Origin of the sequence: Gordonia insulae (assembly GCF_003855095.1) — a bacterium.
Classification (GTDB): domain Bacteria; phylum Actinomycetota; class Actinomycetes; order Mycobacteriales; family Mycobacteriaceae; genus Gordonia; species Gordonia insulae.
Map to the genome: position 1 here is coordinate 112473 of NZ_CP033972.1, position 57671 is coordinate 170143.

Annotated in this window: 56 protein-coding genes, 3 tRNA genes, 1 other RNA gene and 1 pseudogene (2 of these 61 cut by a window edge); 33 read left to right on the plus strand and 28 right to left on the minus strand. The window is 67.8% G+C overall.

Features of this window, described 5'->3' with window-relative positions; all coding sequences use genetic code 11:
• Nucleotides 1–475, plus strand: the final stretch of a protein-coding gene (locus tag D7316_RS00610) for a deoxyguanosinetriphosphate triphosphohydrolase (RefSeq protein ID WP_124706584.1). 827 nt of this gene lie to the left of the window's left edge; only the last 475 of its 1302 coding nucleotides appear in the window; the start codon falls outside the window, past its left edge; its stop codon occupies nt 473–475.
• 26 nt (nt 476–501) lie between these two features.
• A complete protein-coding gene (gene dnaG / locus D7316_RS00615; protein ID WP_124706585.1) occupies nt 502–2436 on the plus strand; it encodes a DNA primase in 1935 nt (644 codons plus the stop codon).
• A gap of 42 nt (nt 2437–2478) precedes the next feature.
• Here the strand turns inward: dnaG and D7316_RS27040 are convergent, their stop codons facing one another.
• The 3 genes from D7316_RS27040 to D7316_RS00625 form a co-directional block, all read right to left on the minus strand.
• Entirely contained in the window at nt 2479–2646 is a 168-nt protein-coding gene (locus D7316_RS27040) for a hypothetical protein (protein WP_164473704.1), read from the minus strand.
• 155 nt (nt 2647–2801) lie between these two features.
• Nucleotides 2802–4193 (minus strand): cutinase family protein, encoded by a 1392-nt coding sequence (locus D7316_RS00620; protein ID WP_232016705.1) that lies wholly within the window; start codon nt 4191–4193, stop codon nt 2802–2804.
• A gap of 495 nt (nt 4194–4688) precedes the next feature.
• Nucleotides 4689–4765: transfer RNA gene (locus D7316_RS00625), tRNA-Ile, on the minus strand.
• Nucleotides 4766–4939: 174 nt separating this feature from the next.
• On the opposite strand from D7316_RS00625, the gene D7316_RS00630 reads away from it, so the two are divergent.
• The 5 genes from D7316_RS00630 to D7316_RS00650 all read left to right on the plus strand — a co-directional run bounded on the left by D7316_RS00630 (nt 4940) and on the right by D7316_RS00650 (nt 9653).
• Entirely contained in the window at nt 4940–5644 is a 705-nt protein-coding gene (locus tag D7316_RS00630) for a GntR family transcriptional regulator (RefSeq protein WP_124706587.1), read from the plus strand.
• Between the two features lie 56 nt (nt 5645–5700).
• Complete coding sequence (locus D7316_RS00635) at nt 5701–7137, plus strand: allophanate hydrolase (RefSeq protein ID WP_124706588.1); 1437 nt, start codon at nt 5701–5703, stop codon at nt 7135–7137.
• Entirely contained in the window at nt 7122–7829 is a 708-nt protein-coding gene (locus tag D7316_RS00640) for a cysteine hydrolase family protein (protein WP_124706589.1), read from the plus strand. The genes D7316_RS00635 and D7316_RS00640 overlap by 16 nt, the downstream gene beginning before the upstream one ends.
• 37 nt (nt 7830–7866) lie before the next feature.
• The gene (locus D7316_RS00645) at nt 7867–9465 is read left to right on the plus strand and encodes a SulP family inorganic anion transporter (RefSeq protein ID WP_124706590.1); all 1599 of its coding nucleotides are present in this window, start codon (nt 7867–7869) and stop codon (nt 9463–9465) included.
• Nucleotides 9466–9577: 112 nt separating this feature from the next.
• Nucleotides 9578–9653, plus strand: a tRNA-Asn gene (locus D7316_RS00650).
• Nucleotides 9654–9724: 71 nt separating this feature from the next.
• On the opposite strand, the gene D7316_RS00655 is transcribed toward D7316_RS00650, so the two are convergent.
• A complete protein-coding gene (locus D7316_RS00655) occupies nt 9725–10246 on the minus strand; it encodes an OsmC family protein (protein ID WP_124706591.1) in 522 nt (173 codons plus the stop codon).
• A gap of 174 nt (nt 10247–10420) precedes the next feature.
• Between D7316_RS00655 and D7316_RS00660 the strand changes: the two genes are divergently transcribed.
• Nucleotides 10421–10846 carry a pyridoxamine 5'-phosphate oxidase family protein gene (locus D7316_RS00660; protein WP_124706592.1) on the plus strand — a complete coding sequence of 142 codons (426 nt, stop codon included), beginning with the start codon at nt 10421–10423 and terminating at the stop codon, nt 10844–10846.
• A gap of 173 nt (nt 10847–11019) precedes the next feature.
• Here D7316_RS00660 and D7316_RS00665 read toward each other — a convergent pair whose 3' ends face one another.
• Nucleotides 11020–11757: a GntR family transcriptional regulator gene (locus D7316_RS00665; RefSeq protein ID WP_124706593.1), complete on the minus strand. Its 738-nt coding sequence runs from the start codon at nt 11755–11757 to the stop codon at nt 11020–11022.
• Entirely contained in the window at nt 11714–12853 is a 1140-nt protein-coding gene (locus D7316_RS00670; protein ID WP_124706594.1) for an acyl-CoA dehydrogenase family protein, read from the minus strand. The genes D7316_RS00665 and D7316_RS00670 overlap by 44 nt, the downstream gene beginning before the upstream one ends.
• A gap of 125 nt (nt 12854–12978) precedes the next feature.
• Between D7316_RS00670 and D7316_RS00675 the strand changes: the two genes are divergently transcribed.
• Complete coding sequence (locus D7316_RS00675; RefSeq protein ID WP_124706595.1) at nt 12979–13701, plus strand: hypothetical protein; 723 nt, start codon at nt 12979–12981, stop codon at nt 13699–13701.
• Here D7316_RS00675 and D7316_RS00680 read toward each other — a convergent pair.
• A complete protein-coding gene (locus D7316_RS00680; RefSeq protein WP_124706596.1) occupies nt 13675–14910 on the minus strand; it encodes a TetR/AcrR family transcriptional regulator in 1236 nt (411 codons plus the stop codon). The genes D7316_RS00675 and D7316_RS00680 overlap by 27 nt on opposite strands.
• Before the next feature lie 194 nt (nt 14911–15104).
• Between D7316_RS00680 and D7316_RS00685 the strand changes: the two genes are divergently transcribed.
• The 5 genes from D7316_RS00685 (at nt 15105) to D7316_RS00705 (ending at nt 20481) form a co-directional block, all read left to right on the plus strand.
• Nucleotides 15105–15914: an enoyl-CoA hydratase-related protein gene (locus tag D7316_RS00685; RefSeq protein WP_232016706.1), complete on the plus strand. Its 810-nt coding sequence runs from the start codon at nt 15105–15107 to the stop codon at nt 15912–15914.
• Between the two features lie 102 nt (nt 15915–16016).
• Nucleotides 16017–17621 carry a fatty-acid--CoA ligase FadD5 gene (gene fadD5, locus D7316_RS00690; protein WP_124706597.1) on the plus strand — a complete coding sequence of 535 codons (1605 nt, stop codon included), beginning with the start codon at nt 16017–16019 and terminating at the stop codon, nt 17619–17621.
• 236 nt (nt 17622–17857) lie between these two features.
• Nucleotides 17858–18988, plus strand: coding sequence for an NDMA-dependent alcohol dehydrogenase (locus D7316_RS00695; protein ID WP_124706598.1), 1131 nt, complete (start codon nt 17858–17860; stop codon nt 18986–18988).
• A gap of 25 nt (nt 18989–19013) precedes the next feature.
• Nucleotides 19014–19838: a serine hydrolase domain-containing protein gene (locus tag D7316_RS00700; protein WP_124706599.1), complete on the plus strand. Its 825-nt coding sequence runs from the start codon at nt 19014–19016 to the stop codon at nt 19836–19838.
• 124 nt (nt 19839–19962) lie between these two features.
• The gene (locus tag D7316_RS00705; protein WP_124706600.1) at nt 19963–20481 is read left to right on the plus strand and encodes a DUF3145 domain-containing protein; all 519 of its coding nucleotides are present in this window, start codon (nt 19963–19965) and stop codon (nt 20479–20481) included.
• 98 nt (nt 20482–20579) lie between these two features.
• On the opposite strand, the gene D7316_RS00710 is transcribed toward D7316_RS00705, so the two are convergent.
• The 6 genes and pseudogenes from D7316_RS00710 to aceE all read right to left on the minus strand — a co-directional run bounded on the left by D7316_RS00710 (nt 20580) and on the right by aceE (nt 29020).
• Entirely contained in the window at nt 20580–22031 is a 1452-nt protein-coding gene (locus D7316_RS00710; protein ID WP_124706601.1) for an acyl-CoA carboxylase subunit beta, read from the minus strand.
• Nucleotides 22032–22058: 27 nt separating this feature from the next.
• The gene (locus D7316_RS00715) at nt 22059–23330 is read right to left on the minus strand and encodes a KasA/KasB family beta-ketoacyl-ACP synthase (RefSeq protein ID WP_124706602.1); all 1272 of its coding nucleotides are present in this window, start codon (nt 23328–23330) and stop codon (nt 22059–22061) included.
• Nucleotides 23327–23632 carry a meromycolate extension acyl carrier protein AcpM gene (gene acpM / locus D7316_RS00720; RefSeq protein WP_124706603.1) on the minus strand — a complete coding sequence of 102 codons (306 nt, stop codon included), beginning with the start codon at nt 23630–23632 and terminating at the stop codon, nt 23327–23329. Before acpM ends, D7316_RS00715 begins: the two co-directional genes overlap by 4 nt.
• Before the next feature lie 124 nt (nt 23633–23756).
• Nucleotides 23757–24665, minus strand: coding sequence for an ACP S-malonyltransferase (locus D7316_RS00725; RefSeq protein ID WP_124706604.1), 909 nt, complete (start codon nt 24663–24665; stop codon nt 23757–23759).
• A 204-nt stretch (nt 24666–24869) separates the two neighbouring features.
• Nucleotides 24870–26131, minus strand: a pseudogene (locus tag D7316_RS00730) (PucR family transcriptional regulator).
• Between the two features lie 69 nt (nt 26132–26200).
• A complete protein-coding gene (gene aceE, locus D7316_RS00735) occupies nt 26201–29020 on the minus strand; it encodes a pyruvate dehydrogenase (acetyl-transferring), homodimeric type (protein ID WP_232016707.1) in 2820 nt (939 codons plus the stop codon).
• A gap of 232 nt (nt 29021–29252) precedes the next feature.
• Between aceE and D7316_RS00740 the strand changes: the two genes are divergently transcribed.
• The 4 genes from D7316_RS00740 to D7316_RS00755 all read left to right on the plus strand — a co-directional run bounded on the left by D7316_RS00740 (nt 29253) and on the right by D7316_RS00755 (nt 31069).
• Nucleotides 29253–29870, plus strand: a complete 618-nt coding sequence (locus D7316_RS00740; RefSeq protein WP_232016708.1) for a hypothetical protein — start codon at nt 29253–29255, stop codon at nt 29868–29870.
• Nucleotides 29871–29981: 111 nt separating this feature from the next.
• On the plus strand, nt 29982–30413 hold the full coding sequence (locus D7316_RS00745) for a DUF3052 domain-containing protein (protein WP_124706606.1): 432 nt from the start codon (nt 29982–29984) through the stop codon (nt 30411–30413).
• Nucleotides 30410–30901: a peroxiredoxin gene (locus D7316_RS00750; protein WP_124706607.1), complete on the plus strand. Its 492-nt coding sequence runs from the start codon at nt 30410–30412 to the stop codon at nt 30899–30901. Before D7316_RS00745 ends, D7316_RS00750 begins: the two co-directional genes overlap by 4 nt.
• Before the next feature lie 96 nt (nt 30902–30997).
• Nucleotides 30998–31069 (plus strand) — tRNA-Val (locus tag D7316_RS00755).
• A 108-nt stretch (nt 31070–31177) separates the two neighbouring features.
• Here the strand turns inward: D7316_RS00755 and D7316_RS00760 are convergent.
• The 4 genes from D7316_RS00760 to D7316_RS00775 all read right to left on the minus strand — a co-directional run bounded on the left by D7316_RS00760 (nt 31178) and on the right by D7316_RS00775 (nt 34039).
• Entirely contained in the window at nt 31178–31651 is a 474-nt protein-coding gene (locus D7316_RS00760) for a hypothetical protein (RefSeq protein ID WP_124706608.1), read from the minus strand.
• Entirely contained in the window at nt 31648–32049 is a 402-nt protein-coding gene (locus tag D7316_RS00765) for a helix-turn-helix transcriptional regulator (RefSeq protein ID WP_124706609.1), read from the minus strand. Before D7316_RS00765 ends, D7316_RS00760 begins: the two co-directional genes overlap by 4 nt.
• A gap of 45 nt (nt 32050–32094) precedes the next feature.
• A complete protein-coding gene (locus D7316_RS00770; RefSeq protein ID WP_124706610.1) occupies nt 32095–32619 on the minus strand; it encodes a hypothetical protein in 525 nt (174 codons plus the stop codon).
• A gap of 73 nt (nt 32620–32692) precedes the next feature.
• A complete protein-coding gene (locus D7316_RS00775; protein ID WP_124706611.1) occupies nt 32693–34039 on the minus strand; it encodes a site-specific integrase in 1347 nt (448 codons plus the stop codon).
• Between the two features lie 160 nt (nt 34040–34199).
• Between D7316_RS00775 and D7316_RS00780 the strand changes: the two genes are divergently transcribed.
• The 5 genes from D7316_RS00780 (at nt 34200) to D7316_RS00800 (ending at nt 37960) form a co-directional block, all read left to right on the plus strand.
• Nucleotides 34200–34532, plus strand: coding sequence for an excisionase family DNA-binding protein (locus tag D7316_RS00780; protein ID WP_124706612.1), 333 nt, complete (start codon nt 34200–34202; stop codon nt 34530–34532).
• 4 nt (nt 34533–34536) lie between these two features.
• Entirely contained in the window at nt 34537–35130 is a 594-nt protein-coding gene (locus D7316_RS27695; protein ID WP_164473705.1) for an NUMOD4 domain-containing protein, read from the plus strand.
• On the plus strand, nt 35127–36413 hold the full coding sequence (locus tag D7316_RS00790) for an AAA family ATPase (RefSeq protein WP_164473706.1): 1287 nt from the start codon (nt 35127–35129) through the stop codon (nt 36411–36413). Before D7316_RS27695 ends, D7316_RS00790 begins: the two co-directional genes overlap by 4 nt.
• A gap of 514 nt (nt 36414–36927) precedes the next feature.
• Nucleotides 36928–37338, plus strand: a complete 411-nt coding sequence (locus tag D7316_RS00795; RefSeq protein ID WP_124706615.1) for a hypothetical protein — start codon at nt 36928–36930, stop codon at nt 37336–37338.
• 139 nt (nt 37339–37477) lie between these two features.
• Nucleotides 37478–37960 (plus strand): hypothetical protein, encoded by a 483-nt coding sequence (locus tag D7316_RS00800; protein ID WP_124706616.1) that lies wholly within the window; start codon nt 37478–37480, stop codon nt 37958–37960.
• 64 nt (nt 37961–38024) lie between these two features.
• Here the strand turns inward: D7316_RS00800 and D7316_RS27755 are convergent, their stop codons facing one another.
• From D7316_RS27755 to D7316_RS00825, 6 genes are all read right to left on the minus strand, one after another.
• Nucleotides 38025–38288 carry a ribosome modulation factor gene (locus tag D7316_RS27755; RefSeq protein ID WP_456298022.1) on the minus strand — a complete coding sequence of 88 codons (264 nt, stop codon included), beginning with the start codon at nt 38286–38288 and terminating at the stop codon, nt 38025–38027.
• Nucleotides 38266–38823 (minus strand): hypothetical protein, encoded by a 558-nt coding sequence (locus D7316_RS00805; protein WP_124706617.1) that lies wholly within the window; start codon nt 38821–38823, stop codon nt 38266–38268. The genes D7316_RS27755 and D7316_RS00805 overlap by 23 nt, the downstream gene beginning before the upstream one ends.
• A gap of 238 nt (nt 38824–39061) precedes the next feature.
• Nucleotides 39062–39850: a putative protein N(5)-glutamine methyltransferase gene (locus tag D7316_RS00810; protein ID WP_124706618.1), complete on the minus strand. Its 789-nt coding sequence runs from the start codon at nt 39848–39850 to the stop codon at nt 39062–39064.
• 10 nt (nt 39851–39860) lie between these two features.
• A complete protein-coding gene (locus D7316_RS00815) occupies nt 39861–40847 on the minus strand; it encodes a helix-turn-helix transcriptional regulator (RefSeq protein WP_124711014.1) in 987 nt (328 codons plus the stop codon).
• Nucleotides 40848–40914: 67 nt separating this feature from the next.
• On the minus strand, nt 40915–41793 hold the full coding sequence (locus tag D7316_RS00820; RefSeq protein WP_124706619.1) for an aldo/keto reductase: 879 nt from the start codon (nt 41791–41793) through the stop codon (nt 40915–40917).
• Nucleotides 41794–41840: 47 nt separating this feature from the next.
• Nucleotides 41841–42854, minus strand: coding sequence for an alpha/beta hydrolase family esterase (locus D7316_RS00825; protein WP_232016709.1), 1014 nt, complete (start codon nt 42852–42854; stop codon nt 41841–41843).
• 175 nt (nt 42855–43029) lie between these two features.
• On the opposite strand from D7316_RS00825, the gene D7316_RS00830 reads away from it, so the two are divergent.
• Complete coding sequence (locus D7316_RS00830; RefSeq protein WP_124711016.1) at nt 43030–44292, plus strand: family 1 glycosylhydrolase; 1263 nt, start codon at nt 43030–43032, stop codon at nt 44290–44292.
• A 67-nt stretch (nt 44293–44359) separates the two neighbouring features.
• Nucleotides 44360–45184 (plus strand): maleylpyruvate isomerase family mycothiol-dependent enzyme, encoded by an 825-nt coding sequence (locus tag D7316_RS00835; protein ID WP_124706620.1) that lies wholly within the window; start codon nt 44360–44362, stop codon nt 45182–45184.
• A 27-nt stretch (nt 45185–45211) separates the two neighbouring features.
• Here the strand turns inward: D7316_RS00835 and D7316_RS00840 are convergent, their stop codons facing one another.
• Nucleotides 45212–47086: a protein kinase domain-containing protein gene (locus D7316_RS00840; protein ID WP_124706621.1), complete on the minus strand. Its 1875-nt coding sequence runs from the start codon at nt 47084–47086 to the stop codon at nt 45212–45214.
• Nucleotides 47087–47348: 262 nt separating this feature from the next.
• Nucleotides 47349–48161 carry a spermidine synthase gene (locus D7316_RS00845; RefSeq protein WP_124706622.1) on the minus strand — a complete coding sequence of 271 codons (813 nt, stop codon included), beginning with the start codon at nt 48159–48161 and terminating at the stop codon, nt 47349–47351.
• A 73-nt stretch (nt 48162–48234) separates the two neighbouring features.
• Between D7316_RS00845 and D7316_RS00850 the strand changes: the two genes are divergently transcribed.
• Nucleotides 48235–49212: a cobalamin biosynthesis protein gene (locus tag D7316_RS00850; protein ID WP_408609955.1), complete on the plus strand. Its 978-nt coding sequence runs from the start codon at nt 48235–48237 to the stop codon at nt 49210–49212.
• Here D7316_RS00850 and D7316_RS00855 read toward each other — a convergent pair.
• Nucleotides 49190–50146: an SURF1 family cytochrome oxidase biogenesis protein gene (locus D7316_RS00855; RefSeq protein WP_124706623.1), complete on the minus strand. Its 957-nt coding sequence runs from the start codon at nt 50144–50146 to the stop codon at nt 49190–49192. The two genes, D7316_RS00850 and D7316_RS00855, sit on opposite strands and share 23 nt — an antisense overlap.
• Before the next feature lie 80 nt (nt 50147–50226).
• Between D7316_RS00855 and D7316_RS00860 the strand changes: the two genes are divergently transcribed.
• Nucleotides 50227–51228, plus strand: coding sequence for a zinc-binding metallopeptidase family protein (locus D7316_RS00860; RefSeq protein ID WP_124706624.1), 1002 nt, complete (start codon nt 50227–50229; stop codon nt 51226–51228).
• A gap of 12 nt (nt 51229–51240) precedes the next feature.
• Here the strand turns inward: D7316_RS00860 and D7316_RS00865 are convergent, their stop codons facing one another.
• Nucleotides 51241–51720 (minus strand): low molecular weight protein-tyrosine-phosphatase, encoded by a 480-nt coding sequence (locus D7316_RS00865; RefSeq protein WP_124706625.1) that lies wholly within the window; start codon nt 51718–51720, stop codon nt 51241–51243.
• Nucleotides 51713–52420: an HAD hydrolase-like protein gene (locus tag D7316_RS00870; RefSeq protein WP_124706626.1), complete on the minus strand. Its 708-nt coding sequence runs from the start codon at nt 52418–52420 to the stop codon at nt 51713–51715. The genes D7316_RS00865 and D7316_RS00870 overlap by 8 nt, the downstream gene beginning before the upstream one ends.
• A 39-nt stretch (nt 52421–52459) precedes the next feature.
• On the opposite strand from D7316_RS00870, the gene cobC reads away from it, so the two are divergent.
• From cobC to D7316_RS00900, 6 genes are all read left to right on the plus strand, one after another.
• The gene (gene cobC / locus D7316_RS00875) at nt 52460–53515 is read left to right on the plus strand and encodes an Rv2231c family pyridoxal phosphate-dependent protein CobC (protein ID WP_124706627.1); all 1056 of its coding nucleotides are present in this window, start codon (nt 52460–52462) and stop codon (nt 53513–53515) included.
• On the plus strand, nt 53512–54675 hold the full coding sequence (locus D7316_RS00880; RefSeq protein ID WP_124706628.1) for a Nif3-like dinuclear metal center hexameric protein: 1164 nt from the start codon (nt 53512–53514) through the stop codon (nt 54673–54675). The genes cobC and D7316_RS00880 overlap by 4 nt, the downstream gene beginning before the upstream one ends.
• Before the next feature lie 167 nt (nt 54676–54842).
• Complete coding sequence (locus D7316_RS00885; RefSeq protein WP_124706629.1) at nt 54843–55580, plus strand: zinc ribbon domain-containing protein; 738 nt, start codon at nt 54843–54845, stop codon at nt 55578–55580.
• Complete coding sequence (locus D7316_RS00890) at nt 55580–56248, plus strand: bifunctional RNase H/acid phosphatase (RefSeq protein WP_124706630.1); 669 nt, start codon at nt 55580–55582, stop codon at nt 56246–56248. Before D7316_RS00885 ends, D7316_RS00890 begins: the two co-directional genes overlap by 1 nt.
• 52 nt (nt 56249–56300) lie before the next feature.
• Nucleotides 56301–56749: RNase P RNA component class A (gene rnpB / locus D7316_RS00895), an RNA gene on the plus strand.
• A 16-nt stretch (nt 56750–56765) separates the two neighbouring features.
• A protein-coding gene (locus D7316_RS00900; RefSeq protein WP_124706631.1) for an RNB domain-containing ribonuclease crosses the window boundary here: on the plus strand, nt 56766–57671 show its 5' portion. 600 nt of this gene lie beyond the right edge of the window; the window shows 906 of its 1506 coding nt (coding positions 1–906); the start codon lies at nt 56766–56768; its stop codon lies off the right edge, out of view.

Sequence of the window (57671 nt, forward strand, 5' to 3'; positions counted from 1 at the left end):
GCGGATGGAGATCGTCGTGGCGGCAGGTGGGTTCGACGGCAGCCTCGACAGCTCGGTCACCCTCAAACGGCTGACCAGTGAGCTCATCGGCCGATTCGCCTCGGCCGCGATCACCGGCACGCGCGCCGTCGTGGGCAACCGGTCGGTTGCCCGGTACGACGCGGATCTCACGGTGTCACCGCTGGTCGCCGCCGAGGTCGCCATCCTCAAGACCTTGGCGTTGCGGTTCATCTTCTCCAATGAACGGCACAAGGCCACCCAACAGCGTCAACGCGAACGCATCCACCGCGTCGCGGACTGGCTGACCGCGGCCGCGCCCGGCGGTCTGGACCCCATCTTTGTGCCGTTCTGGCAGGAAGCCGCCGATGACGACGCGCGACTGCGGGTCATCGTCGACCAGATCGCATCGATGACCGAGGGTCGTCTGGAGCGCAGCGATCGACAGAACTCCGGCGCGCAGGCGCATCTGGGATAGCCGGCTGCTGGCACTACACTGGTCGCGTGCCAGGCCGAATCCCCGATCGTGACATCACGGCGATCCGTGAGCAGACGCAGATCGAGGACATCGTCGGCGACTACGTGGCGCTGCGGCGCGCGGGTGCGGACAGCCTCAAGGGTCTGTGCCCGTTCCACGACGAGAAGTCGCCGTCGTTCCATGTGCGGCCCAATCACGGACACTTCCACTGCTTCGGCTGCGGCGAGGGCGGCGACGTCTACAGCTTCCTGCAGAAGCAGGAACACATCAGTTTCGTCGAGGCCGTACAGCAACTCGCCGACCGCATCGGCTATCAGATCCACTACGAGGGTGGCGGCACCACCATCGTCCGCGACCGGGGCACCCGGGCGCGCCTGGTCGCGGCCAACGCCGCGGCACAGAAGTACTACGCCGAGCAGCTGCAGTCGCCGGAGGCACAGAAGGCTCGTGACTACCTGACCGAACGGGACTTCGACGCGTCCACAGCCCAGACCTTCGGCTGCGGCTACGCCCCGGCCGGGTGGGACACGATGACGAAAGTTCTTCTGTCGCAAGGTTTCGAGTTCAGCGAGCTCGAGGCGGCGGGCCTGTCGAAGCAGGGCCGCAAGGGTCCGATCGACAGGTTCCACCGACGGCTGCTCTGGCCGATCCGGAACCTCGGCGGCGACATCATCGGTTTCGGGGCCCGCAAACTGTTCGACGACGACAATCTCGGCAAGTACATGAACACGCCGGAGACCATGCTGTACAAGAAGTCCCAGGTGCTGTTCGGCCTCGACCACGCGAAGAAGAACATCGCCAAGGGGCATCAGGTGGTCGTGGTCGAGGGCTACACCGACGTGATGGCCATGCACCAGGCGGGCGTCACCACGGCCGTCGCGTCCTGCGGCACGGCATTCGGCGAGGACCACCTCGCCCTGCTGCGCCGGCTGATGATGGACGACTCCTATTTCCGCGGCGAGGTCATCTACACCTTCGACGGCGACGAGGCGGGGAAGGCCGCGGCCCTCAAGGCTTTCGAGGGGGAGCAGAGCATCGCGGGCCAGACATTTGTGGCGGTGGCGCCCGACGGGATGGATCCGTGTGAGCTCCGGCAGCGCAGCGGCGACCCGGCGGTGCGCGACCTGATCGCGCGGCGGGTGCCGATGTTCGAGTTCGCGATCAAGGCGCTGCTGGCCGAACACGACCTGGACACCGCCGAGGGGCGGGTGCACGCGCTGCGCGACACCGTGCCCGTGGTCGCGCGCATCAAGGACATCGCACTGCGGGACGAGTACGCGCGGCAGCTGGCCGGCTGGGTCGGCTGGGAAGAGGTCGCTCAGGTGTTGTCCCGGGTGCGCGAGGAGGGTGCGCGTTTCGCGCGGGCCACCGGGACCGCGGCCCCCGCGCGTGGCGGGCGCAACGACCGGGTGAGTTCCATGCGTCGGCAACGGCCCGAGGCGACATCGACCCCGCCCACCGCTCGCCCGTTGCCGACAGATCCGCGTTTGTGGCCGCAGCGTGAGGCGTTGAAGGCCGCGCTGCAGTATCCGGCCATCGCCGGCACCGTGTTCGATTCCCTCCCGGTCGAGTGTTTCACCGAGCCCGCGTACGCGACGATCCGTACGGCGATGACCGCCCTCGGTGGGACGTCGAGCGGGATGGGCGGCGCCGAGTGGGTCGACGCCGTGCACAACACCGTCGACGATCCGGTGATCGGACCGCTGGTCACCGAGCTGGCGGTCGAGTCGATGCCGGTGGGCGAGAACAACATCCCGCGCTACATCGCCAGCGTGCTCGCCCGGCTCCAGGAAGTGTGGGTGGGTGCCCAGATCGCCGACATCAAGTCCCGGTTGCGGCGGATGTCCCCGGGCGAGGATCCCGACGGCTACAACGCGGTGTTCGGCGATCTCGTCGCGTTGGAGGCGTATCGGCGCAGCCTGCTCGAGCAGGCCGTGGACCCTGACCTCGACGTCGGCTGACCACGACATCGGCTGACCACGACATCGGCTGACCGCGAGGTATCAGGCGGCTGTGGTGAAGCGGCGCCCCGGACGCAGTTCCTCGGGGAACAGTGGACGATGCGGATCGTCGGCGTTGTAGACGCAGCCGCCCGCGTACGTGTGCTCCCCTCGGCACCGGTCCGGAACCGGTCGTGGTCGTCCCCAGATGTGCTGCCCCGTGCCGCTCATGTCGCCCTCCCTCGATGTTCGGCGATGTAGAGCAGTATGCGACGACCTGTCCGATCGGGCAGGTCGGCGGAGCGATGTCACCGGGTTCCGGGCATGTGAGGTCACCCACAGGAGGACACGCGGACGCTCGACGGACGCGTCCGTCGATGGTGGGCTCAGCCGGCCCGGGAGATGGCCGCGGAGAGCCAGTCACCCAGCCAGTCGATCGCGTCCCGTCCCTGGCCGTCGACGATCAACGACCCGTATCCGACGTGGCTGTCGGACGAGTAGAACCTGCCCGCGCTGACGGCGTCGGTGACGAGGGCGGCGGGGTCGGTGATGGCGTACTTCGTGACGATGGTGGTCACCGAGGTCGCGAGAGTGCGCAGATCCGGCGATATCACCTCGAGCTCACCGCCGGTCCGCGCCGACGCGGTGATGACACCGCGGGAGACCGAGGCGAGCTCTGATGCGACGCTTCTGAGCTCGGCGGGTGTGGCGTTTGCGGAGGGCAGCGTGGTGGCGCCGACCTGTCGTCCGACCGCGCCGGCGGCTGTCCAGGTGAGCTCCTGGATCTTGCCGACCAGCAGCGCTGCCCGTTCGATGTCGACGTGGGCGAGCGCCCCGGCGAGCACCGACACGGCCTTGGTGAATCCGGTCTTGTCCGGGATGAGCGCGAGCGTGGTGGACACCTCGGTGAAGTCCACCGTCGCGGCGAGTTCCACCAGCGGCGTGAGGTCGGCGTTCAGGGTGCGGGAGAGGGCGTGCGCGGCCTTGAGATCGCCTGTGGCGACCTTCGTCGGCAGTGCGCTCAGGCCATCGATGATGCGTGGGAAGGGCAGTGCCGCGAGGATCGTCGCCGCACTGGCCGCGCGTTTCACGGCACCGGCTGCCTCCTCCGGCGTCTTGCTCAGCACCGACCCCAGCTTGCCGAGGAACGGATTCTGCCTCTTGTCGATCGAGCAGTAGAGGTCGCTGGGGGCGCAGATGGACGAGACCTTGCCCAGCAGGCTGCCCATGCCCTGCGGCCGCGGATCGGCGATGCCGGTGCCGTCGGCCTTCGGTCCGACCACGGTCTCGCCCGAGGTGCCCGCCCGCGGATCGGCCAGCAGCGCGACTCCGAGCACCTTGTCCGCGGCGATCGGTCCGAGGTGATTACCGATCGCCGCAGCCAGATCTCCTGCGGCGTCGGCGCCCTGGCTGTAGCCGGAGATCGTGTACCTCGCGCCGGGGTGATCGGCGGCGAAATCACGGAGGACGCGTGTCGCGTTGTCGAGGGCCGTGGCCTTGCTGACGCCGTAACTCTCGCCATTGTCGAACGCTCGCGCGACGTAGGGCAGGAAATAGATCGTCGCAGCATCGCCGTGGTCGCGCCGAATGCGATCGGCGATGGGTTTCAGCGCGCCGGTGGCCCGCGCGGGATTCGCCGACTCGCTCGTCTCCCAGGTGCCGGGAATGAAGAGATTGAATGTCGTGGCCGCCTCGTCTCCGTCCCTGACGGGATCGGCGCCGGCCGACGGCGCGACGGCCGCGGCCGCCACCGCGCCCAGAACGATCGCGCACGCCATGCACTGCCTCATGGTCGAGATGGGGGACTGCCTGGCGGAGAGATGTTTTCGGGACGGGACAAGGGATCGTGTCATCGGCGGATCTCCACGAACAGAGGGACGGGAGGTGGAGCGGACGGTTGCGCGGGTGCTGATCAAGACGATTATCGCGGACAGTACTCCCGCCGAGTGGCCGGACACGGGAAATTCATCTCTTTGTTCGTATGCTCGTCCGCCGGGAGGTGGATGCAATTGCGTTGCAATGCTATTCGCTGTGGCTCGAGATGGCAGGTGGGGCTGATGGTGCTCGTGGGACGTCATTCTGCTACCCCGGTGCAACGTTTAGCCGTGCGAACCATGTTGTCCCGCCGCCGGATTCGGCGCCGCATCTCCGCCGGAGATGGTTAGCGGAGCGAACTGTGTTGGGGTGCAGCCGGTTTGGCAATCCGGCTCGCGGGGTCACCGAGTGATCGTACGGTCGGCTCATGCGATCGGGGAGTCCCGCGCGCCTTCGCGTGGTGGGGCGGGTGGGGCTCGAACCCACGACCAGCGGATTATGAGTCCGCGGCTCTAACCGACTGAGCTACCGCCCCGAGGGGCACCGTGTGCCCGCCGGTGCACATTATTGCAAGTCGGGTCGGGCCGGTTCCGGCGAGGCCCGGCCGCCGGGCCGTCGGGAGCCGTGGCGGCGGTGACGCCGCCTGCGCCACTACACTGCAGGGACATCAGACCGCGGATGATCAGCATCCCCGACGGACGAGGAGCGCATGACCGGGGCCGACGCGGCGAATGTGGACAGCGGACTCCCCGAGAGTCTCGTGGACGTCGCCGGTCGCCGTATCCGCGACGCGATCCTGTCCGGCGGATTGAAGCCGGGGGAGAAGATCGTCGAGGAGACGCTGTGCGCCGACCTCGGCATCAGCCGGGCGCCGGTGCGTGAGGCGCTGCGGCTGCTCGCTCAACAGGGACTCGTCGAACATCAGCGTCGCCGGGGGACCAGGGTGGCCGAGTGGTCCCCGCAGGATATCGTGCAGCTGTTCGGTCTCCGCCAGGTCCTCGAACGGTATGCCGTGGAATCGGCCCTGCCGCTCACCGAACCGGAAGCGCAGTTGGCCCCGGTGCGGGCGGCGGTCGCGGAGATGCGCCGCGCAACCGACGATCTCGCCAAGGATGACGCACACCGCCGGTTCCACGCCGCGGTGGTGGGGTTGGCCGGCAACCGGCAGCTCGACATCGCGCTCGAGCCGATCCTGTTGAAACTCCAGCTGCCGATGGCGGTGAACTTACGGTCGGAGACCGCCGATCATCACGGGCCCGACGACGGGTTCAAGCGGCATCTCGCCATTCTCGAGGCGTTGGAGACGAATGATCCAGGCGCGGCGGTGGCCGCGCTGCACGACCACGGTCACCTGCAGTATCTCGATTTGTCGGCCTCACCCGACGGTCCGGCGGCCCACGGCGGCACGCGCTAACACAACCGACACACAGTCGATCCGCAGATGCCACAATTCTGTCGACAATCGACGGTATGGAAAAACCAGCCCGTCACGAGTCGGGGCCCAGGATCGGTCCGTCGGTCGCCGAGATCCTCGAGAGTCATGTCAGCGGGAGCGGTTCGCCGTCGCGAACCGCGCGAGGCGTCGCCGACGCGATCGAAGCGCGCGGCGATGACGGGACGTGGCTGTCCACCGTGCCGCGCGAGCAGCTGCTGACCGCTGCGGCGGAGCTCGAGAATCGTCCGGGGGCGCGTGCGTTGCCGCTCTACGGGGTGCCGTTCGGCGTGAAGGACAGCATCGACGTGGCGGGCGTGCCGACCACGTTGTCCTGCCCCGACTACGCCTATGTCGCCGAGGAGACGGCACCTTCCGTCCAGCGCCTGCTGGACGCGGGCGCGCTCTACGTCGGGAAGACCAATCTCGACCAGTTCGCCACCGGTCTGAACGGCACCCGGACCCCGTACACGATTCCGCGCAGCGTCTACGGCGGTGAGATGATCAGTGGCGGTTCGAGTTCGGGCTCGGCGTTGGCCGTCGCCCTCGGACAGGTGCCGTTCGCGGTCGCGACCGACACCGCGGGTTCGGGTCGCGTGCCCGCCGCGCTCAACGGAATCGTCGGCTACAAACCCTCGCGCGGACTGATCAGCACGGTCGGTCTGGTGCCGGCGTGCAAATCGCTCGACTGCATCACGATGATGGCCGGCTGCATCGACGACGTCGACCGCGTGATGCAGGTGATGCAGGGACGCGACGACGCGGACCCATGGTCGCGCGCGCCGGGGCCGACGTCTGGTGGTGGGCCAATCCGCGTTGCCCTGCCCCCACCGGACGAGCTCGAGTTCTTCGGCGACGACGCCATGCGTGCCGCACACCTCGGGTTCCGGAACAAGATCGCCCATCTCGGCCTCCCGGTCGAGATCGTCGAGACGTCGTTGGCGCCGTTCCTCGCCGCCGGCGAGCTGCTCTACGCAGGTCCCTGGGTGGCCGAACGGCTAGTCGTGTTCGGTGACTTCCTCGCCGAGCATCCAGACTCCATCCACCCGGTGGTGCGCGACATCCTGCGCAGCGGCGAACGCTACTCCGCGGTCGACGCGTTCACCGCGATGCAGGCCTTGCAGGAGTTGCGGGCCGAGGTCGGCCGGTTGTGGCAGACGATGGACGTCCTCGTCGTGCCGACGATCGGTCGCACGTTCACCGTCGACGAGGTGCTCGATCAGCCCATCAAGGCGAACACGATGCTCGGGCATTACACCCACTTCGGGAACCTGCTCGACCTCCTCGGCGTCGCGGTCCCGCAGGGACACACCGCCGACGGCCGGCCGCACAGCGCGATGTTGCTGGGCGACGCCCGCTCCGACGACACCGTGCTGCGGCTGGCGGCGGCACTCCTCGACGAGCCGCGCACCGGTGCGGCCGGCCCCATCCCCGATCACGACACAGAAAGGCTGACGACGTGGCCGACACCGTGACCATCTCCGCACAACCAGACGACCTCGCCCTCGATCTCACCACGACGGCACTGGTCATCATCGACATGCAGCGGGACTTCCTGCTGCCCGGCGGATTCGGGGAGACCCTCGGCAACGACGTGACACAGCTGCAACGTGTGGTCGGTCCGCTGGTCGAGCTCCTCGCCGCCGCGCGAAGGGCGGGCATGCTGGTGATCCACACCCGGGAGGGGCATCTGCCCGACCTGTCGGACTGCCCGCCCGCGAAGCTGAATCGAGGTGCGCCGTCCAAGCGCATCGGAGACCCGGGGGCATTCGGCCGCATCCTGATCAGGGGTGAGTACGGCCACGACATCATCGACGAGCTCACGCCGTCCGACGGCGAGGTGGTGATCGACAAACCGGGCAAGGGCGCGTTCTATGCGACCGACCTCGGTGCGATCCTCGCCGAACACGGCATCACCCAGCTGCTGGTCACCGGCGTCACCACCGAGGTCTGCGTCCACACCACCACCCGCGAGGCGAACGACCGCGGCTACGAGTGCGTGGTCGTCTCCGACTGTGTCGGTTCGTATTTCCCGGAGTTCCAAAGAGTCGGCCTGGAGATGATCGCCGCCCAGGGCGGGATCTTCGGCTGGACCGCGCCCAGCGGCGAGCTCATCGCCGCACTCACCGAACATGCGGCAGCGTCGCCGTCCTCGGCAGTCTCCTGACTGCACATCACCTGTCGCCGAGAGGAACCCGCATCCCATGAGCACCACCACCGATCCCGCGCCACCCGCCGATCCATCGTCCGCACCGACGTCGAAATCCCTGCCGTGGTGGACGCGGGGTGACACCAATGCCTTCTTCGGCCTGGGCTTCAACATCCTGGTCAACGTCCTCACCCTGACCGGCCTGATGATCGCCGTCGTCAATGTGTCGGCCGGTGACGTCCTGGGCACAGTTCTCCCGGCCCTCGGTGTCGCGCTCATCCTGGGCAACCTCTACTACACGTTCCTCGCCCGCCGACTGGCCAAACGGGAGGGTCGCGACGATGTGACCGCACTGCCGTACGGCCCCAGCGTGCCGCACATGTTCATCGTCGTGTTCGTGGTGATGCTGCCGGTCTATCTCGCGACGAATGACGCCATGCAGGCGTGGCAGGCGGGTCTTGCGTGGGCGTTCATGATCGGGGTGATCGTGATGATCGGCGCGTTCGTGGGCCCCTACGTCCGCAAGATCACCCCCCGCGCGGCCATGCTCGGCACCCTCGCGGGCATCTCGATCACCTTCATCTCCATGCGTCCCGCCGCCCAGATGTGGGAGGTCGCCTGGATCGGTCTGCCGGTGCTGGCGATCATCCTCATCGGCTTCTTCACCGACGTCCGCCTGCCCGGCAACATCCCGGTGGGCCTCGCGGCGCTGCTGGTCGGCACCGCCATCGGTTGGATCGGCGGCTACATGTCGGTACCCGATCTGACGCAGGCCGTGTCCGACATCGCGATCGGGGTGCCGGACCAACGCTTCGACATGCTGTTCTCCGGTCTGGGCGATCTCGCGCCGTTGCTCGGCACCGCGATCCCGCTCGGCGTCTACAACTTCACCGAGGCGATGAGCAACGTGGAGAGTGCCGCGGCCGCCGGCGACAACTACAACCTGCGCAGCGTGCTCCTCGCCGACGGTGCCGGCGCGTGCATCGGCGCCGCCTTCGGCTCGCCGTTCCCACCTGCCGTGTACATCGGGCACCCGGGTTGGAAGGACGCGGGCGGGCGGTCGACCTACTCGCTGGCGAGCGGCGTAGCCATCGGCGTCCTGTGCTTCGTCGGCCTGTTCGGTGTCCTCGAGGCGTTGTTGCCCGTGCCGGCCATCGTGCCGATCCTGCTCTACATCGGTCTGCTGATCGGCGCGCAGGCGTTCCAGGCGGTGCCGCGACTGCATGCCATCGCGGTCGTCGCGGCGATCTTGCCGAACCTCGCGCAATGGGGGTCGGGGATGATCGACAACGCGCTCAGTGCGGCCGGTACGACTGCGGGTGAGGTCGGCGACGAGGCGCTCAACAACGCGGGCGTCGTCTACGAGGGTCTGCAGACGCTGGGGGAGGGCGCGGTCCTCGTCGGCCTCGTGCTCGGGGCGATAGTGACCTTCATCCTGGACAAGAAATTCCATTACGCGGCGATCGCCTGCGCGGTGGGAGCGGTGCTGTCGTTCATCGGGCTGATCCACGCGCCGGAGGTGGCCTGGGCGGCTAATCCGGAGGTCGCTCTCGGCTATCTGTTCTTCGGCATCGTGTGCGTCGCGTACTGGTTCCTACCCGGCGCGCGGACGCCAGTGACCGTCGACGAGGCGGACGTCGTCGCCGGCCACTGACGAGCACCGACTCCCGTCGCGCGGCCGCACGGACGCGCCGGAGGACAGACGTACAGGCGTTTTGTTCTCCGGCGCGTCCATGCGCTAAAGTCAGCACTCGGTTCGAGCGCATTCCCCCATAGCTCAATTGGCAGAGCATTCGACTGTTAATCGAACGGTTACTGGTTCGAGTCCAGTTGGGGGAGCCACCGCAAACGCCCGCCACCAGCACAGATGGTGGCGGGCGTTCGTGTTGTCCTGGGGTTTGCAGACCTTCGATTCAGCGCAGGGTGATCTCCACCGGGACCCTGTTACCGATCGTGTGACCCACCGGGGAGCTCGCGAGCACCTTCGCGTGGAGCTCCTCGAGGCGGTCGCGTGTTGCGGTGGAGTCGATCGCCACGGTCGCGGTGACCGACTCGAAACCGGCATGCCCCTGCTCGAGTCCGAGGAAGACCCGGAGGTCGAGGTCCCCCTTCAGATCGATGCGCAGGTCATCGAGCGGAATGCCGAGAACGGACGCGTTGGCGGCGTACCCGACCGCCAGGCAATTGCCGAGCGCCCCGAGCAACTGCTCCACCGGGTTGGGAGCGCTGTCGGCGCCGCCGAGCGCGGCGGGCTCATCGGAGTCGACCGGTTCGAACCCGCGAATCCGTGCGGCCGAGGCGAATCCGCCTTTCCACGCCACGTGCGCGGCCCACGTGGTCGTGGCCTTCGCGGGATCGTCACGGATGGCCTGGACAAGCCCTCCGACGGCATCGAGATCGACGTCATTCAGGCGGCTGGTGCTGGTCTGCGTCATCATGTCTCCTTGAGATGTGCTCGGGCATAAGCTGTTCCGCACCGTAGTGCGGCTCCACCTGGCCCGCGCCGGTTAGAATCGCCGATCCGGAAAGCCGACTGTTCACGGTCCCGTTGGGATAGGTGCGGGTGGAGTCCGGGAAATTTGTCCGATCCCGGGCCTACCGTGGGGACCATGGCACTCAGCACATCCGAACGAGAAGCATTCCTCGCCCAACCCCACATCGCCGCACTCTCGGTGGAGGCGGCCCCTGATCGGGCTCCCCTGGTGGTGCCGATCTGGTATCAGTACGCGGCCGGCGGACGACCGTGGCTGCTCACCGGCACGTCCTCGCGCAAGCTGGAGCTGATCCGGGCGGCGGGCAGATTCACGCTGATGGTCCAGACCGTGGAACCGAGCATCCGGTACGTCGCGGTGTCCGGGACCGTCGAGGGCTACGAGGACGGGACTCGCGAGCAGCTCACCGAGATGGCGGCGCGCTATCTCCCGGCCGACAAGGTCGCCGGGTATGTCGATTTCGCGTGGGACGACCACGGGCCGCAGACCAAGGTGGTCATGCAACCGGGGCAGTGGGTGTCGTCGGATCTCGGCAGTGTCTGACCAGCGGGCCTGATCACTGCGCCTCGCCCCGACACATGACGGCGCCGCCCAGGGCGGGACTGGTCGTCGGGGGTGACCAGCCCCGCCCTGGGCGGCGCATCAACGAGCCTACCCGACCCGGAACGCGCCTGCGCGACGGCCTCTGTCGAGCGTCACGCGGCACTGTGTGCGGGTCAGTTCTCCGGGTCCCAGATCCCGGTCGTCTCGAGGTGACGGGTGAGGCGTGTCGCGCCATCGGTGAACTGGCGGCGTGTCTGTTCGACGACCTGGTCGCGGTCTCCGGTGCGATACGCCTGGATCAGCTTGGCGTGTGAGTCGACGGCCACCTCGCCCCATTCCGGATCGGTGGCATAGAGCTGGGAAGGTGTGTAGCGCGTGGCGCTCAACAGAAACCAGGCGAGTTTGCCGCCCGAGGCGATGAGGTTGTGCACCCGGTGGAACTCGAACTCCGCATCCGCCACCTGTTCGCCGTCGCCGGATTTCAGCGCGCTCAGGAGTTGCTGATTGTGCCACTCGAGTTCGGCGACCTGCTCGGGGGTGATCGCATCCGCGGTGCGCAGCGCCAGTTTGACCGCTATCTCCCCCTGCAACCAGAACAGATCCTGCACGTCGGTCCGGCTCAGTTCGGCAACTATGTACCCGCGATGGGGTGCCAGATTGACCATGCCCTCGCCGCGCAGGGTCAACAAGGCCTCGCGGACCGGTGTCACGCTCACGCCGAGGCGCTCGGCGGTCTCGTCCATCCGGACGTAATCGCCGGGACGGATCGCGGCGGTCATGATCTGCTCACGGAGGTGCGTGGCGACCTCTTCGGACAGCTGCGGCCGGCGACGCAGTCGCTGACGTGGCGACGGGCGCAGCGGACCCTCAGAGTCCGAAGGTTTTCCCGATGATGTCGCGCTGGATCTCATTCGTGCCACCGTAGACGGTCGAGATGATCGCGCCACGCATCAAACGCTCGGCGTCGAACTCGGTTGCATATCCGTAACCACCCATCATCTGCATCGCGTCGATCGTCATCCGCTTCGACGTCTCGGTCGCCTTCAACTTGGCCATCGACGCCTCCCGTGGGAGCAACGCGGTCGGATCGTCATCGGCCTGGCGGGCCACCGAGTACACGAGTTGGCGGGTGCACTCGATCTCGGTCGCGAGGTCGGCCATGCGGTGACGCAGTGCCTGGAAGCTGCCGATGGGACGACCGAACTGCTTGCGTTCGGTGATGAAGGACAGGGTGTCGGCAAACGACCGTTCCGCGACACCGAGCTGCATGGCGGCGAGGATCAGACGCTCGGTGTTCAGGCCGGCCATCAACTGGTTCCACCCATTGCCGACCCGGCCCACCACTGAGGAGTCCGAGATGCGGCAGTCGGTGAAGTAGAGGTCGTTGACCTCGCGACCGCCGAGCGTGTCGATGCCCTTGATCTCCAGCCCCGGGGTGTCGGCAGGGATGTGGAACTGCGTCAGTCCCTCATGCTTCTTGTCGGTCTTCTCGGTTCGTGCGATCAGCAGGATCGACGTCGCGAAATGGGCGTTCGAGCACCACGTCTTCTGCCCGTTGACGACCCAGCCGCCGTCGACCTTCTCGGCCCGACAGCTCAGATTGGCCACGTCGGAACCGGCCTCCGGCTCCGACATCGAGATCGCCAATGAGTCGCCCGCGACGACGCCGGCGAGCACGTCCTTCTTCAGCTGATCATCGGCGAACTTCTGGTAGGCGGCCGCCGTGATCAGGGTAGGGCCGATACCGCCGATCGGGGCCACGCCGCGCATCGCCTCCTCGAGGAGGATGCACATCTCGACGTTGCCGGCGCCCGCGCCACCGAACTCCTCGGGCACCAGGATGCCGGCCCACCCCAGGTCGGCCATCTTCGTGTACAGCTCCTGCGAGTGCAGTTCCGCACCGTTGTCGGTGAGTCGATCGCGCTGCTCGCGGGTACCGGACTCGCGTTGGCAGAAGTCGGCGACCGAGCGGGCGAATGCGGTCTGCTCGGCGGTGAAGGTGACCATTCGATTCGGTCCTCTCGTCACGGTGGCCCCGGCGGGCGGGAGTGACAGCCAATCTAACACATCAAATATATGTGATATGAAAAGGCGTGATCTGGACCACGACCACCACTCGCTACATTGGTCGCATGCCCAAGTCCCAACGACCGCCCGACGTGGGCGAGAGTGACGCCGCATCCGATGACGTGACCCCGCTCGACGGCGCGGATTTCCTCGCGGCCAATCGAGTCAGTCGGGAGCAGGCGAGGATCGAGGCGCAGCAGAAGGCCGATCGTCGCACCCCGGGAAAGGTCGACCCGCCGTCGCGGCCTCGTCGACGGTGGACGTCGGGTTGGCGCCGCCCGCGGATGGGGGTGGTGGCGATCATCCTGGCGGTGTTCGTCGTCGTCCTGGGTGCCTCGACCGCATACTTCGCCCACGCGTACGTCCAGCAACGCGATCAGGTCGAGGCCGCGGGGCCGTCCCCGGCGCAGCGCCAGGAGGCGATGGACGTGGCGCGCGAGTACGCCACCACGTTGGCCACCTACGATCCGGCGGACTATGGGGACCTCGACCGTCGGATTCGGGAGATCTCCACGCCGGAGTTCGCGAAGACCTACATCACGTCGTCGCAGGAGGCGCGACGCGGCAACGCGACCGCGCGGGGTACGTCGCGGGCAGAGGCGAAAGAGGCCGGGCTCCAATCGATCTCCGACGGCAAGGCGGTTGTCCTGGTGGCCCTCGACCAGACCGTGACGTCGCCACAGGTCAGCGCCGAGGTCCCCGACGGCATCCCGTATCAGTCGCGGGTCAAGGTGACCCTCGACCGGCGCGACGGTCGGTGGCTACTCGCCGACTTCGACACGGTCTGACCCGTCGTCGGCACCGAGGAGCAGGCGTAGTGCGAGTGCGGTGATGTGGTCCGGCGGTGGACGCCGACCGAGTCGCGAGAGATCGATGGCGACGTTGAGCGCCGCCTGCACCAGGAATCGTGCCTGCGCCGCCGAGAGTCCGGGGCGGACGCGGGTCAACCACGCAGCCCACTCCTCGATGTTGATCCGTTGCTGACCACGCAGTTCGGTTCGTTGACGCGCGGCCACGTTGCCGATCTCGGTGACGTAGACCGAGAGCATGTCGTTGTTGGTGCAGCACAGGTCGACGTAGCGCTCGACGAGTGACTCGATCGCCTCGCGAGGGGTTCGAGACGACGACAACGCGTCACCGATCAGGACGGTGACGCGATCGGACGCGCGCCAGAACGCGGCCTGCAGGATCGCCGCCTTGCTCTCGAAGTGGCGGTACACGCCGGAGGCGGGGAGCTCGGCCGCGCGTGCGATGTCGTCGATGGTGACCTCACGGAAACCGTGCGCGGCGAACAACCTGATCGACTCTGCAAGCAGTACTTCGCGTTTGGACATCGGTGAAAGGCCGGTGGTGGTCTCGTCGACGGATCCGGCCGGGCTCGTCGACAGTTCCTCGTCGATCAGGGACCCGGCGGCGTCGGTGATCAGATCGCCGATCTGCCGGACCGGCAACGCCGCCCGGTGGGTCGCCGGACTCGCCACCGCGCTCGTCATCGCGGCGGTGATCAGGTCGGCCGACTCGAGGTCGAGAGTTGGCCGGACCCGCAGCAGGTTCGATCGCAGGCGGCGGTGCTGGGCCACCACGATCCCGCGCACGTAGTCGGCGTCGTCGCCCTGTAGGTAGTCGGCCTCCCAGTGGTAGAGCCCGCCGGTCCGCCGGTTCTCGATCGCGGCGCCCGTCAGCGCCGCGAGGAGATCGCGGAGCTCCTCGCGGGGGCGGTCGGGCCGTTCGGCGATCGCGCCGGTGGCGGATGCCAGGGCATCGGCGAGGGTGCGCGCGGTCTCGGCGAAGAGTGCGTACTTGTTCGGGAAATGCCGATAGAGGGCCGGCGCGGAGAGGCCGGCGGCCTCGGCGATGTCGTCGAGGCGCACCGAGTGATAGCCGCTCTCGCTGAACGCCTTTGCTGCCGAGCGCAGGATGACGGCACGGCGATCGGCCGGCCGGCGACGCGACGCACGGCGCGCCGACTCCGTCGAGGTCGACATTCGTGCGGTCATGACAAGGGAGCCTAGCCGGAGTCGACGTTCACCACGAGCATATTGGTCCGGCTCGAAGAAAGGCCAGTAAAACAGCCTCTTTCATCGAGATAAGTTAATGAGTATTCTCGTGATCTGAGTCGCACTGTGGTAGTAGTGTGGTCGGCAACCCGACCTGCGACGGGTCGGGACGAGCAGTGAGGGGCGTGTGGGTAGTGAGTGACAATGCGGCCGGTGGTGACGGGATCCGGGTCAGTGTCGACGACCGAGGGGTGGCCCGGATAGTCATCCACCGGCCGCATCGGATGAACGCGCTCGACGGAGCGGCGAGTCGTGCCATCATCGAGGCGCTCGACGGATGGTCCGCGCGTGATGACATCCGCGTGGTGGTGATCGACGGCGAAGGTGGCAGCTTCAGCACCGGCGCCGACGTCATCGACATCGCGAAGGTCGCCGGCGAGAACGCCGGTGGCGGGCTCGACCCGACTCAGGCCCGTGGCGTGATCTCCGGCGGTTCCGACCTCGCGCGTGCCATCCGTGGCGTCCGCGCGCCGGTCGTCGCCGTCGTCGACGGGCCGGCGGTCGGGATCGGGGCATCCGTGGCGTTCGCCTCGGATCTGATCTACGCGACCGAACGGTCGTACTTCCTGCTCGCATTCATCAACATCGGTCTGATGCCCGACGGCGGTGCCTCGATGTCGGTGGCCGCGGCCGTCGGCCGGGCCCGGGCCAACGCGATGGCGCTGCTGGGCGAGAAGCTCCGTGCCGCAGAGGCTTTCGATGCCGGGTTGATCACCGAGGTGGTCGCCGACCGCGCCGCGCTCGACGCCCGGGTGAACGCGGTGGTGGACAAGCTCGCCGGCCTGTCCTCGAGTGCGCTGCGCATGACGAAGGCCGCCCTCGACGCCCACACCATGGGCGACTTCGACGCCGCCCTCGACCGCGAACTCGACGGGCAGACGGCGCTGTTGCAGTCGCCGGAGTTCCAGGCGGCCATGTCGGCCTTCGCCGGCACCAAGAACTGAGGTCGCCGCCTGCCCGGAGGCCGGCGCCGATCCCACCGAACACACACGTACACAACAGCAATCGTGGCCCGGCACCGCCACAGGACAGAGGAGACATCCCATATGACCGCCACCATCGACCCGCGCAGCGATCTGATCACCGAACCGCTGCGCTCGCGGCGCAACCATTGGAACAACCAGATCCGCAGGCACGCGTTCATGACCCCGGACGACCCGGCACTGAAGTTCCTCGGCAAGGTGACCACCTGGCGAGAACTCGAGGAACGGACGCGCGGGTTCGCGGCCGCGCTGAGTCGGCGAGGCGTGCGGTTCGGTGACCGGATCCTGCTCCTCATGCTCAACCGCACCGAATACGTCGAGGCGACCCTGGGGGCCAACCTGATCGGCGCGATCCCGGTGCCGGTGAACATCCGGATGAGCCCGGCCGAGGTCTCTTTCCTGGTGTCCGACAGCGGCGCCAAGGTCATCGTCACCGAGTCCCTGCTCGCGCCACTGGCCGACGCGGTCAGCGCGGCGACCGGCGCCATCGACGCCACGATCGTCGTCGGGGACACCGACAACCCGGCGCATCTGAAGTTCGAGGAGCTGGTGGCCGAGGACTCGTCCGATCTCCCCGAGATCGACGTGCCCGAGGAGACCGTCGCGCTGATCATGTACACCTCGGGCACGACCGGAAAGCCCAAGGGCGCCATGCTGACCCATCAGAACCTGCAGGCGCAGGCGGTCACGTGCCTACAGGCGCTGCACACCCGTCCGGACGACATCGGTGCCTGTGTCGCCCCGTTGTTCCACATCGCCGGTCTGGGTGCCATGGCGCCGTTGTTCTACATGGGTGCACTGTCGGTGATCCACCCGCTGGGTGCCTTCGACCCCGACGCCATGCTCGACACGCTCGAGCAGGAGGGCACCACATCGATCTTCCTGGTACCCGCCCAGTGGCAGGCCGTGTGCGCCGCGCAGCAGGCCAAGCCGCGCGACCTCAAGCTACGGGTGATCAGCTGGGGCGCCGCACCGGCGTCGGACACGGTGCTGCGGGCGATGAACGACACCTTCCCGGACGCGATCAACGTGGCGGTCTTCGGGCAGACCGAGATGTCGCCGATCACCTGTGTCCTCGAGGGACAGGATGCGTTGCGCAAGCTCGGGTCGATCGGCAAGGTGGTGCCTGCGGTGACCGCCCGCATCGTCGATCCGGAGATGAACGACGTCGCGCCGGGGGAGGTCGGCGAGATCGTCTACCGCGGGCCGAACATGATGCAGGGCTATTGGCAGAATCCGCAGGGCACCGCGGATGCGTTCCACGGCGGGTGGTTTCACTCCGGCGATCTGGTCCGGGAGGACGACGAGGGCTTCATCTACGTCGTCGATCGCGCCAAGGACATGATCATCTCCGGCGGCGAGAACATCTACTGCGCCGAGGTCGAGAACGTCCTGTTCGGGCATCCGCAGATCGCCGAGGCCGCGATCATCGGTCGGGCGCACGAGAAGTGGGGTGAGGTCCCGGTCGCGGTGGTCGTCCTCGCGGCCGGCACCGACGACCTGACGCTCGAGGAACTCGAGCCGTACCTGAACGAGAACCTGGCTCGCTTCAAGCATCCGAAGGACATCGTCGTGGTGGACGAGCTGCCGCGAAATGCCGGCGGCAAGGTGGTCAAGCCGACCCTGCGATCGACCTACGGCAGCAAGGACGCCGGCCTGGCCCGCTGACCCCGGGCAGTCACCGCGTCGGGTCGTGGCGCCGCCCCGACCAGCACGAACGGATCGCATGCCCGCTACGCGAGTGCATGCGATCCGTTCGTGTCCCGGGGGCCCGACGTGCCGGAAATCAATACTAGAACACGTTTCATTTTTTGCCGAAAGTGACTAGGGTCTCTTCTAGGTTGTTGCGTCTGTCGGGGGGTCGATCCGTCGGACGGCGCGTTTCTATCGAGTGGAGGATGTGCATGAAGACCAAGGGTGCGCTGCTGCGGGAACTCAACAAGCCGTGGGCGATCGAGGAGATCGAGATCGGCGATCCTGCACGCAGCGAGATCAAGATCAGGATGGAGGCGGCCGGCATGTGCCACTCCGACCACCACCTGATGACCGGTGGTATCCCGATGGCGGGCTTCCCGATCCTGGGCGGTCACGAGGGCGCCGGAGTCGTCGCGGAGGTGGGGGAGGGTGTCACCGACTTCGAGGTCGGCGACCACGTGGTCCTGTCGTTCATCCCCTCGTGCGGCAAGTGTCCGTCGTGCAAGGCCGGACTGGCCAACCTGTGTGACTTCGGCGCGATGCTGCTCCAGGGGGAGGCGGTGTCGGACAACACGTTCCGCATTCACACGGCGGCCGGTGAGAACGTCTATCCGATGACGCTGCTCGGCACGTTCTCGCCGTACATGGTCGTCCACGAGGCGTCGGCGGTGAAGATCGACAAGGACATCCCGTTCGAGGTGGCGGCCCTCTGCGGCTGCGGAATCCCGACCGGCTACGGCTCGTCCACCCGCAGCGGTGACGTGCGGCCGGGCGAGGACGTCGCCATCGTGGGTGTCGGAGGCGTGGGCACCGCGGCCCTGCAGGGCGCGGTCATCTCCGGTGCCCGCAACGTCATCGCGATCGACCCGGTGGAGTGGAAGCGCGAGCAGGCCATGAAGTTCGGTGCGACGCACACATTCGCCTCGGTCGAGGAGGCGGCGATGAGCATCGCCGAACTGACCCAGGGGCACATGTGCCACAAGGTGATCGTCACGGTCGGCGAGGTCCACGGCAGTGATGTCGACACCTGGATGGGGATCACCGCGAAGGCGGGCACCTGCGTGCTGACCGGCATGGGCAACATGATGGAGAACCAGGTCACGCTGAACCTCGCGATGCTGACCCTGCTGCAGAAGAACCTGCAGGGCACCATCTTCGGTGGCGCCAACCCGAAGCTCGACATCCCGCAGCTGCTGTCGATGTACCGGATGGGCAAGCTGAACATCGACGACATGATCACCCGGCAGTACCGCCTCGACCAGATCAACGAGGGCTATACGGACATGCTGGAGGGTCGCAACATCCGCGGAGTCATCCGATACACCGACGAGGATCACTGAGCATCGCGGACGGTAGTGTCGCGGTGTGTCGTCACTTGATGCTGTAGCGGACTGGCCGGTCGACCACGCGTCGGCTGCGATCGTCACCGCGGACGGGGCCGTCGAGCAGTTCGGCGACCCCGATCGAGTCTTCGAACTGGCCTCGGTCACCAAACTCCTGGTGGCCGAGGCCGTTCTCGTCGCGGTCGAAGAGGGTGCCGTCGAACTCGACGACGCCGCCGGGCCGCCCGGCGCCACCATCGCGCATCTGCTGGCCCACGCCTCCGGGTTGTCCTTCGACAGCCGTGAGGTCGCGGCCCCGGTCGCCACGGCGCGGATCTACTCCAGCGCCGGTTTCGAGGTTCTCGCGGAGACGGTCGAGAGCGCGACCGAGATCGGCTTCGCCGACTATCTGCACCAGGGCGTGTGCGAGCCCCTCGGCCTGCGCTCCACCGAACTCGCGGGCCCGGCCGGCCACGGTGCCCGCTCGAACGTCGCCGATCTGGGCCGGTTCGCCACCGAACTCCTGCAGCCGCAGCTGCTGTCGCCAGGACTTCACGAACGTGCGACGTCGGTACAGTTCGCCGGGCTCGACGGATTCGTCCCGGGCTACGGCAGGCACCGTCCGAACGATTGGGGGCTCGGGTTCGAGATCCGCGCGCGGAAGCACCCGCATTGGACCGGAACCGAGAACTCGCCGCAGACCTTCGGGCACTTCGGTCAGAGCGGGACCTTTCTGTGGGTGGACCCGGTGCTGGGCGCCGGCTGCGTGGTGCTCACCGACCGGCCCTTCGGTGCGTGGGCCAAGCCATTGTGGAGCGAATTCAACGACACCGTCGTCGCCGAGATCTCCGCGGCTGACCAATCCTGAGAAAGCACTCCAGAAACTGGCGCAACACGGGCAACTTGAGGCACAATTGGCAACACAAGTGTGATATCTGGTTCGCGAGGTGTGTTGGGGAAGACGTTCCTCGTCGAAACCGGAGGTGAGCAAGGTGCGCAATCTGAACCAGTTTGCGGACAGAACGACAGGAGTGGTGTACATCCACTCGGCGCCGGTGGCGCTGTGCCCGCATGTCGAGTGGGCTCTGTCGTCGACCCTGAATGCGCGGGCCAACCTCAAGTGGTCCGCGCAAGAGGCCGACCCCGGGATGCAACGTGCCACCGTTGACTGGGCCGGCCCGGTCGGCACTGCCGCACGCCTGGTGACGGCGTTGCGTGAGTGGTCGTCCCTGCGCTTCGAGGTGACCGAGAATGCCAGCGACGGCGTCGACGGTGAACGATTCAGTTATGTCCCCGGCCTCGGGCTGTGGCGAGGATCGACCAGTGCGTGCGGCGACGTGATGATCGGCGAGATGCAGTTGCGCTCGCTGATCGAGTCGCAGCCCGACAGCGTCGGCCTGGCCGGTGAACTCGAGGCCGCTCTGGGCGTCGCATGGGATGACGCACTCGAGCCCTACCGCATGGGTGGTGCGGGCGCCGAGGTCACCTGGTTGCAGCAGCGCGTGGGATAGGTCGCGCCACACACACTTTCGCGGCGGTGACATCACAACCGCCGAAACGAGATTCGGCCCCGGCAGATTGAACTGCCGGGGCCGAATCGCTGTTCAGGTCACAACGGGATGTTCTTGTGCCGTCCGCGCCGGGCGGGCGCTGCCGCGAGTGCCTCGGCGATCCTGCTGCGGGTCTTCGCCGGGTCGATGACCTCGTCGACCACACCGATCGACTGGGCGCGGCCCAGACCGCCGGCGATCGCCTCGTGCTCGACGGTCAGACGCTCGTGCAGAGCCTCCCGCTCGTCGTCGGGTGCGGCGGCGAGCGCCTTCTTGTGCAGGATGCCGACGGCGGCCTTGGCGCCCATCACGGCGACCTCGGAGCCCGGCCAGGCGAACACGGCGGTGGCACCCAGCGAACGCGCGTTCATCGCGATGTAGGCGCCGCCGTAGATCTTTCGCGTCACCAACGTGACACGGGGGACGGTGCATTCGGCGAACGCGTGCAGCAGCTTCGCGCCACGACGCACCACGCCGTTCCATTCCTGGCCGACGCCGGGAAGGTAACCGGGGACGTCGGTCACGACGATCAGCGGGATACCGAAGGCGTCGCAGAGGCGGACGAATCGAGCGGCCTTCTCGGCGCTCTCCGAGTTCAGGCAGCCGCCCATGCGCAGCGGATTGTTGGCGATGACGCCGACGCTGCGTCCGGAGAGGCGACCGAATCCGACGACGATGTTCGGCGCCCACTTCGCCTGCAGCTCTTCGAAAGTGGAGATCTCGGTGTCGCCGTCGGCAGCGAGTTGGGTGTCGAGCATCTGCTCGACGATCGGATGCACGTCGTAGGCGCGACGGTTCGACTCGGGCAACAGTGCCTTGAGGTCGACGTCGCCGGCCTCGGCCTGCTCCCGGTTGAAGTGGCCCTGCTGGCTGAACGTCGACACGAGTCTGCGTGCGCGCCAGTAGGCGTCGGGCTCGGAGTCGGCCATGATGTGGCACACGCCCGATTTCTTGCCGTGGGTCAGCGGCCCACCGAGCGACTCCATGTCGACAGATTCACCGGTCACGCTCTTGACCACGTCGGGGCCGGTGACGAACACGCGGCCGGCGGGCGCCATGATCACGACGTCGGTGAGCGCGGGTCCGTATGCCGCGCCGCCTGCGGCGAAGCCGACGACCACGGAGATCTGCGGGATGTACCCGGAGGCCCGGACCATGGCCTCGAACACCTGGCCCACCGCATGCAGCGCCTCGACACCCTCGGCGAGTCGAGCGCCGCCGGAGTGCCAGATGCCGATGACCGGGGCCTGCTCGGTGATCGCGGTGTCGATCGCGTTGACGATGTGAGCACACCCCACCACACCCATGGCACCGCCCATCACGGTGCCATCGGTGCAATAGGAGACGGTACGAACGCCGTTGACCGATCCGATCGCCGCCTGCACGCCGGATTTGTCCCGGGCATGCAGCAGCGACATCGAACCTTCGTCGAAGAAGTTGGTCAACCGCAACAGCGGGTCACGCGGATCCGCTGCATCCTCATGGCCGGTGATGGGAGCCAATGTGGTCATCGCTGTCTCCTGTGGTGTCGGGGTGTGTCAGTAGCGACCGAAGGCGAGCGCGACGTTGTGCCCACCGAATCCGAACGAGTTGTTCAACGCGTAATCGATTTGCCCGTAACGGGCTTCACCGTGAACGACGTCGACGTCGCACTCAGGATCCTGGTTCTCCAGGTTGAGCGTGGGTGGGATGACCCCTTCTTCCACACTCTTGATGGTGAGCACGGACTCCAGCGCCCCGACCGCGCCGATGGAGTGTCCGAGTGCCGACTTCGGCGCATAGACCGCCGCATGCTGACCGATCGCCGCGGCGATACCCGCGGCCTCGGCCGTGTCGCCGATCGGTGTCGACGTCGCGTGCGCGTTGATGTGCGTGATGTCGGCCTTGGTGAGTCCCGCGGTCTGGATCGCGCGCGTCATCGCACGAGCATTGCCCTGACCACTCGGATCCGGCGCCACGAGATGGAAACCATCCGAGGTGATACCGGCACCGAGCAGGCGCGCGTGGATGTGCGCACCGCGAGCCCTGGCGTGCTCCTCGCGTTCGATGATCATCATCGCTGCACCCTCACCGAACACGAAGCCGTCGCGATCCTTGTCGAACGGACGTGACGCACCGGCGGGGTCGTCGTTGCGTGTGCTCATCGCCCGCATCATCGAGAACGCCGCGATCGGGATCGCGTCGATGTGGCCTTCCACGCCGCCGGTGACGACCATGTCGGCGTCACCCATGACGATGTGACGCCATGCGTGCGCGATCGCCTCCGCGCCCGACGAGCACGCCGAGACGGGGGTGATCACACCGGCGCGCGCACCGATGTTGAGGCCGGTGACCGCGGCCGGGCCGTTCGGCATCGCCATCGAGACGGCGAGCGGTGAGACCTTGCGGTAGTTGCCCGACGACTCGATCGCCTTGACGGCGTCGACCATCGCGTCGCCGCCACCCTGGCCGGTTCCCAGGACGACGGCCAGACGGTCGGGATCGACCTCGGGCTCGCCGGCCTGCGCCCAGAGGCGCTTGCTCATCACGTGGGCGATGCGCTCGACGTACGCCATGCGGCGTGCTTCGACTCGCGTCACCTCCTCGGCGGGGTCCTTGACCAGACGTCCACCGATCCGGCACGGCAGGTCGCCGTACTTGGTGACGAAGTCATCGGTCAACTCACGGATGCCCGACTCACCCGCCAGCAGCTTCTTCCACGTCGTGTCGAGATCCTCGCCGAGCGAGGTGGTGGCCACCATGGAGGTGACCACCACGCTCGGGAAGTTCCCGCCCAGCGTGGAGTATTCGCGGAGGGAGGGGGAGCTCACGAGTTCTTGTCTGCCTCGACCTTGGCCTGGATGGCGGCAGCAGCCTCGGGGTTCTCCTCCGCAAGCTTCTGGATGTAGGACACGGCGTCACCGACGGTGCGCAGTCCGGCCAGATCCTCGTCCGGGATCTTGACGCCGTACTTGTCCTCGGTCTGCACGGCGATCTCCACCATCGACAGCGAGTCGATGTCGAGGTCGTCGACGAACGACTTCTCCATGGTCACCTCGGACGGCTCGATGCCGGTGACTTCCTCGATGATCTCGGCGATGCCGGCGATGAGTTCTTCCTGGGTGGCAGCCACTGTGTGGTTCCCTTCTTGTTTGAGCTCCAATGTGCTCCGGAGCACCCACGGGCATCCCGCCCATGAGTGCTTGGACAACCGGTCTGATCCGGTTTTCCGGGGGTCACGGCCTCAGGCCGGACCGCTATCCAAGTTCGGTGATTTTTTCGAGGTCGTCGGGCGTCTTCAATGCCACGGTGGGCGTGCCCTTCAACTCTCGCTTCGCGATGCCCACCAAGGTTCCGGCGGGCGGCAGCTCGACGATGGCGTCCGTGGACTGCTCGCGCATGTATGCCGAGCACAGATCCCAGCGAACCGGTTTCGTCACCTGTCCCACTAGTTTTGTCAGTGCGTCGGCGCCATTCGTTACAGGCCGGCCGTCCGAATTGGACAAGAGCGTCCGATTCGGGTCGCCGGGGGTGATCTTCGCGGCGGCCGCGGCGACCGCATCCTGGGCCGGGGCCATGAATCGCGTGTGGAACGCGCCCGCGACGGCGAGCTTGCGGACCCGGGCCTTCTCCGGTGGGTTGGCGATCAGTTCGTCGATGGCATGAACCTGACCCGCCGCGACGATCTGCCCGGCCGCGTTGCGGTTGGCGGGGATCAGATCGAGCTCGGCGAGGCGGGCGAGTACTGCGGCCTCGTCGCCACCGAGCACGGCGGCCATGACCGTCGGCTCGATCGCGCACGCCTTGGCCATCTCAGCACCACGGATGGCCGCCAGCCCGACCGCCTCGTCGGCGCTGAGCACGCCGGTGATGGCCGCGGCGGCGAGTTCACCGACCGAGTGGCCGGCGACGATCGCGTCGGCGGGCAGCGCCGACCGCTTGGACAGCTCGTCGAACGCGAGAAGCGCGGACGCGACGACGAGGGGCTGGGTCACCGCGGTGTCGGTGATCTCCTCCGCCGTGGCCGTCGTACCGAGCCGCTCGAGGTCGAGTCCGGTCAGCTTCGACCACGTCGCGAGTTGGTCGCGGGCCCCGGGGAGTTCCGCCCACGTGGTCAGCATCCCGGGTGTCTGTGAGCCCTGGCCGGGCGCAAGCATCGAAAGCACGTGACCAGAGAACACCGTCCGAGGCCTCCGTGTGGGTGTTGAGGCCCATGAACCTTATGGCGCGCTTTTGTGGGTTTCCCACAAACTTCATCTCAGCCGTACCTGGTTCGTCATCACTCCGAGATGCGTTATGAAAATGTGTCCTAGTGAGGTTGATCAGCGCAAACACCGAAAAGCGGCTGTGGCTGATGTGATTCATGTGGCTCATGAGTGCGATTCGTTTTGCAAGTGTGTCAATCGACCCACAGTCGCCGCGACCCTCAGGACATAGGCGTCACGAGGGTTAGTTGGATCACGTCCTGTGATTTCTGCAATTTTCTTCAGCCTGTACCGAACTGTATTTGGATGGATATACAGTACGCGCGCGCAGCTTTCCACCGACCCCCCGGAGTCGAGGTAGGCCTCCAGGGTGGCGCTCAGGGTGGCGCCCCCTTGGCGAGCGGACGGACGAGTGTCTCGTTGAGCGCGGCCATCGCAGCGGTGTCGCCGTTGAGCGCTCTCTCGGGCAGGAGTTCGAGGCTGTGGACCGGCCGAGGGGCGCTCGGCCAGCCCACCACCGCGGCGATCGCGGACATCGCCTCGTCGGAACTGGTGTGTGCACTCCCGAGGTTGGGCATCGTCGGGCCGATCACCACCGGTCCCTCCGCGAAATGTTTGAGCAGTTCGGTGACGAACCGTTCGGACGGCCGGATCGGACCGCTGACGATGGCGACCAGGAACTTGCCCTGCACCACCGAGAGGGCGGATCGGTCGTACTGCTTGGCGGTGTTGTGGATGGCGAGTGGCACCGACACGTTCTGTTCGGGCGGGGGAGCCCCGACGATGATCGTCGCCGGTGCGTCGGAGTCCCAGTTGAGCGCGGCAGCGCGGGAGAGGAGTTGTGGCCCGGTGTCGCCGCGGACCACCGCGTCGACGACGAGCGCCTCCAGCCGCGAGTCCCACGCGCCGCGGGACTCGGCGGCCGACGCATAGATGGATGCCGCCGCGAACCCGATCTCTCGTCCGTACCGCAGAACGGATTCGGTCAGCGCCCGCAGCTGCGCGTCGTTGCGGGCCAGCAGGGGGAGCCATTTCTCGAAGAACTCCATCGCGACGCGGACCATCTCGACGGTCTGCAGCAGCGTGATGCGCCGGGCCAGATCCTGCGGGACGACCTGGAACGCCTGCACGGTGAACTTGACATTGCCCTCGGGATCCTGAATCCACTCGACGAAGTTGACCACGGCCGTCTGGACCACCAACTGCACACTGGCGCGTTGCGCGGCGTCGAGGTCGCCGAAGTACGGCAGCTGGTCCTGCATCGAGTGCACGGCCTCGGTGGCCAGGCGCCCGCTGTACTGCTTGACCCGCCGGAGCAACGTGTCGGGAAGGGCATCGTGCACCGTCGCCGGGGCCGGCACGTGCGCTCCGCGTGCGCCGAACACATCGGCGGTCGGTGGCTCTTGGTTCACGCGCGCATCGCTCACCGTCTCAATCTATGCCCACGTGCCGTGCGCCCATCCGCAGATGGGCGCACGGCACGGCGGCTGCGGGCGTCAGGAGACGCCGGGGTCGCTCGTCTGCTCCGGCGCCGCGGCGACGTCGGTGATCCGGTACTTCTCCGCGGCCTGCGCGGCCGTGGTGAACGGGATGTTCCCGTCCCGCGCGAGTCCGACCAGCACGGCGACCACGATCGACTCGGCGTCGACGTTGAAGACTCGCCGCGCGGCGGGTCGGGTGTCGGAGAAGCCGAATCCGTCGGTGCCCAGGGTGAGATAGCTGCCCGGCACATAGGCGCGGATCTGCTCCTGCACGCCACGCATGTAGTCGCTGACCGCGATCGTCGGACCCATCGTGTCCGCGAGGACCTCGGTGAGGTACGGACGCGGGTGCCCGGCGGTCGGCTCCCGGACGTCGAGACGATCGGCCCGGATGCCGTCGCGGGCGAGTTCGCTCCACGACGTCACCGAGTACACGTTCGCACCGACGTTCCACTCGTCGGCCAGGATCTCCGCCGCGCGCAGCGCATCCGGCATGGTCACGCCGGAGACCAGGATGTTGGCGTAGAGCTGCTTGTCGTCGGCGGCCTGACGGAACTTGTAGATGCCTTTCAGCACGCCCGCGACGTCGAGGTTCTCCGGTTGCGCCGGCTGACTGATCGGCTCGTTGTAGACCGTCAGGTAGTAGTAGATGTTCTCCGGATCCTCGCCGTACATGCGCTTGAGTCCGTCGGCGACGATGTGACCGAGTTCGTAGGCGAACGCGGGGTCGTACGACACGACAGCCGGATTGGTCGCGGCGAGCAGCGGGGAATGCCCGTCCGCGTGCTGCAGGCCCTCACCGGTCAGCGTGGTGCGACCCGCGGTGGCGCCGATCACGAAACCGCGGGCCATCTGGTCGGCGGCGGCCCAGAAGCTGTCGCCGGTGCGCTGGAACCCGAACATCGAATAGAAGATGTAGAGCGGGATCATCGGCTCGTCGTGGGTGGCATAGGACGTGCCCACCGCGGTGAACGACGCCGCCGAACCCGCCTCGTTGATGCCCTCGTGCAGGATCTGACCCTCGGAGCTCTCCTTGTAGGCGAGCATCAACTCGGCGTCGACCGACGTGTAGAGCTGGCCGTTGCGGTTGTAGATCTTGAGCGTCGGGAACCACGAGTCCATGCCGAACGTGCGTGCCTCGTCCGGGATGATCGGCACGATCCGCTTGCCGATCTCCTTGTCGCGCAACAGATCCTTGAACACGCGCACCAGCGCCATGGTGGTCGCGACCTGCTGTTTGCCCGAGCCCTTCGCGGTGGTCTTCAGGGACTTGCTCACATCGGGGTTGAGCACCTTCGCCTTGGTGCGCCGCGCCGGCAGGAAACCGCCGAGGTTCTTGCGGCGATCGAGCATGTACTGGATCTCGGGTGCGTCCACGCCGGGGTGATAATACGGTGGCAGGTAGGGGTTCTCCTCGAGCTGCGCGTCGCTGATCGGGATGCGGTTGCTGTCGCGGAACGCCTTCAGGTCGTCGAGGGTCAGCTTCTTCATCTGGTGGGTCGCGTTGCGGCCCTCGAAGTGCTTGCCCAGCGTGTAGCCCTTGATGGTGTGCGCCAGGATGACCGTCGGCTGGCCCTTGTGCGCCATGGCCGCGGCATAGGCGGCATGGATCTTGCGGTAGTCGTGGCCACCGCGCTTGAGGTTCCAGATCTCGGCGTCCGAGAGGTTCTTGACGAGCTCCTTGGTGCGGGGGTCGCGATTGAAGAACTGCTCGCGTACGAATGCGCCGTCGTTGGCCTTGTAGGTCTGGAAGTCGCCGTCGGGGGTGGTGTTCATCAGGTTGACCAGCGCGCCGTCGCGGTCGGCGTGGAACAGCGCGTCCCACTCGCGGCCCCAGATGACCTTGATGACGTTCCAGCCGGCACCGCGGAAGAACGACTCGAGTTCCTGGATGATCTTGCCGTTGCCGCGGACCGGGCCGTCGAGACGCTGCAGGTTGCAGTTGATGACGAACGTCAGGTTGTCGAGACCTTCGGTCGCCGCGACCGAGGCCAGACCGCGTGACTCCGGCTCGTCCATCTCACCGTCGCCGAGGAACGCCCAGATGTGCTGGTCGCTCGTGTCCTTGATGCCGCGATCGGTCAGGTAGTGATTGAAGCGCGCCTGATAGATCGCGTTCATCGGACCGAGGCCCATGGACACGGTGGGGAACTGCCAGAAGTCCGGCATCAGCCGCGGATGCGGGTACGACGGCAGGCCGCCACCCTCGCCGGCATGGCTGTGTTCCTGACGGAAGCCGTCCATGCGCTGCTCGTCGATGCGGCCCTCGAGGAACGCGCGCGCGTAGATGCCGGGGGCCACGTGGCCCTGGATGAAGATCTGGTCGCCGCCGCCCGGATGATCCTGGCCGCGGAAGAAGTGGTTGAAGCCGACCTCGTAGAGCGCGGCGGACGACGCGTAGCTGGAGATGTGGCCACCGACGCCGACGCCGGGGCGCTGGGCGCGGTGCACCATGATGGCGGCGTTCCAGCGGATGAATGCGCGGAAACGGCGCTCGACCTCTTCATCGCCCGGGAACCACGGCTCGTTCTCGGTCGGAATGGTGTTCACATAGTCGGTGGAGGTCAGCGACGGGATGGCGACGCGCTTCTCGCCGGCACGCTCGAGCAGTCGGAGCATCAGGTACCGGGCGCGGGCGGGGCCGGCATGGTCGAGCAGTTTGTCGAAGGACTCGAGCCACTCTCCGGTCTCGTCGGGATCGATGTCGGGCAGGTACGACGCCACGCCCTCACGGATCACCCGGACACGATTGCGATCACTACCGTTGGTCGCGCCGGATGGTCCGGTGCCGTTGCCATCGGTGGTGGCCGTCGTGTGCTCTGCCTGTTCGGTCACTGTGATGCCTACTCCCTCGGTCGGCCGGTACACGGTGGTGTCCGGCGTGCGATGACACGGGCGCCGCTCCCATGATGTCGGGACCGCGGCGTCCCCCCTTCATCGTGCCCCATGTAACTGCGGTTGGCACCGGGTGGGCGAGCTTACTGCCACCCGCCGCGACCTGCGGTAGCGTTTCGGTGTTTGTTACTCGTGGGTCAGGAGGACGATGCGGGGCGCAAGGGGGAGACGGGTGGCGCGAAGGCGTGCCGACGGAGTCCGCGCAGCGGCGTCGGCGGTGCTGTTGTGCCTTCTGGCCGCGATCAGCGCAGGCTGCGCGAGCACGGTCGACGGCGCTGGCGGCGCCGCCCCCGGGGAGGTGGCCGCCTATCGCTCGGAGGTGTCCGCGGCGGCCGCCTCGTCTATCCGCCGGGACGGTGTCGCGCTGTGCCGGGAGGCGATGTCGTCGATGGTGGTGATGGTGCGTGGGTACAACGCGTTCGTCGACCGATTGAGCACGGTCCATGCCTACGACCGGGTCGGCGACCTGGATGACCGGGCGCGCGCGAGTCTGATCGCCGGAGCCGACCTGATCCGCAAACGGATCACGCCGTTGACGCCGGCCGACGTCGCGGACCCGGCCAATCGCTTCCTCGATTCCACCGGGCGGCTCGGTGCGGCCATCGCGGCGCGTCAGCTCACCGGCCTGAATCCGATTGCCGCGCAATGGACCCGGGACAAGCAGGCCGTCCTCACCAATTGTTCGTCGTACCTGCCCCTGCCGCCGACGGCGGGTGCCTCCCCGGCGCCGGACCCGCGCGCGACGAGTTCGGCCCCCTCACCGTCGTCGTCCGTACCGCCGACTCCGTGACGACTCGTTGGCCTTGCCCCCTGTTCGGGTTGCACTCTGAGCATTTAGGCTGTTCTCTAAGCTGACAGTCGTTTTCGCAAAGACAATCCAACGGCAGGGAGGTCGCACGCGGTGGTAGCCGCCACAGAGTCCAGCAGCGCTGGGGGCAATAGCGCCCACAAGCTCGGATTCACGTCCGGCATGATGGTGCAGGAACTCGGTTGGGACGAGGACACCGACGACGACCTGCGGGCCGAGATCGAAGACCTCATCGGTGGAGAGATGCTCGACGAGGACGCCGATGACGTCATCGACGTGGTCGTGCTGTGGTGGCGCGACGGCGACGGCGACCTGGTGGACGCGTTGATGGATGCGATCTCACCGCTGGCCGACGACGGATATGTCTGGGTGTTCTCACCGAAGACGGGCACGGATGGGCACGTCGATCCGAGTGAGATCGCCGAGTCCGCGCCGACCGCCGGGCTCACCCAGACGAGTGTGATGAGCCTCGGGGGCTGGTCCGGATCTCGGCTGGTGCAGCCGAAATCCCGCAAGCGCACATGAGTGACGCCGAGTCGGGCCGGCCGCAGTTGCCGCTGGCCGTGGGTGACGTCGCGCCCGACTTCGAGCTCCGGGACCAGAACAACCAGCGTGTCGCGCTGTCGCGGTTGCGCGACGAGGGTCAGGTGCTGATCGTGTTCTTCCCGCTCGCCTTCACCGGGACCTGCCAGGGAGAACTCGGCTACATCCGGGACCATCAACCGCAGTTCGTGCACGACGATCTGCGGACCGTCGCGATCTCGGTGGGGCCGCCGCCCACACACAAGGTGTGGTCATCTGCGCAGGGCTTCCTGTTCCCGATCCTGTCGGACTTCTGGCCGCACGGCGACGTCGCCCGCTCCTACGGCGTCTTCAACGACACGAGCGGGTACGCCAACCGGGCGACGTTCCTGGTGGACCGTGACGGTGTCATCAGGTTCTCCGACATGCTGGGCCCCGGGGAGGCGCGCGAGGCCGAATTGTGGGAGAAGGTTCTGATCGCGGCGAACTGATCGCGAGCTCGGACGCCGCGGTTTGAGAGTTGCCCGGACGACCCATTACATTCATGTCTTGGTTCGACCCGACAGGTTTGCGGGTGCGGGCCGTCCGCGCGTATAGCTCAGCGGTAGAGCTCTGGTCTTACACACCAGCGGTCAGGGGTTCGAATCCCTTTGCGCGCACTCCTATAGGTACAGGTCAGGCACCAATTCGATCCGCTATGCAGAGCAGCGAATCCCCGCAGTGTGCCGAGAATGTGCCAATGGCCGGTGAAAATCGCTCCCAAGCAGTCACTGGGGGGTGATGTTCCGGACAGGCGTACCGAGTTCGGGTGGCTGAGGCGTCAAGAGGATTCCGGCGATTGGCCGTACCCTTACGGATGCTTCGTGGACGGCCTGCCGGACGAACGGGTAGAGGTCTTCAAGACCTTGCCGCGCGAGACCTCGCTGGTAATCCTCTGGGATTCGCTCGAAGAGTGTGTCTCCGGACGTTAGTACGCTGCTCTCCGGATTGATTTGATAGAGGCCGACCAATTTGACGTTGACGCAGACCAAGTCCTTCTGCATCGACACCGACAGCGAGCACGCGACATGCGATTCGTCATCGAAGGACTCGACCGACACAACTCCGTTGCTTTCCGTCGTTTGGGTCATCCACGTGGGCAACGGGTCATCGCCATCGTCCAAACGTTCGCACAACATTCGCTGTAGATCGACATGTATCAACTGCACCTGCAGCGCATCACCCTGCGGCCTTTTTTTCACAGAGCGTCCTTGAGTAGATCACTCTCCGAAAATTCCCTCTTTACACGTTTCGCGCGGCGTAGTCGTCCGAGTTCGAGGACGTTCTGTTCGGGAACAGCTCGTGCGTCGAAACGGATCGATGACGTCCTCGGCTGGGGCGGTTCCACTACGTCGGGTTGAACAACGCGCATCTTCAAGATCACACCGACGTGCATCGCGTACTCGATCAACTCCGAGATACGCGGGTTGCTGTCAACTCGCTCCATCCGACTGATCGTGCTTCGGTTGACACCCATCTGGTTCGCGAGTTGCGCCTGGTTCAACCCTGCCGCCTCTCGTGCGTCAACCAAGGCTCGCTTAAGCGCGAACTCGTTTCGCACGCTCGCCTTGGCGATCGCACGCTTGCGGACGGAAGACATGACCGGGACCCTCTCATATGTGTTGCACTTGCTGCAACACCAATCCTATCTTCGCAGGATACGATAGGTGCAGGACTCCTGAGTGGCCCATCGCTTCACGATCGATTGCGCCTTCCCGATTTGCGTTGTCTGCTTCACGTGGGCTTTTGAACGTGTGCGACGATGCGATTGAGTCTGGTGCCTTGCCTGCTCCTTCATCTCACGTGCCGTCTTCCACGCAAAGAGCGCAGCAACCGCGGAGCGACCGTCATGTGGTGCTTCACCGAAGTACAGCCGGTACTCGCGACGCCCGCCCTCACCCTTCCGATGGGCCCCTTGCCGACCGAACTCGCCAATCCAGGCAGGAGCAACCGACATCGTGGTCGTACCCAATGGCGCTTTGTAGTCACCGGGTGCGATCGCACCTTCCTCAGAGTCCTCCAGGAGGGCCTCGAAAAAGGCAAGCGCGGCGTCGTCTACCCCTTCTTCCTCTAGCTTCTTGATTTCGGCGAGGTACGGCTCAAGCTGCGTCCATTTGGTTGGTCCAAGCTCGATGCAGGACACCGACTCCGGATCGCGGCTGGTCGTCACAACACGGCCCTCGATCTCGGCAGAACGTCTCGGCCCTGCATAGCTGGCCCAGCGCAGATCCGATGTGCGCCGGTCACTCGCTCGCCGCCCGCGACCCGAGCAGCGATGCGCCGGCCGATTCGAGTGCGTCGTCGTAGACGTGCCCGTACACCCGCAACGTCATGCCGGGATCATGCCCGAGCCACTTTGCCGTCGCCGACAAAGTGTTGCCCGAGTCGAGCATCATCGTCGCCGCAGTGTGCCGCACATCGTGCAACCGGATCATCGGCACACACGCAGCCTTGGCCTGCCGGACGAACTCACCCGAGTACGTTTCCGGCCGGATCCGTGACCCGTCACCGTTGACCGCGACGAGCCCGGTATCCCGCCAATCAGGACCGATGACCAGGCGTTCGGCTGCCTGCGCCGCCTTGAACGATCGGAGCGCGGCGATCACGTCACCGGGCACCGGCAGCACCCGACGAGACCGCGCCGACTTCGGGGCGCCCTCGACGGTGCCCTGACCCGGCACGATCACCCGACCCGACACGATCGCGACGGTGCCAGCGTCGAAGTCGATCGCATCCCACCGCAGGCCCAGGACCTCGGATCGCCGCAGCCCGCACAAGGTGAGCAGCCATAGTGCATAGAGCCGATCCGACTCGACGTGCCTCCGGAACTGTGCGGCCTGCTCTCGGGTCCATGTCGCCATCTCCCGCGATGCGATCTTGGGTCGCTCGACGAGCCGAGCGACGTTGCGCGCCACGAGACCTTGCGCCATCGCATCGTCGAGCGCCGCCGACAGCTGCACGAGCATCGTCACGACCGTCCGCGCGCTCACCCCAGCAGGCTGCTCGGCGTCGTCGACCTCGACAGCGATGTAGCGGCCACGCGCCGGCCGGTCGAGGTGCCCACCCTCGCGTAGCCGGTCGAGGAACTTGCCGGCGTTCGCCCCGAACTCGGCCTCGACCTGCACGTAGCTCACGCCATCGGCATGTTCGGCGACGAACGCGAGTATCTGCGCGGCCCGTTCGGACAGACGACGCGCCGGCACCCGCCCCGATTCCGTGCGCCACGCCACGAGGTCGTCGACGTGCGACTTGCTGAGCTGCTGCAGTTGTATTCCGCCGAGCCGGTCGATTACCGGTTTCAGTGCCTGCCGGTAGCCAGCCAGCGTGACCGGCCGAATGTCGCGGCGACCGTCAAGCCAACCGGTCAGGAACTCGGAGACCGTAACCGCGTGCCGCACAACGTATGTGCCGGCGGCGACTTCAGTTGCGATGCGCCGGTATTCGCGTCGCGCCTCGGCCATCGTCCGATAGGTGAACCGCTGCCGCAGCCGACCGCCGTCGGGTTTACTTCCCACGTCGACCTGGAACGTGTAGCTCGCGGCACCGTTCTTCGCGGTGCGCCTGGTGATCGGTTCGGCCCGTCGCGTCATGCCGACACCATAGCGCCGAGATCTGATACATTCGGGAACGTTCAACGCTGCAGGCGAGGAGCCGGGCGATCGAAAGGTCACCCGAGCCCGAACCGGCGGCACCAATTTTCGCAGCTGGCTAGGGGCCGGGCGACCTGATCCTTCCGAGGACCGCCCCGCCATGCCCAGAACTGCCGAACCAGCTATCGACCTCGCTGACGCACTCGACGCGATCGCGAAGGTTCCCACCGACAGCCTCGACCCCGTGACGGTCGACGCACTCGACACTGCCCTCCGCGCGATCACCTCGCTCGGCAACACCGGCACCGCCGAGTGGGCCGTGCGCAATCAGCCGACGATCTCAGTGGTCCAGTACGCGAACCTGATCGGCATCAACCGCATCACGGCCTATGAGCACGTCGAGCGCGGCGACATTCCGTCGATCAAGGTCGGCCGGCGCCGACGTATCCCGGCCGCGGTCATCCGCCGGCAACTCGGCATCGAGGACGCGTGACGCGATGCCCAACAATAACGAAGGCCGGCAACAACTGCCGGCCCCCGAACGCCCCTCCAACAAAGGCATCGCCGAGTCTATCCGTCCGACAGCGTTCGAGGAATGGCGCGCAATCCCCGGCTACGTCGGCGTCTACGAGGTATCGGACCTCGGCCGCATCCGATCACTCGACCGCACGATGGTCAGCGCTATCGGACACGCGACACGCCGGACCGGGCAACTGATCTCACCCGCCCGAGACAGCAAAGGCCACCTCGTTGTCAGCCTTTACGGGCGTGACCACACCAAGCGCAGCGCCCGCGTCCACAGGCTTGTCCTGTCTGCGTTCGTCGGCCCATGCCCGCCCGGCCGCGAAGCACTGCACCGCAATTCGCGAGCCGAGGACAACCGGCTCACGAACCTGAGGTGGGGTACACGCGTCGATCTCGGCAGGCTCACCGTCCAGAACGGACGGCATCCGGTGGCCCGGCGCGCACACTGCGCCCACGGCCACCACTACAGTGCCGAGAACACTCGCATAGTCCAGCGTTCCAACGGTCGTACTGTCCGCGTCTGCCGCGCCTGCCAGACCATCCGCGGCACGAGGCCCCAGCGATGAGCCCACACGCAGCGAAACGTCAGCGCCCCAGCCGGCCACGCAGCAACCTCGTCGACGACATGCGACGAGCCGAACGCACCAACCTCGACAACCACCACGACCGGAAGATCGACGAGCCCCGGCACGTCCTCGATCGCCGACAAGCCGCCACAGCCAGCACTGAGGCTGTGACAACCACCGTCGAAGCGCCCGACGTCGACCTCAGCGGCCCCCACGACGTACCGCTGCCCGAGGAACCCGTAGCCGAGGACGGCGGCCCTTCTGAGCATGGCCCGCGACGCTCCATGCGCGCGCCTTTGGCCGATCGCCTGCTGACGCTCTCGTCGCTCGGCGAACTCCGCATACCGACGCCCCTCGTCGGCGGGCTGCTCTACCGCGGAACGCTCGCCCAGCTAGCCGGTCCTGCCGGCAGCTACAAATCGTTTCTCGCGATCGCCGTTGCTTGCTCCGTAGCGGCTGGTACAGACCTCGACGGGCAAAGGGCAGGTGAACCCGAGCGGGTCATCTACGTCGCCGCTGAGGGCGCTGCAGGACTGCGTGCTCGAATCCTCGCGTGGTGTGAACACCACGGCATCGACCCCCGCGTACTCGAACCGACTCTCCGTGTCCTGCCTGTGCCCGTCCAACTCGGCAATCGGTCCACCGACGTTGCCGAAGCCGCCGAAGCCGCACAACAATTTCACGCCGCGCTCGTCATCCTCGACACCCGATCGAAATGCACGATCGGTTTGGAAGAGAACAGCAACACCGAGCAGGCAAAGGCAGTCGAGGCCGCCGAGCAGATTTGCGAAGCGACCGACGCAACAGTCCTCGTCATCCATCACACCGGGAAAACCGGCAGCACGCCGCGGGGAGCCACTGCATGGGACGGCGGCGTCTGGTCCGACCTGCGCATCACCAACGGCAAGGACTTCGCTGTCACGGTCCGTTGCGAAAAGCACAAGGACGCCCCGTCCGGCTGCTCACATGGCTACCAACTCGTCGAGCATCAGGTGTCCGACGACGCTATGCCGCGCAGCTCCGAGAACGCGCGAAGCACCCTCGTCTGTGTCTCACGAAAGGGTGAGACTCCTGCCTCGGTGTCTCAGTCCGACAGTCTCATCGTCAGAACACTGCGTGAGACTCCTGGCCTTACCGGCCCGGAGCTAGTCGCGGCAACCAGGATCTCGAAATCGACCGTGTACAAGCGCTTAAGAGCGCTGCTAGCAGACGGAACCGTGGTCAAGTCGGGGACCCGTCACTCGCTTACCTCGTCCGCAGTCGCTCAGCGGAAAGTCTCATGAGTCTCACCGCAGTCTCACCCCACGGTCACCAGTCTTACCCACCCCACACCCTTAGGGGTGGGACTGAGACTCGGGAAGTGAGACAGGACATGGTTGGTCGCGTTTCTGCTCCGCTCCTTCGTCGCTCCGTTCCGCCCCAAATCGCTCCGCTGGCGCTCCACGATTCACGCCGGCCATCATCACGACAGGAACGCCGAGCAGGTACCTCACGCCCCCTACCACGAGGCAAGAGGTTCGTGGAGGGAGGAACGACCGGAGCGGTTCTCGCGGCAGCGGAGCGAGGGACGAGCGGAGAACCGAACCCGACCACCAACCGAGGCGAGACGCGCCGACGACGACCGACGAACTCGGCGACCACCCACAGACACGAACCCGGCTACGCGGGTCGACTTCGACGACGCCGGCGACCACCCCGACGCCTTGACCACACCAGGAAGGGACCGGATCGCTACCGCACGAGCAGCAGCGAACTACCTGTAGGCCCACAACCCTGCCAAAGAGACAGGAACCCACGATGACCACAAGCACCGGCGGATACCCGCCACCCGACGACGAGGACGACGACCAGATCGCCGCCCAGTTCCTCGACGACCTCCGCGCCCGCCTCGACGCCGCCGGTGAATACGGGTCGGTCCCGTGGCGCACCGAACGCGACGCCCAGATCCACCGACTTGCCTCACTCGGCTGGACCGACGCCGACCTCGCCGCCCACTACCGAATCGGCCGCGACACCGTGCGCGCAGCACGCGTCCGCCACGCCAGCAACACGACTGCACCCGACCCGGCGACCATCCGCCGCAACAGCTACCGCGTCCGCATCCCCGACTACGCGATCGACCTCACCGTCGACCACGAGACAGCGACGCGCCTGCACAGCGTCATCAACGACTACGGAATCGACGCCCAGATCGTTCGTCACGACTGACCGTTCGCTTTGCGACGGTTGCACCCGGACCACACTCGTGCATCGCCCCTAGAAGGTGACACACCTAGAAGGCACCAGGCCAGTGTCTGTCGATCGGTCGTTTACGATTCGCTGAACATCGTCAGAGGAAGAGTGCGTCGTGAGAAAGCTGATCGGAACCGCCGCTGCCGTGGCACTCGTACTGCTGGCTGCGACAGGGTGCTCCACCGACGAACCAACGTCGACCCCACCGACCACAGACCTCGCCAGCGTTTCGACCAGTAGCGTTCACGCCACGACGACAACCTCCGCCCCATCAACGACCCAACAGCAGCCCGCCACCGTGTCGTCGGTCCTCACAGCACTGACAACACTCGGCTATGCCTGCGCCGCTGAGACCGACATGACGATCTGCACCAACGACTCCGGCGAACACTGGCAGATACGCGAATCGCCCCAAGGTGATGGTGACCGCGCCTTTGTGACCGCGGCGTGTGAGGCCGGAGTCAGCGACGACGGCCGAGTCATCACAGACAGGGCACGGGTAGTGATCTACGCCGGTAACGACGAGGATCTAGACGCGCTCGTCACGACTCTTGCGAGTAGCGGCCTATCCGGGCTTGAAGTCATCGACTACTGCTAGAGACCGGAAGCCAGAACACCCACCAAGGATGCGCAGCGAGACTCTTTCGCTGTCGACACTCGATTCAAGCGCTCGGTCTGTTTTCGTCGTCTGCTCGCCCACTGAACCCGCGCCGTCGCCGCTCCGCCTCCCGCTGTTGAAACTCTCTCCACGCGATACGCCGCGCCTCGTGATTGCCGAACGCCCACATGCTCAGCAACACCCGTTTACCCGCGTACGGATTGGCCGCCGCGGGCCGGGAACTCAGGCCCTCAAGGTAGGCCGGCTTCGCTGCCTCCGCAGTTGGCAGCAGCTGTGACCGACGGTCACGTTCCCGAGGAGTCACCATCACCTATCGCCTCGTCGTCGAACTCACTGCCAGGTGTCCATGTCTCGCGATGCTCGGCACCGTGCTCGGCGACGTACCGCCGTCGGTTGCCCATTGCGGCCCTAGCGATCTCGGCATCTGGCGACCACACCGATTCAGTGACCATCGGCCATCTCGGCGTCTCGACCTCGGACCGCCGGCGGATCGGTGGAGGCGTCCACCCGACCGACAGCGTGGCACCGTCGTCGAGATCGTCGAGCGTGAGGACCGTCGACCACTCAACACCGGTCCCCGGCTCGACGAACGCAGCGAACCCGATCCGCTCTGCGCGGTGAGCATCCGGACGATGCACGTAGACCACCACCCGGTGCGCCGGCCCGTCGCCGAAGTTGCTCACCGTGCCCGCGAACCGGAGACCACCCTGCGCCGGCCGCACCTCGCCGGCGAACTCCCAGTCGACCGTCGAGCGGTTCCACCACGCCCGCACGATGACACCGCCGAGCGACGCGAGCGATATCCCGGCCGCGATCCACGACGACAACGTGCCCCAGTCCATGCCGGAACCGTAGCGACCCTGTCGCTAGCGCGACACACGAATCCCCGCAGTGTGCCGAGAGTGTGCCAAGAACCGCACGACCAAGCCAGTACGGAACCGACCGGCAAAGCCCGTTCACACTGGTCAGAGCCGATCGAGACGACCATCGCCGACCCTGCTCGAACACATGATCTCGCTCTTACACACCAGCGGTCAGGGGTTCGAATCCCTTTGCGCGCACCACATCGTCCCGGGTGGCTCACTCCCGACGCCGACCGATCACCGCGGTCGCGCCGAGATCCTCCGACGTCGCGAGCGTGACGTCGAGGCCCGCGCGGCTCAACGCATCGGCCGACAACTCCGCCTGCCCCTCGCTGGTCTCGATCAGCACGTGCCCGCCCGGGATCAGCCACCGCCCCACCTCGGCACCGATCCGGCGATGGAAGGCGACCCCGTCCACGCCACCGTCGAGGCTGTGGTGCGGCTCGTGGTCACGTGCCTCGGCGGGCATCAGGGCGATCTCCGCCGTCGGTACGTAGGGCGCGTTGACCACGACCACATGGACCCGCCCGAGGAGCGTGGTGGGCAAGGGGGCGAACAGGTCGCCACACCAGGTGTGTCCGCCGACGGCGCCGACGTTGCGGGCGGCGTTGCGGACGGCCACCGGGTCGACGTCGCAGGCGTGGAGTTCCACGTGCGGCACTGCGGCCGCGACGGCGAGGCCGATGGCGCCGGTGCCGCAGCACAGGTCGACGACGACGGCGCGTGGGCGCGTCAGCGTGACAGCTTGTCGGACAAGGAAAGACGTTCGCCTGCGCGGAACGAACACCCCGGCGTCCACTTCGACGCGCAGCCCGTGGAACCCCACCCATCCGAGGATCACCTCGAGCGGGACGCCCGACATCCGCCGCGCGACCATGATGTCGAGTTCGGTGGCATCGGCAGCCTCGCCGACGATCAACTCGGCCTCCTCCTCCGCGAACACGCACCCGGCGTCGCGCAGGCGGGAGACGGTCCGGGACACGACATCGGCACCGACGTCCTTCATGTGCCATCCGTCATCTCGTGGCCGTGTCGCCGACCGCGCGCCGGTAGCGGTCGGCGAGTCCGTCGTGATAGCTCGCCACCGCACGGCACTCCTCGATCAGCTCGGGCGGATCGAGCACTGTGAAGTCCGCGTCGAACGCGCGCAGCCAGCGCGCGATGCTCACCAGGGAGGTACTGAAGAGCGTCAGCTCGCACCCCTTGTCGTCGCCGGCCTCGATGCTGCCCCAGGCATCGTCGACCATCGCGGCGACCTCCTCCATCGGTGCGTGGATCCGAACACGCGCCGACGCGCGCCGGTAGACCGCACCCAGACTGCGGCTCAGGTAGCCGGTGGCGCCACCCTCGGGCAGCGCGCGCGGTGTGAAGCGAGGCCCGGTCGGGGTCTTCGGTTCCATCCGGTCGACGCGGAAGGACCGCCAGTCCTCGCGACCGAGATCCCAGCCGACCAGATACCAGCGCAGACCGCTGCGGACCAGGCGATACGGCTCCACCTCACGTCTGCTCTCGGCGCCGTCTCCGCGCCGATAGTCGAACCGCAGCCGCTCGCTGCGGTGGCACGCGGTCGCGATCTCGGTGAGCACATCGCCGGACACCGGGTTGCGGGCCTCGCGCGGGACGGCGTCCATCGACAGCGCGTCGAGACGATGCCGCAACCGCGACGGCATCACCTGCCGCAACTTGGTGAGCGCGCCCGCGGAGGCCTCCGCCATGTCGGCGACCGAACCGGTGGTGATCTCGTTCAGCCCCAGCGCCACGGCGAGCACCTCCTGGTCGTCGAGCAGCAGCGGAGGCATCTCGGCTCCGGCACCGAGGCGATAGCCGCCGCCGACCCCGACGGACGCGTCCACGGGATAGCCGAGTTCGCGCAGCTTGTCGATGTCGCGGCGCACGGTGCGGGTGGTGATGTCGAGGCGATCGGCGAGCTCGGAACCCGACCACTCGCGCCGCGTCTGCAGCAGCGTCAACAGGGCCAGCAAGCGTGCCGAGGTCTCCAACATGGCTGCCATCCTGCCGCCTTTTGCGGACAATTGGTGACCGCAATGGACACGACGGCGCGCGAAGACGTCAGTCGGGTGCGCCCAGATTCAGATCGTCGGGATGTGCTCCGACCCGATCTCCGGTGTCGAGGGTCGCGATCGCGTCCATGTCGGCGGCGTTCAACTCGAAGTCGAGGACGTCGATGTTCTGCGCGATCCGATCGTCGTGCACCGACTTGGGGATGACGATCACCCCGTTCTGCAGGTGCCAGCGGATCATGACCTGCGCGGTCGAACGTCCGTGGCGTTCGGCGATGCCGGTCAGCGTCGGGTCCGTGATCAAGGTGTTGGGCGTCGAATCCGAGCCCCAGCCCGCGCCACTGCCGCCCAGCGGACTCCACGCCTCGACGGCGATCCCACGATCGGCGCAGAAGGACCGCAGCGCATGTTGCGCGAGACGGGGGTGCAGTTCGATCTGATTGACCGCGGGAGCCCGGCCGGTGGCGTCGATGATCGCGTCCAGGTGATGCGGCTCGAAGTTCGAGACACCGATCGACGTGGCCTTGCCGACCTCCTGGATCTCGATCAGTGCCTGCCAGGTCTCGACCATCCGCGCGGTGTCCTGCAGCGGCCAGTGGATCAGGTAGAGGTCGACGTGATCGAGGCCGAGGCGGGCCAGGCTCGCGTCGATCGCCGCCAGTGCGCGATCGCGACCGTGGTCGGCGTTCCACAGTTTGGTGGTGACGAACACGTCGGACCGATCGATGCCGGAGGCGGCGATGCCTCGGCCCACCGCCGCTTCGTTCCCGTACGCGGCAGCCGTGTCGACGTGCCGGTAGCCGGCGGTGCCGACCGCGAAACGGACCGCGCGCTCGGTGTCGGAGTCGTCCGCCTGCCAGACGCCCAGCCCGAGCTGCGGGATCAGCGCGCCGGTGGAGAGCTCGATGGTCGGGAGATCAGTACTCATTCCTCCAGGCTAATGCCCGGTGTCGGCCGCGGGTCGGGTCCGGCTGATCACGACGAGCCGAGTCGGGGAGCAGTGCGGAAGAACTGCCAGATCAGCTCGGTGGCCGAGATCGTGTCGCTGATGCTGCCGGCCGCGCGGTTGCCGGTCGAGCCGGGCCACCGGTGGGAACCGCCACGGATGCGGTAGTGCACCACCGGATGGCCGGTGCCGCGGCACAGGGGCCAGGTGACGGTGTCGACCACCTGATTCACCGGCAGGATGACCGGCGCGTCGACGCAGCCGGCTCGGTCGACCCAACGCTGCAGCCACGCCGACGACGAGAGATACCGTTCGCCGTACCGGGTGCCGCCGTCGTAGCCGATGACGCGGTCCGCGGTCCCGTGGAAGTCGATGAGCGAGATCGGTGGACCGTGCCCACAGCCGGTGGCGGAGCGGCTGTAGACGGCCGCGCTGACGGTGGCGAAACCGGCGAACCCGGCCGGCATCCGGCAGGCCAGCAGGGCGACCATGCCGCCGCCGTTGGAACGTCCGACGGCGTAGGTGCGGGCGCGGTCGACACAGGCGGTCGCGGCCATCGCGCGCAGGATCGCCCGGGTGAACGCGACGTCGTCGGCCCGCGGCGACGAATAAGGCGCGCCCTGCCACGAGAAACGGTGATCGGTGCCGCGCAACCCGTCGGGATAGACGACGACCGCGGGCAGCGCCGACAGTCCGGTGTATCGCTCGAACGTCGCGCCTCGCTCGGCATGCCCGTGAAAGGCCAGGATCATCGGGACCCGCTGGCGGCCGGTGTAGGTACGTGGGACGTGGACGCGGTACGTCCGTACCAGTCCGTTGACCGTGACCGACCGGGTGATCGTCGCGCCCGGTCGCATCGACGGTCCGCCGCACGTGCTCGCCGACCGGGCCGCATCGTGGGGCGCCGGAGCCGGCGCAGCCGAGGCCACCCCGGTGAGGCTGCCGGCGACGATCGCGCCGACGACGAGGACTGCGCACCCGATGAGAGTGCGAACTCGGGGTCGGCGGCGGGCGCGAGATGCCTCGGTGCGGCGGTCGGACACCCGGACAGAGTAGTGCGTTGAGGACCTGCCGAGTGGGCGAAGTCGGCGCGGCGGTGAAACGCGCTCCGCCGTGGACGCGATCTGACATCCTTTCCCCGTGCACTCCTCCGCCGTGTTGCCCGGACGTCGTCGTCGCGGGCGGGCCGTCATCGTCGGTCTGCTGTCGTCGGTGCTCATGATCACCGCCGGTGTGTTCGCTCCGGTGACCTCGGCGACGCCGGCGAGAGGCCTCGCGCCGCTGCCGGCCGACTTCGCGTGGGGCGTCGCGTCATCCGGATTCCAGAGCGAGGGCTCGTCGCCGGACAGCAACTGGCTGCGGCACGTCCGCGCCGGGCGCACACACGACCGGATCGGTGGCTCGGTCGACTTCCGGCACCGCTACCGTCAGGATGTGGCGCTGGCCGCGTCGCTGGGTGTGAAGGTCTATCGCGTCGGGGTCGAATGGGCGCGGATCGAGCCGCGCCCGGGTGTGGTCGACCGCGCCGAACTCGCGTACTACGACGATCTGATGGCCGCGATCGTCGCCGCCGGGATGCGGCCGATGATCACGTTGGACCACTGGGTCTATCCCGGCTGGGTCGCCGACCGTGGCGGATGGGCGAGTCCTTCGACACCCGCGCTGTGGTTGCGCAACGCACGTCGGGTCGTCGACCGGTATGCACACCTGCACCCGCTCTGGATCACCGTCAACGAACCCGCCGCCTATGTGATGAACGAGATCAAGATCGGCGCGATCGCTCCCGGCGAGGTCCCCGCGATGGTCGATCGGCTCGTCGCCGTGCATCGCGAGATCTACCGGCACATCCACCGCCGCGATCCCGCCGCGATGGTGTCCTCGAACGTCGCCTACATCCCGACCGTGGAACCGGTGCTCGACACCGCTTTCGTGGACCGCGTCGCCGACAGCCTCGACTTCATCGGCCTCGATTACTACTACTCGATCTCGCCCGCGAACACCGATGCGTGGCATGCGATCACCGACGAACTGTGGCTCGCGCCGGTGGCGGCCGACGGTCTGTATCACGCACTGCGCGACTATGCGCGGCGGTACCCGTCGAAGCCGTTGTACGTCGTCGAGTCCGGAATGCCGACGCGCGACGGCGCCCCACGCGCCGACGGATACCGGCGCGGCGACCATCTCCGAGACCTCGTCTACTGGATCCAGAGGGCCCGGGGCGACGGGGTCGACGTGATCGGGTACAACTATTGGAGCCTCACCGACAATTTCGAATGGGGAAGCTACACACCGAGATTCGGACTGTACACGGTGGACGTCCGCAAGGATCCGTCGCTGACCCGACGCCCGACGGACGCGGTCGCGGCCTACCGTCGGATCACCGCCGACAACGGCGTGCCGGGTGCGTACCGGCCGACCCGTCCGGCCGAGACCTGTTCGCTGGTGGCCGGACTGTCGAGTTGTGTCGACCCCGTCCGATGACCCCGTCCGATGAGCCCGACGGCCACAGCCCACGTGCCGTCCGAACCAGAATCGAAGGAGACCGGCCGTGGCCAAGAACCTGCTACCCGTCGAACCCGTCGTCAGCGCTCTGACCGCGCAATGGGCGAGCATCGACGCGCTCGTGTCCGCGCTGCCGGACGATCGGTGGGCGGCGTCCTCGATCCTGCCCGGGTGGACGGTCGCCGACATCGTCGCGCACGTGATCGGCACGGAGAGCTTTCTCGAGGGACGCGACGTCACGGCCGGTCGTGACGTCGCCGCGCTCGATCATGTCCGCAACCCGATCGGTGAACTCAACGAGCGGTGGATCGATCACCACCGCGCCGCTTCCCGCGACGAGGTGATGGCCGCCTACCGCGAGATCATCGCCGTGCGGCGGGAATCGCTGTCGCGGATGAGTCAGGACGACTTCGACGCGGACACGGTGACACCCGCCGGGCCGGACACCTACGGCAGGTTCATGCGCATCCGCTGCTTCGACTGCTGGATGCACGAGATCGACATCCGCGACAGCACCGACGGCTCGGTGCCCATCGACCCCGGTCCCGCCGATCTGGCGCTGGCCGAGCTCGCCGCGTCGTTGCCGTTCGTCGTGGGCAAGCGGGCCGGCACGCCGAAGGGGACGTCGGTGCTCATCCGGATCGGCGGCGTGGCGCCCCGGGACGTACGGATCGCGGTCGAGGATCGCGCATCGGCGGTCGATGCCTTCCCCGGCGGCGACGATGCCGCGGATGTGACCCTGACCCTCGACACCGTCGACCTGGCCCGGCTCGCGGGCGGCCGAAGCACCGCCGATCCCGCGCGGGTGACCATCGACGGTGACCGCGAGATCGGCACCGCGATCGTCGGCAACCTGAACTACGTCATCTGACCGGCCGGCTCGCGATCGCCGGTGCGGTCATGGCGTGGCGGTCGCCCGGGCGATGACCACCTGCACCTTCGGCCGGCCGTACTCGCCGCCCGGCTGATCCGGCACCCACCCGCCTGCGGCGATCGCGTCGAGCACCGACAGCCCGGCCGCGTCGACCGTTCCCACGACGGTGAAGTCCGGCGGCAGCAGGGTGTCACGGGCGACCATGAAGAAGGTCGCCGCTCCCGTCCCGAGCGTCTTGTCGCCACTCCGGTTGGCCTTCACGGTGTTCGACATGCCGACCGTGCCGCGCGGGTAGACCACCTCCCGGGTGCCGTCGGACTCGGTGGCGCCGGCCGGACCCACGGCGAGGTCGGTGGGGAGTTCATCGGGGCTCGCCCAGCCGGGGTTGGCGTCCTGCCGACCGGTCGGTGAGCCGCACAACAGCACATTCGCGCCGATCAGCCGATGACACGTCGTGTTGTCGTAGAACGCGCCCCGGACCAGCGACACCATCGCACCGACGTTGCACGGGGCGTCGGTGCGATCGAGGGTCAGCCCGATGACGCCCTGATTGGTGTCGAGGCGTACGTCGACGGTTCCCGTGGACGGCTGTCGCGGGTCCGGTTGTGGTGCGGTGGGGCCGACCGCGGGTGTGGTGCGGTAGTCGCAGTCGACGGTGGCCACGGCCGGCGTGCTCGCGGTACTGGTGACCGGGCCGGGCGGGTCCGCCGATCCGCGGGTGAGCACCACGATCCCGATGACCGCGACGATCGCGACCACCGAGGCGACCGCGGCGACGATGCCCCATGTCCGGCCACGGTTCGCGTTCGGGGGTGGCGGGCCCGGCGACCACGGCGCGCCGTAACCGGGCGGTCCGGGAGGCCGGCCCGGAGGAGGTGCACCGAATCCGCCCGGCATCGGCGCGGGTCCGCCGGTGGGCGCGGAGACGGTGTGCCATGTCGGTCCGGACGATGTCGCGGGTCCGGAGGTGTGCGGACCGACCGGTCCGGAGACCGCGGGCCCCGTGTGGGCGGGTCCCGAGACCGACGGCCCGGTGGGACCCGATGGGCCCGGTCCCGGTGGCGCGGCGATCGGGCGGTGCGGTGCGGGCGCGGTGGCGACGGCCGCCGCGGCTGCGCGTGCCAGATCCCGGGCGGTCGGCGGACGCAGGGCGGGGTCCTTGGCCATCCCGCGCGCGATGACCTCATCGAACGAGTTCCCCAGCGTCGGTGGTGGTTTGACGAGGTGTGCCGACATCAGCGCCTGCATGCTCGCGGTTCCGAAAGGTTGCGCGCCGGTGAGGCATTCGTACAGCACGCAGGTCAGCGCGTAGATGTCCGCCGGCGGGCCGACCGGGCCGTCGCCGAATCGCTCGGGCGCCATGTAGGCCACCGACCCCAGCGCGGATCCGGCCACCGTGTGGTGACTGTCGGTGGCGCCGTGCGCGATACCGAAGTCGACGAGGTAGGCGAAGTCGTCGCCGTCGACCAGGATGTTGTCGGGCTTGATGTCCCGATGGACCAGACCACTGCGGTGTGCGGCGTCGAGCGCGCTGGCCACCTGGCCGACGATGAACACCGCCCGGTCCGGCGCGAGAGGGCCGTCGCGCAACTCCTTGCGGAGGTCCCGTCCGTTCACCAGGCGCATGTCCAGATAGAGCAGGCCGTCGATCTCGCCGAAGTCGTGGATCGGGATGATGTGCGGTTCGGACAACCGGGCCGCCGTGCGGGATTCGCGCAGGAACCTCTCCCGGAACGCCTCGTCGTGAACCAGGTGTGGCGACAACAACTTCAGCGCGACCTCCCGGTCGCGCACGGTGTCGAACGCGCGGTAGACCTCGCCCATCCCGCCTCGGCCGAGCAGCGTGCCGATCCGGTAATGGCCGAGCACGGTCCCGGTTCGTGACGACTGCCCGGTCACGGCGCCTCCACTCTCGACATGATCGTTCGTTCTCCCCACCGGTGCTGTCGGCTCACCCTATCGGCAGCGGCCCGACGAAGGCGGTGATGTCCCGCGTCCGCGCGGGCCGCGGGCCGGGAAACGTCGAATGTCTGTGCGAGAAATGATTCACCCGCTGAATCGCGGAGTTCACTCGGGGAAACCCGGTGTCATCTGTCCGGATGACCACGGGAACGTAAGTGCAGGTGGCGGTTACACCATCCGAACGATCGGTCCGGACGCCTTACCCGGGTGCGTCGTCGTGGGTGACGACACCGGATCCGAAGTCGCGTGCGCGCCTGCCCGTCAGTATCTGGGCCGGCTGCGGGTCGCTGAGCAGTGTCCGCACGAGCGCGGGCGAATCCTCGATCGGCGTGTCCGCGGCGACGAGCACGATGTTGCCGGTGCGTCGACCCTTCAGCATCGCGGCGTCGGCGACGAGCGCCACATGCGCGAAAACCGCTGCGGCCGTCGTCACCTCGGCGCGTGCGAGTGCCAGGTCCCGATTGTCGCCGCAGTTGGCCAGATAGAGCCCGCCGGGCGCGAGAACACGGTGGACCGCGGTCAGGAACTCGTGGGTGGTCAGGTGACGGGGCGTGCGGGCCGCGACGAACGCGTCCCGGATGACGACGTCGCGTGTCTGCTCGGTCAGTGTGGTGACGACCTCACGGGCATCGCCGACCCGGATGCGCAACAGGGGTGCACGCGGCAGGTCGAACCACTCGCGGGCCAATCGTGCGAGTTCGCCATCGATCTCGACCGCGACCTGGCGGGACGCCGGATACCGGGCGGCGAGGTAGCGGGGCAGGGCGCACGCGGCGGCGCCGAGGTGCAGGACGCGCAGCGGGCCGTCGCCGTCGTACCGGCTCGCGATGACGGCGGCCATCTGCCGCATGTACTCGAAATCGAGGATCGTCGGATCGGGATGGATGTGGGAGCTCTGCGCCCCGTTGATCGTCACCAGCCAGCCACCGGTGAGCGTGTCCCGCGTCAGCTCGGCGACGCCGGTGTCGATCGGGTGTCTGCCGGGGACGGGTTCGGGGCGGGATCTGGCCATCGCGCTGAGTCTATGTGCCCGGCGTCTATGTGCCCGGCGTCGCCGGACTGCGCCGCGTCGATACGATCGGCCGGTGCCCGCACGTATCCGCCGCCCCCGACGTGTTACGCGAGACCGGCGTCGTCGGACCGCGGTCGCGATCGGACTGCTCGTCGGGTTCGCCGCTGACCGGCGCATCGGCGATCCGCAGCGATATCACCCGGTGGCGGGGATCGGTCGGGTGGCCGGAGCGCTGGAGGGTCCGCTCCACCGGGACTCGCGGCCGGCCGGCGTCGCGTTCGCGGGGCTGTGTGTGGGTGCGGCGTGGTCGGTCGGGGCCCTCGCCGCCCGTGTCCCCACGGCTCCGGCGGTGGCCGTTCTCACCGGTGTGACCACGTGGTCCGTGCTCGGTGGGACGTCGCTCGCCCGGATCGGTGCGGCGATGGCCGATGCGCTCGACGACGACGACATCGAGGCCGCCAGAGCCCTCGTGCCCAGTCTGTGCGGCCGCGACCCGCAGGCCCTCGACGCCGACGGGATCGTCCGCGCGGCGCTCGAATCCCTCGCCGAGAACACCTCCGACGCGACGGTGGCACCTCTCTTCTGGGGTGGGGTGGCGGGCGTGCCCGGCCTCCTCGCGTACCGCACCGTCAACACCCTGGACGCGATGGTCGGTTACCGCAACGACCGGTATCGACGGTTCGGCTGGGCCGCAGCCCGTCTCGACGACGTCGCGAATCTGATCCCGGCGCGGCTGACCGGGCTGCTGGTGGTGCTGCTCGGTGGCGACCGCGGGCAGGCGATGGCTGCCTGGCGCCGTGACGCGCACCGTCATCCGAGCCCCAACGCGGGGGTGGTCGAGGCGACGTTCGCCGGTGCGCTGGGCGTCACGCTGGGTGGTCGCACGGAGTATCCACACGGCGTCGAGGACCGGCCGCTGTTGGGAGCTGGTCCGGCGCCGACGACCGGCGATCTGCGGGCCGCGGTGACGGTGTCCCGGTGGGTGCAGACGGGCGCCGCGCTCATGGCGGCGGCGGTGGCCGCCGGACTCAGCCGCCGTAGCGCTCGCTGAGTTTCGCCCGGACGTCGGCGGCGGTGGCCCCGGCTTCCGGGCCGCTGCCGATCTGACCGCGTTGCCGCGTGCCGGTCGCGGTCCCGGCCTGTTGCAGATCGGCACGGACACGATCGCGGCGGTTCCGCGGGCCGGACTCCGCTGGTGTGTCCGGCGTCCCGCCGGCGTCCGGGGATCCCGCGGCGGCGGCCGCACGCGCGGCGCGGCGTTGCCGGATCTCGGAGACCAGGAAGTAGCCGGCACCGAGGGGGGCCATGATGCCGAAGGCAAGCCACTGCAGACCGTAGGAGAGGTAGGGCCCCGATTCGAGCTGGGGGAGCGGGATCTCGCCGAGGGACCCCGGCTGATCGGGCGACAACTGCAGGTAGAACGGGTCGAGGGTGGTGCGGATCGCGGTACCGACCTCGGCCGGATCGATCGTGTAGACGGCCAGACTGCCAGCCTCCGTGTGGGCACCGCGTCCGGGCGAGGTGCCCTCGCTCTTCCGGATGCGGGCGGCGATGGTGGTCTCCCCGGTCGGCGCAGCCGGGACCTCGGGGAGTGCGCCCTGTTCGGGTCGCACGAAGCCGCGGTCCACGAGCAACACGCGCGAGCCGTCGCCGACGGCGAACGGCGTGAGGACCTCGATGGCCGGGCGTTCGTCGACCGAGCGGAGGCGCACCAGGACCTCTTTGTCGGTGAGGTAGCGGCCGGTGAGGGTCACCTCGCGCCATTCGGTCGAGGGGGCGAACGCCGCGCCGGGCCGGGCCACGTCGGCGAGATCGACCGCATCGGTGGACATGGCCGACTTGATGAGGTCGTTGCGTTCCTCGGTCGCGGTGTTCTTGCCCAACTGCCAGGGGGCCAGGAGCGTGAAGCACATCGCGGCGAAGGCGACGACGACCACGCCCAGGGCGATCCACCCGGGGCGCAGGAACGTCCGCAGCATGTGCACACCCCAACGGTACCCAGGCCCGCGTCGCCGGTGTACCCGGCTGTCATCCGCTGCGCCGAACGCAGGGTAGCGTTTGGCCGATGCGCGATTTCCTCTGCCGCGAGTGCGGTCAGCGACTGTCCTTCGAGAACAGTCTGTGCCTGCACTGCAAGAGCGCGTTGGGATTCTGGCCTCCCACCCGGACCATCTACGTTCTCGACGACAAGGGTCGCGCCGAAGTCGACGGCACGCTTCTCGAACGCTGTGCGAACAACAAAGTAGCCCAATGCAATTGGCTGGTCGCGTGGACCGGTGTGCCGACGCTGTGCGCATCGTGCGCATTGACCAGGACCCGTCCGGCGGACGCGGACACGGTCGCCATGGCCGAGTACGGGCGGGCCGAGACGGCCAAGCGCCGTCTGGTCCTCGAACTCTGTGAGTTGGGTCTGCCCATCACCGGCCGAGGCGAGGATCCGGTGGCGGGCCTCGCCTTCGACCTGTTGTCGAGTTCACAGTCGCCCGTCGTGACAGGCCACGACAACGGGCTGATCACGCTGGACCTCGCGGAAGGCGACGATGTGCACCGCGAGCAGATGCGCGTCGAACTCGACGAGCCGTACCGCACGGTACTCGGGCACTTCCGGCACGAGATCGGGCACTACTACCAACTGGTGTTGGTCGACGCGGCGGCCCGACCGGCGTTCGAGGAACTGTTCGGTGACCCCGACGACGACTATCAGGCCGCGCTGGATCGGCACTACTCCCAGGGCGCCCCGGCCGGCTGGAAACAGAACTACGTGTCGTCCTACGCGACCATGCATCCGGCCGAGGACTTCGCCGAGACGTTCGCGCACTACCTCCACATCCGCGACACCCTGGACACCGCGGCGGCGTTCGCGATGGCACCGGCGGGCTCGACCCTCGACGGCGTGCTGCCCGGCGACGTCGGTTTCGATCAGCTCGTCGACCGGTGGCTGCCCCTCACCTGGGCGCTCAACCAGATCAACCGGTCGATGGGGCACAGCGACCTCTATCCGTTCGTCCTGCCGCGTCGTGTCCTGGACAAGATCAGGTTCGTCCACAACCTGGTGCGGCCCGGCTGACCGGGACGAGGGTCAGTTGCCCTCGAGTGTGGCGTGTACCCACGCGAGGAGGCCGGGGACCGCGCGTTCGATCTGTTCGCGCGTGACGGCGAAATCCTCGCTGGTGCCGTAATACGGGTCGTTGAGGTCGAGATCGTCCGGACCGGCATCGGGGTCGAAGCTGCGCAGCAGCCGCACGCGATCGCCCAGACGCTTGCGTTCGAGCTCGCGGACGTGGCCCGCGTCCATCGCCACCAGCAGATCGGCGTCGAAATCGGCGGGTGAGAGTTGCGCGGCCACATGCGCATCGGAGTATCCGTGTGCCAGCAACTCGGTTCGCGCACGATTGTCGGCCGGTTCCCCGTTGTGCCAGCCGTTCGTGCCGCTGCTGGTCACCCGGACCTGTCCGGCCAGCCCGGCGTCGGCGAGCGCCGAGCGGAAGATGTTCTGTGCCATGGGCGACCGGCAGATGTTGCCGGTGCACACAAAGCACACGTGTAGTTGCTCAGACACCCAGTACCTCGCGCAGATCTGCGATGGACCCGACCGACCATGCGGCCAGGCCGTCCTCCCCACCCAGAGCGTAGCCCCAACCGACCAGGATCGCTGGTATGCCGAATCGGGCCGCGCCCTCGACGTCGTGAGCGCGGTCACCGATCATCACCACGGGGGCGCCGGCCACACGTGTCGCGGCATCGGCCGCGATCCCGAGCTGCTCGAGGGCATGGCCGATCACGTCCGACTTGGCGCGGCGGGTGCCATCGTCGCTGGCGCCCGCGATGACGCGAAAATGCTGGGCCAGCCCGAAATGGTCGAGGATCGCGCGGGCGGTGTTCTCGTTCTTCGACGTCGCCACCGCCAACGTGCGGCCCGACGACGCCAGGTCGGCGAGGACCGAGCCCATGCCGTCGAACACCGAGTTCTCCAGCCAGCCGACGTCGGTGTAGCGCTCGCGGTAGGCGCGCATCGCGGTGTCGGCGGTGTCCTGATCGAGCCCCATCGCGGTGAGGGTGTCGATCATCGGGGGTCCGGCGATGCCGGCGACGAGTTCCGGTGCCGGCTCGGGAGCGCCGACGGCGGCCAGGGCATGGCGAAAGCTGTTGGCGATTCCGGCGAAACTGTCGGTGATGGTGCCGTCGAGATCTACCAGCAGGATGGTCGACGGGTCGGCCGGGTCGGGACGGGATGACGTGAGATCGGCGGATTCAGACATGTCGGTCACTGCTCCATCGTGCACGTAGGCTGGTGATTTATGACATCGGGGTTGTTTGCGCGTGATCGCCACGGTGATGTCGACGCCGAACCGGGCCTGGTCGACTTCGCCGTCAATGTGCGCCGGGGTCCGCCCGCATTTGTCCGCGACGCGCTCGCGGCACGGCTCGACGACCTGGCGCGCTACCCGTCTCGGGCCGACGAGCAGGGTGCGATCGCGACGGTGGCCGACGCACACGGCCGGAGTGTGGAGGAGGTGCTGCTGCTCGCCGGTGCCGCCGAGGGATTCGAGCTGTTGCCACGACTCGCGCCCCGCCACGCCGCGCTGATCCAGCCGTCCTTCAGCGAGCCCGAGCTCGCCCTCCGCGCGGCCGGCGTGCCGATCACCGACGTCGTCCTGCCACCGCCGTGGCGGTTGACACCCGAGGCGGTGCCCGACGACGCCGATCTAGTGGTGCTCGGCAATCCGACCAATCCGACGTCGGTTCTGCATCCCGCCGCCGGTGTCGAGGGGCTGCGACGTCCCGGCCGGATTGTCTTCGTCGACGAGGCGTTCGCCGACATCACCATCGACCCGCTGTCGGGTCGCCATGAGCCGGCTTCGCTCGCGTCGGCCGGGTACGACGACGTCGTCGTGATCCGCAGCGTGACAAAGACCTTCGGTCTCGCCGGACTCCGGGCCGGTTATCTGCTGGCGCACCCCGACATCGTCAGGAGGCTGAGTGTCGGGCGGCGACCGTGGCCACTCGGGACACTTGCGCTGACGGCCCTGACCGAATGTGTCGGGCCGGCCGGACAACGGTATGCGCAGACGCAGGCGCGGCAGATCGCGGCCGATCGTGCGGACATGGTCGCGCAATTGGCCGATGCGGGCATCGAGGTGTGTGTGGACCCGCAGGCGTCGTATGTGCTCATCGCCCTGCCGGATGCGGTGGGGGTCAAGGAGCGGTTGCGTGAGCGGGGATTCGCCGTGCGCAGCGCGGCCAACTTCGTCGGCCTCGACAGCCGCCACCTTCGACTCGCGGTGCGGGAACCGGCGACCACGCGCAGCGTGATCTCGGCGATTGCGGCGGTCCGGGAGGAGATCGGGGTATGAGCGGGCCGAATACAACCGGCGCCGGGAGCGGAGCGAGCGGGCCGAATGTGGCCGGCGCCGAGGTGATCGCGATCCTCGACGACGCCTATCCGCGGCGTTTGGCTGAGCCGTGGGATTCCGTCGGCCCGGTCTGCGGGGATCCGCTGGAGCGGGTGGGATCGGTGCTCGTGTGCGTCGACGTCACCGACGATGTGGTCGACGCTGCGGTGGCGATGGGTGCGCAGATGATCGTGGCGCATCATCCGTTGTTGTTGCGCGGGGTGGATTCGGTGGCCGCCGATACGGCCAAGGGTCGTGTCGTCCATCGGTTGATCCGATCGGGTGTCGCGTTGTTCACCGCGCATACGAACGCGGACAGTGCGCGCCCGGGGGTGTCGGATGCCTTGGCGGACGTCCTCGACGTCGTCGACACGGTGCCGATCGACCCGAGACCTCGTGCTCCGATGGACAAGTGGGTCGTGATGGTGCCGGAGGGCAACGCCGAACAGGTGACCGAGGCGATGTTCGCGGCGGGTGCCGGTGCGATCGGGGAGTATCGCGACTGTTCGTGGTCGGTCGTCGGGACCGGCCAGTTCGAGGCGCAGGCGGCCGCCGATCCGGCGATCGGGATGATCGGGGAGCGGACCCGGGTCGACGAGGATCGGGTGGAGATGGTTGCGGCCCGTGGTCTGCGGCGTGCCGTCCTCGACGCGCTGCGCGGGGCGCACCCATACGAGGAACCCGCGTTCGACATCCTCGAATTGGCCGATGTGGCAAGCGACGTCGGACTGGGGCGGATCGGGCGACCGGCCCGGCCCGTGACGGTCGGGGAGTTCGCCGACCTCGTCCGGGACCGGCTGCACAGCCCGTCCGGGGTTCGGATGGCGGGCGATCCGGACGCGCCCGTCGAGTCGGTGGCGGTGTGCGGCGGCGCCGGTGATTCGCTGCTCGATGCGGTGACGGCGGCCGGCGCGGACGTCTTCGTGACCGGCGACCTGCGACATCACCCGGCCGACGAGAGTCGTCGTCGGGGCGGGCCCGCGCTGGTCGATGCCGGACACTGGGCGACCGAGTTCCCGTGGTGTGGTCAGGTCGCCCGGGTGCTGGTGGATGCGCTCGGCATCGCCGTTGCGGTCCACCGGGTGCCGACCGATCCGTTCCGCCTCGTCGGCCGGCCCTGAGCGCCGCGGCCGGGCGCGCTCGGGGGACGCGTACCGTATGGGGAACCTGCCGCCGGGGCACCCGATGTGGAGCCGCGGCGGACTGAACGGGGACCTGAGAACAGCACAGAGGATGAGGCAGTGGTGACGACAGAGCAGCATGCGCGCAGACGGCGGAGGTGGACATCGTGAAGGTCGATGCCGGGATACAGCGACAACTTCTCGATCTCGCCGATGCCGATGCCGAACTGGCCCGGCTCGACCACCGCCGGACCCATCTGCCGGAGGATGCGGAGCTCGCCGGACTCGACGAGCGTGTCGAGGCGGCACGCAACGATCTGGTCCGCGCCGAGATCTCGGCGGAAGATCTCACCCGCGAGTACCGCCGGATCGACAGCGAGGTCACCGGGATGGCGTCGCGCGAGGCCAAGGATTCGGCCCTGTTGACCGCGGGCGGTCTTGCGCCGAAGGCGTTGTCCGAACTCCAGCACGAACTGACGGGACTCGCTCGACGTCGTTCCGGCCTCGAGGACGACCTGCTCGGCGTGATGGAGCAGCAGGAGGCGGTGACCGCCGAGCAGCAGCGTGCGGCCGCCACCATCGAGCATCTGAACGGCGAGGTCGAGAAGACCCGGGAGCGGCGCACGGGGGTCCTGTCGGAGATCGACAGCGATCAGTCGAGGGCGGCGCAGCGGCGGGAGACCCTGGCTGCCGAGATCCCGGCGGATCTGCTCGCGATCTACGACCGGCAGCGAGCGTCCGGTCGGATCGGTGCCGGCCTGCTGCGGGCCCGGCGATGCGGCGCCTGCCGGATGGAACTCGATCGTGGCACCATCGCGGCGATCGCGGCGAAGACGTCCGACGAGGTCGTCCGATGCGAGGAGTGCGGGGCGATCCTGGTCCGGACGGTGGAGTCGGGGCTCTGATGGCCACCGCGGTCGCCGGCGCCGGCGCGGCGCCGACCTGGCAGGGGCAACGTGCGGAGCCGACCCGGATTCTGCTGCTGCGGCACGGACAGACGGAATTGTCGGTGCAACGCCGATATTCCGGGCGCGGCAATCCGGAGTTGACCGAACTCGGTCTGCAGCAGGCCGAATCGGCCGCGGCGCGACTCGGCGTGGTTGCCGACATCGCGGCCGTGGTGTCCTCGCCGCTGGCCCGTGCGCGGACGACCGCGCAGGCGGTGGCCGACCGGCTCGGGCTCGATGTGGGGATCGATGACGGGTTCATCGAGACGGATTTCGGTGCGTGGGAAGGGCTCACGTTCACCGAGGCGTCCGGGCGTGATCCCGACCTGCACGCTCGATGGTTGTCCGACACCGACGTCGAGGCGCCCGGCGGGGAGAGTTTCGCCCAGGTCGCCGTACGGGTGACCGCGGCCAAAAACGCTCTGCTCCATCGCTATCCGGGGCAGACGGTGCTCGTCGTCTCCCATGTGACACCGATCAAGTCCTTGTTGCGCGAAGCGCTGGGCACCGGCCCGGAACTGTTGTTCCGGCTGCACCTCGACCTGGCGTCGCTGTCCATCGCCGAGTTCTACCCGGACGGCGGCTCCGTGGTGAGACTCGTCAACGACACCGGGCACCTGTCCTGACCAGTGCGCATGCGCGACCGCGTCGGCGGTCGGGCTATCCTGTGTGGGCGAACGAGTCGGCCGGGCGGCCGCGGGGCGCGGAACGGCCCGGTCACCGGGTGCGCCGTGCACCGAGGAAAGTCCGGACTCCACAGAGCAGGGTGGTTGTCAACGGCAACCCGGGGTGACCCGCGGGACAGTGCCACAGAGAACAGACCGCCGCCGGGATCGGCCCCATGTGGGTCGCTCGGCGGTAAGGGTGAAACGGTGCGGTAAGAGCGCACCAGCGACGCGGGTGACCGCGACGGCTAGGTAAACCCCACCCGGAGCAAGGCCGAAGCTCGCACCACGGGGTGACCCGTGGGTGCGGGTGCGCGGGTGTTCGAGGGCTGCTCGCCCGAGCCCGCGGGTGGGCCGCTCGAGGTACCCGGCGACGGTGTGCCCAGATGGATGGTCGCCGCCGGTCTCACGGTGTGAACCGTGGGGCAGGCACAGGATCCGGCTTACACGCCGGCTCGTTCGCCTTACAGTCGGTGGTGTGCAGCGCATCCTGTCGGCTCCAGACCTCGACTTCGACGCGGTCCGTACCGAACTCGGCATCAGCGAGGACTACGGCGCGGCCGCGCAGGACGAGGCCGATCATCCCGCCGACCGATGGTCCGCCGATCGTGAGGATCGAACCGACCTGCCGTTCGTCACCATCGACCCGCCCACGTCGATGGACCTGGACCAGGCCGTGCACATCGTGGCCGACGGCGATGGATTCCTGGTGAACTATGCGATCGCCGATGTGGCGGCGCTGGTGGAGCCCGAGCGTGCGCTCGATCAGGAGAGTCGCCGTCGTGGCGCGACCTTCTATTTCCCGGACCGGTCGGTCCCGTTGCATCCACGGTCGCTGTCCGAGGGCGCCGGATCGCTGCTGCCGGACCAGACGCGGCCCTGCGTGCTGTGGACGATCCGTGTCGGATCGGATGGTGCGCCGGTCGAGGTCGCGGTGCGCCGGGCGACGATCCGTTCGGTGGCCAAGCTGGACTATGCCGCCGTGACCGAGGATGCCGCCGCGCGACGGCTGCATCCGTCGATCGCCGCGCTGCCCGCATTCGGCGCGCTCCGGCAGCGGGTCGCACTCGCTCGCGGTGCCGTCGAGCTCGATCTGCCCGACCAGGAGGTGGTGCGCGACGACGGCCGGTGGACGCTGCGACTGGCGCCGCACACCGAGGCCGACATGTGGAACTCGCAGTTGTCGCTGTTGACCGGGATGTGCGCGGGACAGATCATGGCGGACGCCGGTGTCGGCCTGCTGCGCACGCTGCCGCCGGCCGATCCACGGGCGGTGGCGGCGTTGCGGGCGGCCGCGGTCTCGTTGGGTGTGCGTTGGCCGGACGGCGTCTCGGTGGGCGAGTTCCTCGCCGGGTTGCCGAAGGACGATCCGGCGACCGTGGCC

Coding starts and splice junctions, on each gene's coding strand:
- D7316_RS00695 (WP_124706598.1), top strand. CDS start 17,858: ATGAAGACCAAGGGTGCGCTGCTGCGGGAACTCAACAAGCCGTGGGCG.
- D7316_RS00630 (WP_124706587.1), top strand. CDS start 4,940: ATGACCGGGGCCGACGCGGCGAATGTGGACAGCGGACTCCCCGAGAGT.
- fadD5 (WP_124706597.1), top strand. CDS start 16,017: ATGACCGCCACCATCGACCCGCGCAGCGATCTGATCACCGAACCGCTG.
- D7316_RS00665 (WP_124706593.1), bottom strand. CDS start 11,757: ATGAGATCCAGCGCGACATCATCGGGAAAACCTTCGGACTCTGAGGGT.
- D7316_RS00620 (WP_232016705.1), bottom strand. CDS start 4,193: ATGGCGTGCGCGATCGTTCTGGGCGCGGTGGCGGCCGCGGCCGTCGCG.
- D7316_RS00880 (WP_124706628.1), top strand. CDS start 53,512: ATGAGCGGGCCGAATACAACCGGCGCCGGGAGCGGAGCGAGCGGGCCG.
- D7316_RS00790 (WP_164473706.1), top strand. CDS start 35,127: ATGAGCCCACACGCAGCGAAACGTCAGCGCCCCAGCCGGCCACGCAGC.
- D7316_RS00635 (WP_124706588.1), top strand. CDS start 5,701: ATGGAAAAACCAGCCCGTCACGAGTCGGGGCCCAGGATCGGTCCGTCG.
- D7316_RS00830 (WP_124711016.1), top strand. CDS start 43,030: ATGATCACCGCCGGTGTGTTCGCTCCGGTGACCTCGGCGACGCCGGCG.
- D7316_RS27040 (WP_164473704.1), bottom strand. CDS start 2,646: ATGAGCGGCACGGGGCAGCACATCTGGGGACGACCACGACCGGTTCCG.
- D7316_RS00680 (WP_124706596.1), bottom strand. CDS start 14,910: ATGACCGCACGAATGTCGACCTCGACGGAGTCGGCGCGCCGTGCGTCG.
- D7316_RS00870 (WP_124706626.1), bottom strand. CDS start 52,420: ATGTCTGAATCCGCCGATCTCACGTCATCCCGTCCCGACCCGGCCGAC.
- cobC (WP_124706627.1), top strand. CDS start 52,460: ATGACATCGGGGTTGTTTGCGCGTGATCGCCACGGTGATGTCGACGCC.
- D7316_RS00750 (WP_124706607.1), top strand. CDS start 30,410: ATGAGTGACGCCGAGTCGGGCCGGCCGCAGTTGCCGCTGGCCGTGGGT.
- D7316_RS00810 (WP_124706618.1), bottom strand. CDS start 39,850: ATGAAGGACGTCGGTGCCGATGTCGTGTCCCGGACCGTCTCCCGCCTG.
- D7316_RS00655 (WP_124706591.1), bottom strand. CDS start 10,246: ATGACGCAGACCAGCACCAGCCGCCTGAATGACGTCGATCTCGATGCC.
- D7316_RS00660 (WP_124706592.1), top strand. CDS start 10,421: ATGGCACTCAGCACATCCGAACGAGAAGCATTCCTCGCCCAACCCCAC.
- D7316_RS00645 (WP_124706590.1), top strand. CDS start 7,867: ATGAGCACCACCACCGATCCCGCGCCACCCGCCGATCCATCGTCCGCA.
- D7316_RS00805 (WP_124706617.1), bottom strand. CDS start 38,823: ATGGACTGGGGCACGTTGTCGTCGTGGATCGCGGCCGGGATATCGCTC.
- D7316_RS00670 (WP_124706594.1), bottom strand. CDS start 12,853: ATGGTCACCTTCACCGCCGAGCAGACCGCATTCGCCCGCTCGGTCGCC.
- D7316_RS00710 (WP_124706601.1), bottom strand. CDS start 22,031: ATGACCACATTGGCTCCCATCACCGGCCATGAGGATGCAGCGGATCCG.
- D7316_RS00845 (WP_124706622.1), bottom strand. CDS start 48,161: ATGGCCAGATCCCGCCCCGAACCCGTCCCCGGCAGACACCCGATCGAC.
- D7316_RS27755 (WP_456298022.1), bottom strand. CDS start 38,288: ATGGTGACTCCTCGGGAACGTGACCGTCGGTCACAGCTGCTGCCAACT.
- D7316_RS00775 (WP_124706611.1), bottom strand. CDS start 34,039: ATGACGCGACGGGCCGAACCGATCACCAGGCGCACCGCGAAGAACGGT.
- D7316_RS00890 (WP_124706630.1), top strand. CDS start 55,580: ATGGCCACCGCGGTCGCCGGCGCCGGCGCGGCGCCGACCTGGCAGGGG.
- D7316_RS27695 (WP_164473705.1), top strand. CDS start 34,537: ATGCCCAACAATAACGAAGGCCGGCAACAACTGCCGGCCCCCGAACGC.
- D7316_RS00765 (WP_124706609.1), bottom strand. CDS start 32,049: ATGTCTTCCGTCCGCAAGCGTGCGATCGCCAAGGCGAGCGTGCGAAAC.
- D7316_RS00815 (WP_124711014.1), bottom strand. CDS start 40,847: ATGTTGGAGACCTCGGCACGCTTGCTGGCCCTGTTGACGCTGCTGCAG.
- D7316_RS00675 (WP_124706595.1), top strand. CDS start 12,979: ATGCCCAAGTCCCAACGACCGCCCGACGTGGGCGAGAGTGACGCCGCA.
- D7316_RS00860 (WP_124706624.1), top strand. CDS start 50,227: ATGCGCGATTTCCTCTGCCGCGAGTGCGGTCAGCGACTGTCCTTCGAG.
- D7316_RS00780 (WP_124706612.1), top strand. CDS start 34,200: ATGCCCAGAACTGCCGAACCAGCTATCGACCTCGCTGACGCACTCGAC.
- D7316_RS00795 (WP_124706615.1), top strand. CDS start 36,928: ATGACCACAAGCACCGGCGGATACCCGCCACCCGACGACGAGGACGAC.
- D7316_RS00820 (WP_124706619.1), bottom strand. CDS start 41,793: ATGAGTACTGATCTCCCGACCATCGAGCTCTCCACCGGCGCGCTGATC.